Source organism: Paenibacillus terrae, from assembly GCF_005217525.1.
GTDB lineage: Bacteria > Bacillota > Bacilli > Paenibacillales > Paenibacillaceae > Paenibacillus > Paenibacillus terrae_C.
On the sequence record NZ_PNXQ01000012.1, the window covers coordinates 377,872 to 418,999 of the forward strand.

The following is a 41,128-nucleotide window of genomic DNA, read 5'->3' on the forward strand; positions in this document are numbered from 1 at the left end:
TCCTTTCAGAGAGCTAGTATCTTCCTGAACGTCGACGCATCCCGTATCGCAGCAGGCGGATACCGATAAAATAACCAGCCAGCAGAATGACGGCTGTGAGGATCAGCATCTTGTTACGGTGTGAAGCCTGATCGCGCTGAACCTGAAGATTTTTCAGCTCGGTAACGGTGTCGGTCAGCTTGCGATTTTGCTCTAATAGTTGAGCGTTTTGCTCCTGATAAACCTCAATGCTGCTATGGGCCTTTTGCAGCTCTTCCTGCGTTTGCTTATAGCTTTCCTTGAGCTGATATACATCGCCAGGCAGCCTGGAAAATTGCTCAAAGCCCTGGTATACATCATCCCAGTAGGCGGCATGCGCTCCCGGAACTCCGGTTCCGCCAAACATAAACATAAGCGCTACAGCAGTGCAGGCGACACGGCGGCAGAAAGCAAAGCGAGAAATTTGTCGTACCAAGAGATATTCCTCCTTCTGATGCACCAAGATGTTAAATGATAAGCATAATTACCCATATCTTATGGTTACGTATAGTGTAATGATTAGGGTTCAAAGTTTAGAATAACAGGATGACAAATCCGGGAGAAATATTTACAAAAAAAGTCGATATTCTAGTTTAAGTGTACCTCAAAACGGGTATATCAAGGAAGCAGCAAGATTCCGTAATTTTCTGGCGAGCATGTACAAGAGCCAACCCTATTTGATGAAGGACAGAAATGAGTAAAAATATATTAAGCAAGAAATATAGAAGGGGAAATGAACGATGAACGAAAAAGAACAAACCTATAAAACGTTAAAAATAACAGTAAACGGAAAGCCTTTGTCGAAGGAACTGGTGGTGGACAGCATAACTTTTGCGCCTATTACCGATATTTGCACAAAAGCGAATGTTTCTTTGGCAGAAACTACAATTTCTTAGCTTTATATATGAAGAGAGACTATAATGCAGCCCGGCTTATGCCGGGCTGTTTTTTTGCGTAATTATGCAATTTTATTGGGCTAAAATGTTATTTATTGATATACGCCCCTCTTCCTACAGATTACCTGTATAATTTTCGGTAACGAACATATGTTCCCTGACAATATAGTGTCAGATAACACTGTTAATTTAGAGTTACATGTTCTTTTTAGGGGGAATTTACCAGTGTTGAAGTCAATGGTTAATGTAACGTACACATGGGACAAAGAGTCTATATCTGCGAATGGGTCCGAACAAGTAAATCTGCTGATAGAATGGGGCCATGGGGCTATACGTAAAAGAAAAGGGACTTTAATGCCGAAAACAGTTGGATGTGACCTGCAGCTTCGGTTCATTCCAGAGAGTGGAGTAAACCTATTGAAAGTAGATGGGGCCAGGCTCAGCTTTAGTCGCTCGGAAGACGGAGAATTTATGCTTGTTCACTGTGGTGATACGCGAAGGGGGAAGTATAAGCAGGCTATTTTGTCATTTTCTATACCGTCCCATTCTTCCGGAAGACATACCATTGGAATGATGGAGTGGAGCTGGCGTAAGACTAATCAGGAAAAACGGACGCTGATTCGAACGGACCAGCTCTATATCCATTACACACATCATCTTGGGCTGCTGAGCATTCCATCCAACTCAAAGGTGGCAAAATACATAAAGCTGAATGAGACGGCTCCAATTGTGAAGAAAGCATTGCGTATATACGAGAAGGGGGAACATGAGCGAGGGGCGTTTCTACTTACCAGACAAGCAGATGGACTGCTTATACAGGCGGCGAGAACAGGAGACATGGAGTATCTGGAGGAAGCCGAATTACTCTTTTCCATACGCAATAAATGGAACGGGACTTTTGGATTATTTAAAGCATATAGTTCTAAAGACTCTACTGATAAGGATATATCTATAGAAGATGTTCGCTTTACCGAAATTAATATTTAAAAGTAGGCAATTATGCTAGTTTATTTATGTAATATAGTGAGTCTATTTTACTATCTTTTTGTAAAGGAGAGACTTCCTTGACTGATCGGTTGATACGGTTAATGCGGATTATTACTATTGTTCAGGCAAATCCGGGGATATTGGCAAGAGAGCTTGCCGAACGTTGTGAAACATCAGAACGCACCATTTACCGAGATATGGAGGCTCTAAGCGCTATGCATATTCCGATAGCCAATATGGGGCATGGCAAAGGATACATATTTATTAGTAACTTCGCCCTGTATCCTCTCAATTGGACGGAAGAAGAGGCACAGGCTTTTGCGAAGCTGGGGGAAGTCATGGAAACTGTTAAACCTCTTTTACCACCAGCTTTTGAAAGTGCTTATGAGAAAGTGATGGCCTCCAGTCAGAAAAAAAAGATGGACCAGACAAGCTTCGCGCAGGAAATGAAAAATATCGTCCGGCTCGGCTCGACACTTGAGCGGGAAAACCAGCCTTATCTGCTCAGGCTGATTGTTTTGGCAAGTCTTACGCAGCAGACTATTGAAGCGGAATATAGTTCGCCTCAGAATGAAGATGTATCATTGGTTCAGATTGATCCTTATTGTCTGGTTCCTCAGGATCGGCGTTTTTATATGCTTGGTTTTTGTCACAAGCAAGCCGCCATGAGAACCTTTCGGATCAGCCGCTTTCGAAATATGAGGATCTTGCCGTATACGTTTCAGAAGAATACTTCTGAAATGGAAATGTTTTTTAAGGGGACCTGGTCAGTTACCAAAGGGAACCAGAATATCCGGTTTGTGGTGAGGTTTTCTGCCGAATCTGTATATCGGGTCAAAGAAGAGGAGTTGTTCATCAAGCCTCTTCTCAAGGATTTGCCAGATGGAAGTCTATTGTTTGAGGTAACGGTGAATCATGAAGGTGAATTTCTGGACTGGCTCACTCAATATGGAGCGGAGGCGGAAATTTTGGAGCCTTTGCGATACCGCAAGCGAATGCAGGAAATGCTGCGAAACTGGGGGGCGTTTTATTCCGATAAAAAGGCAGGGAATCATGAATGACAAGGGGGATAGATCCCCCTGAACGGGCCGGGGTGCGATCCTCCTAACGGTCCTTAAACAGGTTGGCGAGATTGCCAAATGGACTGCACTGATCCTGTTCTTCTTCCGGTGAGGAGTATACAAGCTTCGAGCCCCGGCTTTCCTCATCGTCAGAAGCGTTATTGGATAATGTGATACGATCAAAATGGTGCATGAAAACCTGAGCGGTATTCAGTGCGTCGTCCAGCGCCCGGTGCTGCTGACCATCAAAGTCAATGTTGCACAGCTCCAGCGCCTGAGACAGGCTTAGCTGACGGTACTTGCCGTTGGAACCGAACAAACGGGAGATTTGTTTTTGTATATCATTCGTATTATGAATCCAATGGAGGTCCACATGGTGGGTGCGACAATGGGATACCAGCTTCTGACGGTCATCTGGCCCCCAAGCACATAAGTAATAGGGAGAGTCCGTTCCGAGCCATGTGATAAATTGCTTTACGGCTTCAGGGAAGAGCGGGGCCGCATCAATGTCCCGTTGAGTAATACCGGTGAACTGCACGGTATCCGTGGACAGCACAGGCCGATTTGAGGGTCTGACAAAGCTGTGAAACGTGTCCGCAACGTACAAGCCATCGTCTCCCTTCATGACTTTGACGGCACCGATATCAATGATTTCGGAGGAATATCTGGCGTTACGGCTAACGGTAAACTCAAGATCATAAATAATATATTGCATTTTTGTGCTCCTTCCACACCTATAACTGATCCCGCTAGAGAACGGGATGGATGTTCTGTTGAATGGCTCTTCTCCATCATACCTCCCGGTTCACATCTTGTCAGCGTCTAAAAGGCGTGCTTTTGAAAAAAATATGCGATGTTCAAATGAGTTTGGACTATCCCATAAAACAACCTTCTGACATACAGCAGCGCCCGAAACCATTGAGATTCCGGACGCTGCCTTTGCAAGCTTATTGAATTAGGCCGGGAGGTCAAGCTTTTGTCCCGGATAAATGCGGTGAGGATTTTTCAGCTTGTTCAGCTTTTGAAGCTGTTGCCAGGTGAACCCATATTGACGGGAAATGTCATACAGTGTATCCCCGGACTTTACAATATACACATGGCTATTTGTAGCTTGTGCAGGAGCCGGTGTCTGCTGTGGCTTCGCTGTTGGAGCTTTGGCTGGTGCAGGTTTCGCAGACGGGGTAGAGACCACTTGCGGTTTTTCCTGCACGGGTGCCGGTGTTGTGGCTGGAGCAGATGGTACAGGCTGCACGGTAGGAACGGAAGCCTTGCCGTCTGCTTTGGCTTCTTGAATACGGCCGTCTGCTTGTACTTGCAGGCTGGCGGAGCCAACCTTTTGCATGTAGCGAATCAGCGCCTCGTCAAGCGATCCGAACATACCTGCCTGCGGATATTTGGCGAACATTGTATACTGATCTCCGCCTACAGCAGTAAAGTCATTAGTTGCCAGTGTGTACGTCGCATCAGGATCAAGCGCTTTTCCGCCAATCAGGATGGAGTGGACGCGGCTTCCCTTGGCTGCCGATGTATCTATTTTAAATGAGATACCCGATACTTGTGGAAAACCACCGCTTGGCTCTGGATAGGCAGCGGTGCCATTTTCAAGTGCTGCCTGAATGTCGGAGCCTTTCACTTTCAGGGTAACAATCTGGTTGCCGAAGGGCAACACAGTGATGATGTCTCCCTTGGTTACCGTTCCAGTCTTGATGGACGCCCGAATGCCGCCGCCGTTGGTCAGGGCCACATCTGCCCCCGAAATATCACGCATGGCATCGGTGAGCAGGTCGCCGAGGTTTGTTTCACCTGCACGTACCTTTTCACGCGCTCCTTCCAGGTCCACACTCGTTTGTGCTACAACTTCTTTGAGAATAGGCTCCTGTTCCTTCTGAATGGAAGCGATCAATGAAGTAATCTCAGCATTTGGCTGAATGTCGGCTGCTTGCGTCGAATCAATCAGCTTGGCTTGCTTTTGCGTAACCTTACCGCCGTCAACCCATAAATCAACAATGCCCAGATACTTCGTATATTCACCCGCGCTTGCGATCAGTGTACCATTGTCACCAACCAAGCCTTTTTCCAGCACAGTATGGCTGTGTCCATCAATGAAAATATCAATGCCGGGCACTTCCTTGACGACCTTAAGGCTGGTGTCTTTGCTGGATGCATCTTGTCCCAGATGACCGAGGACCACAACAACGTCCACTTTACTGCGGATTTCATCTACAGCCGCTTTGGCTTCAGCCACGGGATCGGTGAATTGAATGCCCTCGACATTTTTAGGATTCGTTTTGTATGCCGTTTCGGGTGTGGTCAGGCCGATAATGCCGATTTTAACGCCATCGACTTCTTTAATGACATAAGGCTGGAACAAACGTGTTCCATCTGTTTGCTTAATATTGGCGCTGAGTACCGGGAATTGAATTTCCTTACTCAGCTTCACAAGATGCTTCCAGCCGTAATTAAACTCATGGTTGCCTGGTACCATCGCATCATAGCGAAGCTTGTTAATGACTTTCACGATGCTCTCGCCGCTGACCAAGGTAGCGAAGGTCGTTCCATGAACCGTATCTCCGTCATCTAACAATAGTGTATTAGGATTGGAAGCGCGGTACTGGTCAATGATGCCTGCCAGCTTGGCGAAGCCCATTTCCTTGTCGTTCGCCACCACGTGGGAATGAGTATCGTTCGTATGTAGGATGGTGATGTGTTTCCCGCTGACAGGAGGAGTTGCAGTTCCCGCTGTTCCCGTACTGGCTGCCGGGTCCGCTGCTGCTGTGCCAAGACATCCGAGCAGAAGCGCGGCGGTCGTCAAGATGGACGAGAGTTTTTTCCATGAGTTCATGTTGTTCTTTCAACCTCCTATAAAATGAATGAATTAGAGAAACCGCTTACGTCCACATTTTATCAGAAGATTGTAAAAATAACTTCTATTTTATATAAGAGCACTGAAAATTTTTTGTATCAGGACTTTGCAAAATCCTCGCATATCGGTTGTTAAAGCCCTCGCCAAACTACCTATATTGAAGAGGAATGAATAAACGACAATTAGATACAAGAACTAGCGTTCTGTTTTAGGGTCAAAAAAAAGGGCAGCCTCCTTGGGCAGACCGATCCGGGATAAATAGTGCTCCTGCGTTTCGTCGGTAAGCGGTGGTTGTCCTTCACTGAGTAAAAGCACAGCGAACCGATTGGCTTGCAGTTCAAATTTGCCGGGAAAAAAGTAGGAATGCTCCTCCATAAAAAAGCGGCTGACGCCTTTATGAAGTCGGTCATGCCCCAATTCATGCGCACAGACGAATCGTTTCCATTCCGGTGTAAGCTCGTTGTGGATGACGATGAATCTTCTGCGCAGCTTGCGGTAATACAGCCCTTTGGTTGTGGGGCCCAGATCGCAGTAACGGATATGGATGCCCAGAGCTTCCGCAATATCGAAGGGGGAGTTCGTACGGTATTTTCGGACGAGTTTGTGAATGAGTTCGTTCATGCGCTCACCTGCTATTCCTGATCATTGCCCGCTGGGGGCGACTTAGGTTTATGCTTGTTCATCTGTTTGGCTTCCCAGAACAGACCTGTCAGCACATCCTTGATCCGTTGACGATCTTCTTTATCCAGTGGAATGCCGTCGAACATCAATTCGCCGTCTTCCTCCAGCATTTTTTTAAAATCCCGGCGGTCTTTGGAAGTAGCCCATTCCGGTACGTTGGAACGATAGGAGTCGTGTGAATGTTGCTCTACGGAATCATCGTCTCCCCAATATCCGGCGTTCTTCATCATCTCGGTATACGATACGCCGAGCGCGTCCGCTATTTTGCGGAGAGTAGAGGGCTTGGGTACTCCACGCAGCCCGTTTTCAATGCGGGAAATTTGTGAATTGCTGATGCCAGCCGCTTCTGCCAATTGGTTAATGCTCCATTGCTTGTGCTCACGCTGATGCTTTAAGTAGGTTCCAAATGCTGGTTGTTCCACAATGGCGGCTCCCTTCTGCAACAGAATAAAAGATTATTTCCATTATACCATTAGGTAAATAGTAAAAGCACGTAATATGCCAAAAGGCATAGAAAAATAAAGCGAATATCCTGTTTTTGAAGCTATACCGCTTTTTTTGCCGATGGATAGCTATCCTAAATAATGCTATGTTATACTCATAATACGAACAAAAGGGGAACAAATTGTAAACATAAGGGTTGTACGATTTAAAAAATTCATCATTGTCAAAAGGCATAAGATAAGGAGTGTTGCTTTTCATGAAAAATAACTTACCCGAATTGGACAGACGCAAAACGCAGAATGCACTGGAGGGGGTATTTGAAAAATATAGGATTTATAAAACCATTACCTTTATGGACCGGGAAAGTTTTATCACTGCTGGCTATACGGATCGCCCGAACGGACCGACGAATGTGACCAGCGATCCAACGGCACGGACAGCCGTATATAATGTAGATGCTCCTGCGGCTCGCTTGGCTTATTGTGAAATGGTGGATGCCGTAGTCGGCCGCTTGAATGAACGCGAACAGCTGCTCATCCGTGAGCGTTATTTAAAGGATGACGATGTGTTCGACTACAAGGTTTACAATTATGTGCTCGACCCGCCAGTGAGCAAGGATACGTATACGAAGCTTCGCACTCGGGCTTTTTACAAAATGGCGCTTGCGCTGGCGGATCAAGGTGTTTTGAATCTGGCAGGCTTACAGAAGGGTACGGATCGAAAATTGGGATAGTGTAATAATTATCCATCTGTTCTCATTTCTAATTTAATATCGTTTCTTAAAAGGTCTTGATTTCCTGCAATAGCGGGGGTTAAGGCCTTTTTTATTGATAAGAACACATGTTCTCTAAAATCCGCCCAACTTCATCCCTAGTCTCTGCTTTTATCGTCCATTTCCCCGGCAACGCATTCGTTATAAGAGTGTAAGATTATATCATCGGGAATCAAGACAAGAGGACATACCGAAGACACACACAGTCAAACGTTAGCCGGCCACCAGGGCCGGTTTTTTCATGCGGTTGTCGTCCCTGTCGATTCCCGGGAATTGTTTTACAGAAAGGAGGAGTCGTGTTGCCTAAGCAATGGATGCTGCAATGCATGAGGTTGAGGCTGCGCCGGATGAGAACACGGAAGTGGAAAAAAGCTTGGATAAGTAGCCTCTGCATGCGAGTGCAGGATGCGCAAAGGTGGCATGCCGCAGGATGAGACAAGCCTTTAAGCAAAAGCTCATTGACATTGTTCCAGCGCTTCAAGGACGCGTATACGATGTTCAGCCACCGTCGCAGACGGCAGAGGAGCCGTATGCCGTTATGGCGCTGGGCGAGGAAATCTGGAAATCTTCCTGGGTTGGATATCGGCAGGTTGTTCGCATCAAGCTGTACGCAGGACAAGCCGGGCTGGCACAGGCCGATGTATGGGCGAACGCCCTGATTGCCGGTCTGCACCGGGAGCCGGTGACAGGCCAAGGCGGGGACACGTCGGCTTTTACTGCGCACTATTTGGGCGTGCGGGATGCGGAAAAGCTGGACACCGTCACGGGCAAGGCCTATAGAACGCTGCGCTTTGGCGTGTATGTGCCTGAAACGGAAGGTAGTCCAGGGGCCGCTCCGGCAAACGGTATTGCACAGCCGGATGAATGGCTGGCGGCGCTGACCCGCTGGACACAGAAGCAGTTGGGTGAGACGTGGTTGGTGTACGCTGATGCATGGCCCGCACAGCCGGGACGCCACTCGGTGCTATGGCGGCTGAGCGGCTGCGAGACCAGGATGGCGGGAGCCTCCATGTATGAACTCCGCAAACGGTTCATCGGGCACGTTATTGCCCCGGACACTGTTGAAGAGAACCGCGCGGCTTCCGCGTTAGTCGAGGGCTTTGGCACTCAAATTCAGCTTCCTCTGGATCAGGAGAAGGGTCGTTATATATCCACGGCTGAAGCTTCCGCAGATTTGCAGGCGGATGAGATTTTGGACGGTCAGCTCCGGCTGACGCTGATACAGCGGCGTATGCGTCCGGCTGAGGAAGCGGCGTTAATCCGCAGAGTGGAAATTCATCCTATTTTGAAATGAGGTGGTCCGAGTGACCTTGGACAACAACGAGAAAGCCCCGGCAAATGCCGGGCAGGAAGCAAGCGGCCCCCGCTATACGCTGGAGGAGCTTAAGGAGCACGCGGAACAATTGTTTTCCGTGAAGGAAGAAGTGCTGGCAGGCGCATTTTTTGGCACACAGGACAAGCTGTTCACGGTAGCAGAAGCACACACTAAAATCGAACAATTTATGAAAGCGAAGGTGGACTAATTATGGCAGGCGGAACATGGGAAAACACGAATAAACCGGTATTGCCGGGTTTGTATATGAATTTTCAGGCAGCAGCGGCTTCAGCTATTCAAGGCGGCTCGCGCGGTACGGTCGTTGTACCAGTTAAAGCCAACTGGGGTCCTGTACGTGAGTTTGTAGAGATTGGTAGCGAAACGGCGATCAGCCAAATCTTTTCGAATGACAGTCTGGATGGTGCAACAGCGTATTCTACACTGTATCTGGCTCTGCTGGGTGGACCGAAAAAGCTGTTGGCCTACCGTTTGGCAGATGACACGGCTGCTCAAGCAACTGTGACGCTGAAAAGCGGCGGTGAGGCACCAACCGATGTGCTGCGCCTGCAAGCTCTGTACACAGGTAGCCGCGGTAATGGCTTTGCCGTAACGGTACAGCCAACCTTGGGTGACGAGCAAGCCCGTGAGGTGCGTCTCTATGAGGGGACTAAACTGCTGGGCACGTACAAAGGCAGTGACGGAACGGCTGCTTCGATTGCGGAAGCGATGAACAAGAACAGCGAAAACGTATGGGTAAAGGCCGAGGTTGTTGGTAATGGTGGCATTCCGGCGGATGTCAGCGGCGTACACCTCACTGGCGGTAACAGCGGTAATAGTAAGCTGGTTAATGCCGATTACATCGCGATGCAGGAAGCGCTGGAAGGACAGGAATTTAACGTCCTCGCGCTGGATTATGCAGCCGATCTGGCCTTGCTGCAAAGCTTTGCAGCCTGGATCAAGCGTGTCCGGGGCGAAGGCAAAGGTGTAATCGCTGTATTCGGCGGTTCTGCGGCAGATGATGTATCCAAAACCGCTGTCAGCCTAGCTTCTGCCCGTTCACTGGCGCTCAACCATGAAGGTATCGTGAACGTGGGTACTGGCGTGCGTCTGGCAGGTACGGATTACAGCTCCGCTCAAACGGCTGCTTATGTAGCCGGACTGATTGCAGGCCAACGTCTGAACCAATCCGCGACCTATGCGGTGACGCCTTTTGAGGATGTAACCCGCCGCTGGACACGCTCCGAACAGGAGCAGGCTGTCCGCAATGGTGTCTTCCTGCTGTTCTTCGACGGCCGTCAGGTCAAAGCGTTGCGCGGTATCAACAGCTTGGTGAACCCGGCTGCCGGGCAAAACAACGCATGGAAGAAAATCCGTTCCATCCGCGTCATGGATGCTATTAACGCTGACTTGCAGCGTGCAGCCGAAGAGACTTACATTGGCAAAATCAACAACACCGTGGAGGGCCGTCTGGCACTCATCGGTGCGATCAAAGAATACCTGGCACAGCTGTCGCTGAGTAACGTTATCGAAGCCGATGGCTACGATGTCATTCTCGATCCGGCTTACTATGGCGATGCTCCAGTCATCAAACCGGAGCCAGACCAAGTGTTCCTGCAATGGAATGTGAAGCTGACCGACGTGATGGAGCAGCTGTTCGGTACATTTTACGTGCAATAAGCATTTCGCGGGAAAATAGAAATCCAAAACTATATTATGGATCATTTTGAGGAGGAAAAATAAATGTTGGATGCTTCAAGAGTCATTTTAGGTACGTATGGTCAGGCGCATGTGGACGGGGTTTGGCAGACGAATATCAATAAATTGGAAGCCAGTGTGGAAATGGAAAAACGTGAGCTGAATCTCGTCGGCAACGACTGGAAGGTACACAAACGCGGTATTAAAAAAGGAACGGGCACGATGAGTGGCTACAAGGTGACGTCCGATATGATTCGTCGTGGTTTCACTCGTTTCGAAATTATCACCAAACTGGATGATCCAGAAGCCTTTGGACATGAGAGCATTCGTCTTATCCGTTGCACTCCTGACAAAATCCAGCTTGCCAACTGGACGGCTGGTGAGGAAGTACAGGAAGAAACGACCTTCACCTTCGAAGGCTATGAGCTGCTTGATCCGATTGTAGCAAACTAATATGAACATGGGGGATGGGATGCCATAAGGTGTTCCGTTCCCCAATACAAATTGATAATAAGGGAGAATGACTTATGAGCTTGAATGAAAATATGACAGAAGAACAAATCTTGGACAGTCTGTTTGAAGCCGCTGAAAAATTGCCTGAGGAAACGGTGCGTATCAAGCGTCTGGACATGAAAATTGTACTGCACGGTCTGACCTCCAGCAAAGTGGACAGCATCCGTGAGCGTTGTACGGTTCGTCGAACCGTGAAGGGTGCAGTGGATGAAAAAGTAGATACCGAGACGTTCAACGCCCTGTTGATTTCGGAGGCTACTGGAAAATTGGAAGTGAAGGGCTTGTCCCTTAGCGGCTGGGGCGATCCCCGGATTACGAGCCGTTTGAAGCTGTCCGGTGGCGAACAATCAGTCCGTCGTATGCTGTTGGCGGGTGAGCTGGATGCGGTAGGAGACAAGGTGCTGGAACTGTCCGGCTTTGGCGTGGAAATTGCTGACCTAAAAAACTAATCGGCTCCGGGGGAATGACGACGATGCTGTACCACTTGTGGGTCCGGCACCACCTCCGCCCCGGAGACTTTTGGCGGCTTCCCCGTGGCGAGCGCATGCTGCTGCTGGCGTTTGCTGAACAGGAAATGGACAGTATGGTTTCTTCTAAAGCATAACAAGGAGGTGAACATTGAAATATGGCAGAAGCATTAAATTACCGCATGAACCTTGTGATTGATCCCAAAAACGTCATTAAGGCGAACCGTGAATTGCGTGCGATGGAACGTTATTTCGAGCGGATTCAAGGGCGTGTCATGAAAATCGGTCGCACCCGCATGGCCCCGGAAATCGTGCTGAACGATATGGCCTCCAAAGGCTTGGATAACTTGTTGAACAAGATTAACCGAGTTAAATCCCAGATTATTAACGCTTCGGGGAATGTCAATGTGAAGGCAGTCTCTCAAGGCACCTCATCAGCTAATAGTGGTGCTGGCAAAGCAGGTCCAATTAAGGCTGATAACAATCTTAGTTCAGTACTGCAAGCAAATACTGCTGCTGTGGAGGCCAATACTGCCGCTATTGGGGATTTGAGTACTAAGTTAGGCTCTCTGAAGTTCGGTGGTGAGAAGGAAGAGGAGCCTAAGGGTTTTATGGAAAATCTTAAAGATACTCTAGTCGGTGTAAAAAAGTTTGGCGAAGGTATGAAGGGATTTTCTGAATTAAAAACTAAAGCAAAAGATTTAAAAAAAGCGTGGACTGATGCTGGACCAGTTGGGGGAACTACAAAAAGGCAAAAATTAGTAAACGGAGCAAAAAAAATATGGAATAATAAAGGTAGTTTAGGTAAGGCCACTGGTGAACTTTTAGAAAGTTTCGGTGGTACTGGAGATATGCTGGAAGGCGGAATGGATTTTTTTAAAGGTGGCGGTGGAATAATTGGGAATATTAAAAGCGGTGGCAGTGCTGCTATAGATGCAGTTTCTAGCGCGGCTTCTAGCATTATAAACCCAAGTACTGCTGGTGCAGTTGAGGAAGCAGGGTCAGGCTTGTTCAAAAACCTTTTAAAGGGCGGCTCTAAAAAACTGCTGGGCCCCCTGAGTTATGGAATGGATTTGATGAATATAGCTCAGTCCACGCCTGGTAAAGAACGCTCACAAGCGGTAGGCTCGGCTGTAGGCGGTGCAGTATTGGGAACCCTTGGTGGTATTGTAGGCTCCGTAATTCCTTTTGCAGGTACTGCAATAGGATCTACACTTGGTGGTATGGCGGGAGACTTTATCGGTGGCAAAGTAGGCGGATTAGTCTCAGACTATGGACCAGCTATTATGGATAAGGCTACTTCAGCAGGGAAATATCTCGGAGAAAAAGCATCCGAGGTAACAAGCTGGATCTCGGATAAGACTGGAGATTTTGGTAAAAGCTTTTCCAACTTCTTCTCCTTTGGAGGTAAAGATGAGCCTAAGAAAACCCCAGCGAAGCCAGCCGAAGTGCCCAAGCCTGCGACGCCACCTCAATCCACTACACCTGTAACGATGACTAAGCCATTAACACCTATGCCACCCTTCCCGGGATTACCACCCGGTTCTCAAGTGATGTATGGGCCTGCACAGTCAGCCTTAAACGGCGCTGCCAATCCTTACGGACCGATGGCTATTGCTAATCAAGATGTAAATCCAAACCCACTACTGAATACTGCGGCTCATGCGAACAACGGAGCAAAAGCTAAAGGTAACGTTAATGGTAATCCAACTCCTCAAGTAGTTCAGATCAGCCCTGAACAAATGGGAACACTCTCCGGCTTTTTGAAGGATTTTAAGACAGAAACTACGAACCAGTTCAATCTTCCAGCAGGAGCGGTACAGGTAACTGTGCATGAAAACAAACTGGATGTGGAGGGGCTTATTACGCAAATTGGCTACCGTCTCAAAGCTGAAATTCTGCGGGCAACGCAGAACACCAAGCCTGGGGGCGCTGGAGCTATGTAATACAGTGGTATGGTAACAGGGGGAAGGAGGAAAGAGATGGAATTTAGTTTAACGGATGGTAAGGGATTTAAGTTTATTTTTCCGGTGAATCCCGAGGAAGTGACAATCTCACGGCAAAAGGGATTTGATACGACGACGATTTTATCCTATGGGGAGTTTGATTTTCCACAAGGGGAGAAGGTGAAGGAAATCTCCTTCTCTTCTTTTTTTCCCAAGGAGTACGATGAATCGTATTGCAAATATAAAGATGTACCTGATCCGCAAGAGGCCATGAACACGTTGAATGGTTTTTTGCTGTCCCAAAAGCCATTACGCTTCATTATTTCAGAGACGGCTGTAAATGTACCCGTAATTGTAGCTTCTCATAACTCCACCTTTCGGGGCGGGGAATATGGGGATGTGAATTTTGATCTTTCGCTGCGGACCTGGAGTGAAATGAAGGTATCCAAAAAAGCCGGCAGTGGGACGAAGTCTGCTACGGTCAACAAAAAGCCCCGCACGGATATGAAAGAAAAGAAGAAAACCTATACGGTGAAATCGGGAGATTCCTTGTCCAAAATTGCCAAGCTGGAGCTGGGGGACAGTTCACAATGGAGTCGTATTTATCAGCTTAACAAAAAGGTCATTGGTCAAAATCCGAATGCGATTAAACCGGGGCAAAAGCTGGTGCTGTCATGAGCTATAAAGTTATTTTACAGGATAAATATGATTTATCTCCGCTCGTGGAGAACATTAATTTGAGGGATTCGCTGGAGCAAATCGCTTATCAGGGCACAGTTAATTTGGTTGTTACGTCCGATATGCCTCCGATTTCTCCAGGGATGTCGATCCGGGTTAGTGGCATTCCTTATGGCAAAAAAGACTATGTCCCCTTGCTGTCTCCAGCGGTTATTTGGGAAGTGGAAACCTCCAACAATGGACTCAAGCGTATGACGCTGACGTTATATGATCGCACGGTGTATTTGGACAAGTCGGAGGATGAATATTTGCTCCCTGCCAAGCAGACGGCTACTCAGCGTTTTCAGAAGTACGCCAGGGATTGGAAGCTGAAAATCGCTTCATTGCCAGATACGAAAAAGACGCTGGGACGCGCCGTATACCGGACACAGTCCATCTATTCTATGATGCTGGGAGATCTGCGTGAAACGGCAAAAGCGGGTGGCAAGCTGTATCATCCACGGATGATTACCTCCGGTTTGGAGCTATATGAGCTGGGAACGAACAAAGATGTGTATGTTTTGGAGAGAGTGACCGATACGACACAATCCCGTACGCTGGAAGGTGCGGCCACGAGGGTCAAGGTACTGGCTACGGCGGCCAGTGAAACGGGCAATGAGGTTCCCTCCAAGGTGATGGCGCTTGAGGAAAAGGACATTGCCAAGTATGGCACACTTCAGGTGATCGTGCAGGATGATGAGGTGAAATCGGGTGCGGCGGCACGTGAGTTGGCCAAAAGTAAGCTGAGAGGCATACAACAAACGATATCGGTAAATGCGCCAGATATGAACACGATTCGTGCAGGAGACGCAGTGATGCTAGGTTCCATGAAGCTGCTGGTGATTTCAGTGAGCAGGGAATTGGGCAACCCCGGCAGCATGTCGCTGGAGTTGGGCACGTATGACGATGTAAAAAGGAGGTTTTACCTTGAATAAGGACCCCTATGGGCATTTGGTCACCGCTCTGCAATCCTCATTTCACAAGCAAACCAAGCAAGCGCTAAGTGGAGTAGGTGCCGTACTAGGCACGATTACTTCCACGGGACTCAAGCTGGACGATTTTAAACATGAGCTTCAGGATTATCTAATCGCCGAGCTGCCGGGATTGCTGTCTGTACCGCGTCATATGTACAAAGGAACCTCAAACGCAGTAGAGTCGGAGAATTGGGAGGGCAAGGAGCTGAAAACTTCCTTTTATATCGGGGAGGACGAGCTGGAGGATGTAAATCTGAGCCTGAACGAAGGACTGAAGCCCGGTGATCGCGTACTTGCGGTTCGGGTGAATAGTGGCAACGATGTGGTTGTGGTGTGCAAGGTGGTGAGTGGACGTGGCTAATTTATTTCCCGAAACGGATGATATGCTCTGGACGGATATTACGGATCCGGATGTGCTGGAGGATAACCGGGCGGTATTTGGACGAAGCTGGCGGTTTGATTTTGAAGCCGGAGAATTTGTCATGAGCCCCAGCCGTAAAATCGTGACTACAGGTGAAAAAGAAGCCTGGGTGCAGTGGTGTGAAAAAGCAATTCGTACCCCCCGCTACCGTCACGTCATCTATTCTCCCGACTATGGTAGCGAGCTGGAGGAGCTGATCGGCAGCAGCTATGGGCATGGTGTGCAGGAAAGTGAAATCAAGCGCATGGTCATTGAAGCGTTGCTAGCAGATGCTCGCACGGCTAGTGTGGATCAGTTTACGTTTAGCTGGGAAGGCGAGGCATGCCATTTTAGCTGCCAGATTACGAATGTACGGGATGAAACGGAAATTGTGGAAAGTGTGGTGATCTAATGGCAGACTTGCCGGAATATTTGGTAGACCAGACGGAAGAGGAAATTTTGAGTCGTATGCTGGAAAAAGTACCTTCGGACATCGATAAGTCCGAGGGCTCTTTTATTTGGGATGCGCAGGCGCCAGTAGCGTTTATGCTATCCGAAGCGGCGATCTGGGCGCAGGAGCTGCTGCGCCGGGGCTTTGCCAGCACGGCAGCCAGCGACAACCCGGATTTTCGCTCGCCGGAGCTGGATCTGCGAACAGCAGAGCATGGAGTGACACGGAGGGAAGCGGTTGCTGCCTCAGGTATGGTCATATTCACGGGTACAGCGGGAACGACCGTTCCGGCGGGAACGTTGGTGGCGACCCCGGCAGATGATGTATCCGGGGAAGCTTCCATTGAGTATGCGACCACGGCAGCGGCCACGCTGGATGAGCAGGGTAAAGGAGAAGCGGCGATTCGGGCAGTCAATCCCGGTCGCAGCGGTAACGTACCCGCGGGCGTCATTCAGGTGATGGCTAGCCCGGTCAATGGTGTTTCCTCCGTTATCAATACGGAGGAAACGAAAAGTGGCACGGACATTGAGAGCGACCAGCTGTTGCTGGAGCGTTTTTATGCCAAGGTGCGGAACCAGGGGACAAGCGGCAACAAGGCGCAGTATATGCAGTGGGCGAATGAAATCGCTGGAGTAGGCGGCGTGGAGGTTGTTCCGCTGTGGAAAGGGCCGGGTACGGTGGCTTTATATGTGCTGGACACAGATAAACGCGCTGCCAGTCCGGATATCGTCGCTGCGGTGCAGAAGTACATTGATCCGACTCAGGATGGACAAGGTGAAGGATTGGCACCCGCGGGTCCCGTGGTGACGATCATGCCTGCGGCAGAGGTGGAAATTAACATCTCGGTCAAGGTACAGCGTACCAAGGAGAAGCCGTCCACCCTGGATGAAATCAAAAAGCTGATCGAAAGCGGAGTGCGGACGTATTTGAAGCAGCTTGCTTTTTACAAGGAAGACCCGTTGGTTCGGTATACCCGGATCTCTGCTGTTTTGCTGGACATTCCGATCATTATTGATTTCTCTGAGCTAAAAATTAACGGACAGAGCAATCAGAATATTGAGATTGGATCAGGTCAGGTGGCGGTGCTGGGGACGGTGAGCGTCAGTGAGTAATGATGGATTGAACCGTAGTGTCAGCTCGTTCTTTTCTGGTCGAGCTATGGGAGAGGATATTCAAATGAGTAGCTTGCGGGGACGCGAGCTGTTTTCCTATTTACCCGCCTACTATGAAATTTCCCGTGTGATGCGCTCCGATATGGATGCGAAGGGTAGTGAACTGGATTCCTTGTATCTGGCGATGGATGCGACGGTGGCTCAGTTTTTCGTCCGTACCGCTACCTGGGGATTGGAACGCTGGGAAATGGAACTGGGTATCGAAACCGACCTGGCGAAGCCATTGGACCAACGGCGTGCGGTGGTGGAATCGAAGCTGCGAGGGGCAGGAACTTTTTCCGGCCGACTTGTCAAAAATGTAGCTGAAGCATATGACGGAGGCACGGTAGATGTTACTTTTCATCCCGCCGAATGGGGATTCACGGTCAAATTTATAGATACCATCGGGATTCCGCCCAATGTGGAGGATCTTAAAGCAGCTATCGAGGAGATCAAGCCGGCTCACATGGCGGTTGAATACAAACTACGCTACCTGACCATTGCTGAAGTCGAATCTATGACCATCTATGAAAATGAACATACAACACAGGATAGATATCTAGGAGGTGGCGCATAACATGGCAAGCGAAAAAACACCAAATCTTGGCTTAAATCAAATTGACCGCACATCGCCCAAAACAACGTATTTTGATCTGGAGAAGTATTTGGATCAAAACTGGCGTGCTGTAGATGATTTTGCAGGTGGCGTGAATGATGGTGTAAATGAGATTAAGAAGCGTCTGGATACGACAGAGCGTAAGATGGTAACTTTGGAACCTGGGCTGCAAATTGTTCATGCAGAAAAGGCCGCGCCGTTTTCGCTTACAGGGTTGAGCGGGCGTACGTTGGTGAATTTGTTGGGAAGAGATTGGGGAGGATCGAAAGCTCTTCCGAGGTTCGGACGTTTTCAGTCTACGTTGGACATTGATACCAAAAAAAGCATAGCAGGTAGTGGCTCTTTAAAGATAACAGCAGAACTTGCCAATGCTATTGCTGACGGTTTTGGTAATACAACAACGACAATAAAAGCAGGCAAAAAATATATTGCTCTTGGGAATTTATACAATGAGTCTGGTAGTAATATGCAAATTGTTATTCAGAAAACTGGTTTCTCAACTCCGTTGGTTACTTCCAAGAACAAATGGGAGTTCACCTATGTAGTATTCTCGTCTTCAGTAGATGTTAATACCACCCAAGCGATGGCGCGACTTAATGCTACAGCAGTTGATCAGATTGGCTATGCGGATGCTCTTAGATTATATGAGATTTCGGATGTTGAATACACAGCACTTGCTAACATGACGTCAGAACAAATAGCCTCGAAATATCCATATGTAGATAGCGTAATGCCTGTACGTAATCCGTATGCGATTCGGTATGGTGAGAATTTGCTTCCGACGCTTTACGAGTGGTCAGCAAAACAAGGAGGTCCTGTAATTTTGGACCTGCAAAGTATTTTAGTTACATCGGACAATAAGCTGATACACAATGTTTCTCCAGTAGTCCCCGGCAAGACATATACCCTATCCGTTGAATCATCCGATGCTAATGGTCGGATATCCGTCACAAATAACCCTGAATCTACTGTACTTGCGGATAAAACGGGTTTTGGACTATTGAGTGTTACATTTACAGTACCTACCGGTGAGACCAGTATCAATGTTCGTTTGTTAGGTGCAGCGACGACAGTGACGACTATTTCCAAACCTATGCTCAACATCGGCAGTACCGCCAAACCATTCAAGCAGCGTGAAGACTCCATGCTTGCTATGCAAACAGATCTTTACGCTGATCCGGTGACAGGGGCAAATGCTGATACAGTGTTTGAACGTGATGGGCAGTATTTCAAGGCTAAAAAATGGAACAGTGTGACGCTGGATGGATCGTTCGTCTGGACGCTTCCGGGTAGCTATACAGGCTATAAAGTTGTAGGAATATCCGGGTTAGGTCCAGCTAAAGCGTATGATTCGCTATATGTTGCTAAGTACGATGGGAAGATCCTGACACATAATTCCGCAATGACAGCGGCAGATAACGCCTATTTCCGTAATCAGACGACCAAAGATGCATTTGATGTATCTATCTCCAGCGCAGACAGCGGATGGGGGGACAGCTATACCCCAACAACAGACGAGATTAAGGCTTATTTTATGGGGTGGAAGATGCGCGATCAGATGACGCTTGCTCCATATGATGGTACAGGCGTTAAAGCATGGGGCACGCTGATGTCGGGCGGAACTGATAATTACACAAACACCCTACCGACGACGCAAGCAGCAGACTTCAAAACGCCGTACCAACTCATATACCAACTCGCAACGCCTACCATTGTGCCCATCGTATCCGAGGGACAGCTTACGTTCACTGAGGGAGATAATCAGGTTGAAGTAGGTACGGGGATTGTACTGCGCGAACGAAACGAGACGTATCAACAACCGGTGGAAAAATTATGGAATGTCAATAACGCAAACTACACTACTACTGCGTGGCTTAAACGAAAAGCATCGGATATTTTGGCGATTTATAAAAATGGAAAACGAGATCACGCATGGATGATAACCAACAGAATAGTTACAAGTGCAGGGGCGTTGGCGCAACAATATGATGCCGATCATGACGCTGGATCATCCTATAGTGTAACTTACCTTACTCTTGAGCGTTCGCCAGTCGTGCCATTCACAGGCTCTTACGCAGCCAACGAAAAGACGCTGCTTGCTGATTTAGTGAACAACGTACAGCAGAACACGGCGCGGTTGTCCGTGATGGAGAACAAGAAGGCTGACAAAGACAGTCCTGCGTGGCTCAAACCCACGTTGATTAATGGGTGGGCTTCGTCATTGTTCGGTTTCATTAAACTTAGTGATAACGTAGTCTATTTCAGAGATTCAATTTCAGGCGGAGTTACAACACCTGGAACTATATTGTTTACCCTTCCCGCGCAGTATAGACCCTCTATAAGAACGGAGATACGGGTAAGATCAAACGGCGGCGGTAACGAATCCAGCAATTCCACCGTAGTCATAAACACGAACGGAACTGTCATGATCCAGAACACTATATACACGGCTGTGTGGCTGGACGGGGTTTCGTTTATAGCCGAACAATAAGGAGGTCTTACGCATGAAAGTAGTACCTAAAATAAATACAGAGGGGTTCTACATTGAGGACGAGCTAGTGGACGATGCCTTTAATGGCGTCGTCCCTTTTTATACTCAATCTCCGCTCATGCTATCTGATGCAAACAAGCAACCAGATACGTATCAACCTACTGCCATCAATGCCCAAACAACAGATCAAACTAGTCAGGAAAAAACTTCTGCGGGTTATACCGTGGGTATTCCAGTACCACCGGGCCTACACCACCCCCGTTTTGACATTCAAGGCTGGCAGACCTATGAGTTAGAATACGCTGAAAAGCTGATAGAAGCACAGCATGCATACGAGCAGCAGAGCAAGGAAGCACAAGCTTTATTTCAGAGGCTGTATGATGATTGGCTGAGCAAGCCGGAAAAAGAACGTGGGGACGAGCCTGTCTATCTTGCCCAGTCCTTTACGGCTCCAGAGCGAAGAGACCCCACGACATTTTGGAGTGAGGGTTTAAGTGAGGAAGCTATTAAGGAATTGACATCAAAAACCGAGCAACAGCCAAGTGAGACAGATCAATTTAAGCAGCGTATTGCTGATCTTGAGATTACACTGGCCCAACTCATGCTTGGTAGTACAGGAAAATGACGTGTACTGACTGCTATATACAGCAGCAAGAATTTATATAAACGGAGGTGAAGTCATAACCATGGCAGCTTTAACAGAGGCTCAATTGCGTATTTGTGCTCATGCTTGCATTACCCGCTATGATCGGGGAGAGGGTGATATAGCGACGATCATCGGTAGCTATGCTTTGGATGAACAGCAGGGTGGCGAGGTAATGAAAATTATTTTATCCAATCGTTCTGATCTGGTGCTGGGTAACGTAGATGATTCGTCATCTGTGGATGTTTCGGATAAGCAGGGAGAAGCAGTTAAATGGTATAGCTCTATTTTCCGCAAGAAAACAGTATAGCGAACAGAACAAAAATATTTAATTTCCAGGAAATAAAGAGCAATTAACACAATGTACAGCAAATAAAAATTAAGCACGCCCACGACGGAGCGTGTTTTTTGTGCCCTTGGATTAACCAAGGGCATTCATTTTACACCTTGTATCAAAAAGGGGGAACAAGCATGCATGAAAAGGTCGATCAGATTTGGCTGGGGTTTTCCACGGGGACCTTGATCGGTTATTTTTTCGGGGGGTGGACGACGATGTTGACGTTGTTGTTATGGATGGTTATTATCGACTTTTTCACAGGCTGGGCGGCGGCCTGGATTAACGGGGCATTGAAAAGCCGAGAGGGCTATTACGGTATTTTTCGCAAGGTTACGGTGTTTTTGATGATTACGGTAGCTCATCTGATCGACGGTATTCTCGGGGATGCACATTATTTCCGAGATGCCGTCGTTTTCTTTTATTTGGCGAATGAACTATTGTCGATTATTGAAAATGTGGGCCGAATGGGAGTGCCGATGCCGGATATTTTGCGAAATGCGGTAGCCATTTTTGAATCCAAGTCGGTCGGGGAAAAGAAAAAGCCAACAGACCCCTCCGACAAAGGAAATAAAGCTTCATAAGGTGAGCAGAATGCACCTTTGCCCCATTTTCAGCACCAAGTTGGAAAAGCCCGGACCACGTCAATGGTCCAAGCATAGTTATAACAGTAACATCATCGGTTACAACATTATGAATGACAAGGAGGGATCGACTTATGCAAAATCGCAGTTCTAACGCTGCCGAGGGCATTGACGTGTCCCGATACCAGGGAAATATTGATTGGAAACGTGTACGAACCGATGGCAAATCGTTTGCTTTTATGAAAGCGAGTCAGGGAGAGCGTTACGTCGATCCGACATTTATCACCAACGCCAAAGGGGCCAAGGCAGCAGGAGTATTGCTGGGAGCTTACCATTTTGTAGATGCAACCAGCGTTGACGCGGCCAAAGCGGAGGCTAGACATTTTGCAGAGGTGCTGGATCGGGTTGGAGGTGCAAAAGCGCTGGACTTTCCAGCGGTCATGGATTATGAGAATAATCCGGGAGGACTTAGCTCTGCCGCGATCCATGATGTAGCCATGGCATTTTTGACGGAATTTGAAAGGGTAAGTGGTCGCAAGCCGATGGTATATACGGGAAACGCTTTTGCGACCCATTTTAAAACGCCGCTGGGAGCCTATAAGCTGTGGATCGCGCGTTACAGCACACAAGTGCCCAACGATACCACAGCATGGAAGCTATGGGATTTCTGGCAATACAGCGACAGCGGGCGGGTGGATGGGATTCAAGGGCCCGTTGACCTGAATGTATACGCCGGAACAGAGGCAGAGCTGCGCCAGGCTTTTGCAGGAGAAGAGGGGGATGAGCCGATGACGGCAGAGGAAAAAGCAGCATTTAAAGCCTTGCAGCAGCAGGTAGCCGCACTTGAAAACAGCAAGGATGTGCTCAAACAGACATTGAACGAACAGACCGCTTATATTAAAAAAGTGGATCAGCGAGTAGCTGACCTGGAGGCGCGTCAGGCTATGCCAGTGCCAGCTTGGGCCAAGGAAGCCGTAGCCGCATCCGTTGCTTTCAATCCGTCGAGTCCGATTGTGGATGCCAAGCAGCCGAGCAGCTATGATTTTTATCGCCTGCTTGTCGTCTTGAACCGTCTGGGTGTGTTTAAGAAATCGTCGTAAACTACTGAACAAACAGGAACCAAGTAGGAGAATGAGATCTTGCAAAGAGGACGCGAGCAGCTGTTATAGCCGCGTTCTTTTTTATATATTTGTAGATATTTCCCTGTAATATTAACTAACATTACTTTCCGAAAACGTTCGGAAATTTAAAAAAATCTATGAAAATGCTCTTGTCTACCCTCTCATTTTATAGTAAAGTATCCAGTAATCACTCTCCATTCATGTGATCACTTGTATATACTGTGAGTATATATGACATTTTTCACTATGATTCAACAAAAGCTGAATGCTTGGAGACAGCAATCTTCCTCATAACCTCACAGACTATCGCATCAGGTACGACACTTTAGGCATACATCACGGAGGCCGATTGAATTGAACCACAGGTGTTGATATCTAATTCTACATATAAAATTACCTTTCACACCTCCAACTTATGAATTAACTTCCATCAGAGAAAATGATATCACTCGGTAATAGGTTGAAAATCAGTTTGATTCCCATCATTCGATAATACCTTACGATTGGTGATAGCTATTTGCTGTATAAGCTTACGTATCTGTGTGTCATGAGATTTAATTTGGACGATGTGTCCATTAGATCATAGAGGTTATCTGGGCGTCCATCTGGTATTAACGAACTAACAATATACGAGGTGTGAAAGGGGTCTGCTGCATGAGCAAAAAGTACGTAAAGAACAAAGCTTGGACCGTCCTACTGGTGCTTGCATTGGGGGCTGTTCTGGCACTTTCCGGCTGTGGAGGTTCCAAGGAAGGCGCAAAACCGGAGGCAGGAAAAACGCCAGGAGGCGCAGGAGAGGGCGTGCAGGATACATTAATTTATGGACGCGGCGGCGATTCCGTGGCGCTGGACCCTGCGATTGTAACCGAAAGTGAATCGCTAAAAATTGGAATGCAGGTTTTCGATACCTTGCTGGAATACAAGGAAAGTACAACGGAGATTCAGCCGGGGCTTGCAGAGAGCTGGGAAGTGTCACCCGACGGACTAGTTTATACGTTTAAGCTGCGTCAAGGTGTAAAATTCCATGATGGAAGTGACTTTAATGCAGAAGCGGTTGTATTTAACTTTAACCGTTGGTTTGATCCGAAAAGCCCATATAAATTTGACGGAGACTCGTTCGATTATTATGACTCCATGTTCGGTCCAGAAGGGAGTCGGGTGATCAAGGAGGTCAAAGCGGTAGATGCGAACACGGTCCAGTTTACACTGACCAAGCCGCAGGCACCTTTTTTACAAAATATCGCTATGCCATCCTTTAGTATCGCAAGCCCTAAGGCTATTCAGGAGAAAAAGGCTGATTTCAAGAGCAATCCGGTCGGTACGGGACCCTTTGTATTTAAGGAATGGAAACGGAATGACACGATCACGCTGGAGAAAAATCCAAACTATTGGAAAGAGGGACAGCCGAAGCTATCCAAGGTTATTGTTCGTTCCATACCCGACAATACCGCGCGATTTAATGCTTTGCAAAACGGGGAGATTGATCTGATGGAGGATCTGAACCCGGACGACGCGAAGCAACTGGAAGGCAATAACGAACTGCAAAAAGTGGAGCGCCCATCCTTTAATGTGGCGTATATCGGATTTAATTTGAAGAAAAAGGTATTCAATAATCCCAAGGTACGGCAGGCGCTTAATCATGCAGTGAACAAACAGGCTATTATTGATGCATTGTTTGCGGGAGAGGCCAAGCCTGCGGTCAATCCGATGCCGCCTACATTGTGGGGGTATAACGATAGCATTCAGGATTATACCTACGATCTGGATAAGGCTAAATCCTTGCTGGCGGAAGCAGGCTATCCTAACGGGCTTACCGAGCCGTTAACTTTTTACGCGATGCCTGTATCTCGTCCGTATATGCCTGACGGTAAAAAGGTAGCGGAGGCCATTCAAGCTGATTTTGAAAAAATAGGTGTTAAAGTGAACATCCAATCGCCGGAATGGGCCACTTATCTGGATGATGTCAAGACGGGCCAGAAAGATGATTTGTATATGCTGGGATGGAACGGAGATAATGGCGATCCGGACAACTTCCTTTACACCCTGCTGGACAAGGATACGATTCCGGGTAATAACCGTAGCTTCTATGTCAATGAGGAGCTACACAAAATATTGGTGAAGGCGCAGGTTGAGGTCGATCAGGACAAGCGTGCGGAAATGTACAAACAAGCACAAGTGATTATTAAACAGGATGCGCCGTGGATTCCACTGGTTCATAGCACACCGCTGATGGCAGGTAAAGTGAACCTCAAGGGCTTTGTGCCTTCTCCAGCAGGTATTGAATCGTATGGCAACGTTTATTTTGAATAATCCAAATAGCTCAAGCGCAAGCAGGCGGTGATTCTGGTATGAACTCATACATTGTAAAAAGACTGGCGGTATTGATTCCGGTATTGCTGGGCATGACGCTCATCGTTTTTTCGATAATTCATGCCATTCCGGGTGATCCGGCGGAAACGATACTGGGAGACAAGGCCACAGAGCAGTCCAAACAGGCACTACGTGAGCAGCTGGGGCTGGAAAAGCCGTGGTTGCAGCAATATGGAACCTATCTGAGTGAATTGGCACATGGCGATTTGGGTGATTCGATCCGTACCAGACAGCCGATTGCCCGGGAAATGCTGCCTTACTTGGCGGCTACACTGGAATTGACGGTGGCGAGCATGTTTTTTGCCATTGTGGTTGGAATGAACGCGGGTATCGTGAGCGCCTGGAAGCGAAATTCCTGGTTCGACTATGTCAGCATGGTCATTGCCCTTGTTGGGGTGTCGATGCCGATTTTCTGGCTGGGCTTGATGGAGCAGTGGATTTTTGCCAATAAGCTGCATTGGCTTCCTTCTATTGGACGCATGAATTCCCGTGATCCGGTGGAGGCGGTGACACATTTGGCGGTTATTGATGCAATGATTGGTGGACGTATGGAGCAGGTATGGACGGTCATCAAGCATTTGATTTTGCCAAGCATCGCACTGGGAACCATCCCCATGGCGGTCATTGCACGCATTACCCGTTCCAGTATGCTGGAGGTTATGGATTCGGATTATATCCGCACAGCCCGGGCGAAGGGGCTGGCATCTTTTCAAGTCGTGTACAAGCATGCACTTAAAAATGCCGCCATCCCCGTGCTTACCGTCATCGGTCTTCAGACTGGCTCGCTACTGGGCGGCGCGGTGCTGACAGAGACCATTTTTGCATGGCCCGGCATCGGACGGTACATTTTTGAAGCGATCAGCTCGCGTGACTATCCTGTCATTCAAAGCGGGATTCTGATCATTGCGTTCCTGTTCGTCATCATTAATCTGATTGTCGATTTGCTGTACGCGGTTCTTGATCGGCGTATCCGTTATCAGTAATCAAGTCGTCAATGGGTCAAGGGGGAGCTTGTCCGATGTCACAATTTTCGATGGAACCCAACAACATACCGACAACACGCCATACATTGGCTCATGTACCTGTTGTGTCCGGCCCTTGGAGAGACGCGTGGAGGGCTTTCCGATACAATAAAATGGCATTCGTCGGCCTGAGCATTATTATCATCTTTGTCATCATCGCTTTGATCGCTCCGTGGATTGCTCCTTTTGATTATAAAGCGCAGAATTTGGTGGACCGTTTGCAGCCTCCTTCCGCAGAGCACTGGTTCGGGACGGACGATCTCGGCCGGGATTTGCTGACTCGTACGCTGTATGGGGCCAGAATCTCGTTGTGGGTCGGTTTTTTGTCCGTCATTGGTTCGATGATTGTAGGAACGGCTTTAGGTTTAGTCGCGGGATTTTACGGAAAATGGGCAGACATGATCATCTCGCGGCTGTTCGACATTTTACTGGCGTTTCCGGGGATTCTGCTGGCGATTGCTATCGTTGCTATTTTAGGACCTTCACTGGAAAATGCCCTGTATGCTATTGCTATCGTCAACGTGCCGACATACGGACGGTTGGTTCGCTCCAAAGTACTCAGTGTCAAAACCGAGGAATACATCACCTCTGCCAGAGCGCTTGGGGCGAATAATGTACGAATCATACTCCGGTATATTTTGCCGAATAGCTTGACACCGATTATCGTACAAGGAACGCTGGGGATAGGAACGGCGATCATTGAAGCGGCAGCGCTTGGATTTCTCGGCTTGGGCGCACAACCTCCTGAACCGGAGTGGGGTAAAATGCTGTCGGATTCACGCCAATATATCCAGAACGCGCCATGGACCGTTATTTTTCCGGGTATATCCATTATGCTGACCGTATTGGGCTTTAACCTGATGGGTGACGGCTTGCGGGATGTGCTGGACCCGAGGGCGAAGCGTTAGAACAAAAGTGGTGTTCCCCGGCCTGAATCCTAGTGGCTGGCGGAACACTTTTTTTATTGAGATTTTTCGTGCTGGAGTTGCAGCTATATAGCTTAAAGTCATGTAAGCTTTCCTGAGACGTGAAAAAAATGTATAATCACTCCAATTGAGTACGTTGGGAGTGGGCTTTATGACATGGCAAAACAAGAGAGAGCATCGGCAGTTTCCGGAACAGACACGAAGCGACGCTTCACGGGCAGCATATGAACGGGATTACTCCCGATTGATCCATTCACCGACCTTTCGTCGGCTGCAAGGCAAATCTCAGGTTTTTGGCGCAGGCACAGGCGATTATTATCGTACACGGCTGACGCATTCGCTGGAGGTAGCACAGATTGCACGCGAAGCGGCGCGCAGCTTGCTACGGCGCCATCCCGAGGTGGAACTGGAGCAGGCGGATAACGCCGGGCTGATTATTGACCCCGAGGTGGTGGAATGTGCGTCCATTGCGCATGATTTTGGTCATCCACCGTTCGGGCACAAGGGCGAAGAGGTACTGGACGGCATTTTGGATCAGTTGATCGAGACGAAGGTGGAAAAGATAGCGGCTGCCGGAGGCTTCACGCCTGATTCCAAGCAGGGGTTGGAGGCATATGCACGTGAGCGGCAAATCTACGAGCACTTTGAGGGGAACGCACACAATTTTCGACTCATTATGTTTTTGGAGAAGCGTGAGAATGTAGATGGTCTGAATTTGTCGGATGCTGTTTTACTAGGGATCAACAAGTACCCGTATCCGGGGAATTGGAATAAAAAAGGGATGTACCTGCATGAGTGGGAATACATTCGTTCCATTCGCGAGGATTGGGGAATTCCTGATGGTCAGAAGACGCTGGAGGCCCAGCTTATGGACCTGTGCGACGATATTGCGTATTCCGCGCATGATCTGGAGGACGGAATTAAGGCAGGGAAAATAGAGGTGCACGAGCATTTTTTGTATGATCCGTACTTGATCCGTCTGATTACAGAAAAAATCACCACGTTGGAGGATAGCTTCTGGCAAGGCTGGCAGCTAGCTCAGATCGAACAGAAGGTAGCGGCTGTGCTTAGCGAATTTTTGAAGGTATGGAATGGCAAGATGCCGATGTGTGAACACGATTATTCCCGCACCCGGCGTGAGGTGAAAGCGTACTGGGTCAGTTTGTTCGTCAGCAGCTTGGGTGTAATTGATGCGGGCAATTGGAAAAAGGTTACTTTTGTACGGGATGGAAGCGAGGATCTCGACATGCTTCGCACCGTGAGCGTGCTGAAAAGCTTTGCCTGGGTCACGATGATCCGTGATCTGCGCGTGCAGCGGCTGCAAAAACGGAGTGAATGGATGCTCAGACGGCTGTGGCTGGCTTTTCTCGATCCAGAGACATCCAAGTCCATTATTCCGAGTGATTGGCTCCAACGCTTTGAACGTGATCAGAGCAAGGCCAAACCGATTTGGACATGGGAGCATATGGTCATTGATTACATTGCAGGGATGACCGATGCTTTTGCCGAGAAAATCTATAATGAGCTGTATGGTTTGAAGGTAGGTTCCATTTACGATCTGGACTAACATTTCATTTAACCGAGCATTTTGCATAAATCCCAAGAGCGATTTCAAATTAGCAATATAGAGATCGAAACGATTTAGTTCGTCTATATATTGTACTTTCGAGCGTTGGAAATCGAATTATGCAAAATGCTGAACCCTATATAGTAGAAGAAACTGGTTTTTAAGTATGAAAAAGAAGGGGGATATCTATGGGTTCTCAGCCTATACCTGCCAAATCACTGAATCTGGGGGTACTGGATATGGTACCGTTGTTGCCCGGAAACCGACCGGAGCAGGCCGTTCAATGGGCAGGAGAGCTGGCCAGACGTGCGGAAGCGTGGGGCTATACGCGCTACTGGACTTCGGAGCATCATGATATGGAGGGGCTTGCTTCCTCCAGTCCGGAAGTGTTGCTGGCTCACATCGGGGCAGTGACTCGGAAAATCAAGCTGGGGGCAGGCGCTATTTTGCTTCCGCATTATAGTCCGGTCAAGGTTGCAGAATGGTTTCATCTGCTGGCGACTCTATATCCGGGCAGAGTCGAGCTGGGTCTCGGGAGAGCCCCCGGTGGAGGACCGCATGCTTCGATGGCGCTGAGCGGCAACTTTCTCCAGCATGTGGCTGAACTGCCACAGACGATGGAAGCGCTGCTGGCTTTGCTGGAAGGTACCTACGAGTATGAGCAGGTGCCCGTGTTTGCCCGCCCGATGCCTGAACAGCCACCTGCGCTGTGGATGCTGGGTACCAACCGTAAAAGTGCCGAATACGCCGCCCGGTATTCAACTGGCTATGTGTTCGGTCAATTTATGAGTGAGCAGGATACGAGAGATATGCTGAGCATTTACCGTTCCGGCTTTCAGCCGTCCAAACGAATGGACAAGCCCCGTACGATGGTTGCTGTCGGGGCCATATGTGCCTCAACGAATGAACAGGCGCAACGATGGGCTGCACAGATTACGATGGGTGACCCGGCGATGCGGGCTAATTGGCTGGTGGGAACACCAGCGGATGTTGCCAAACGGTTGCGCAGCTTGCAGGTTGAGTACGATAATGATGAATTTTTGTTAGTCACACCCATTCCCGATTATGAGCAGCGGCTTCAATCCTACCGTCTTATAGCAGAGGCCGTAAATTGTGATTCTAAATGAAAAGAGATCTGACATGAACAGACATGAAATAAATAGTTCTGCTATGAATATGCAAAGATACATATATACTTACGCGTGTCATGAAACCGAGCGAGAGCTGTGTCTTTTGGAATTGAAAAGCTTGTTCGGTCACCCCCCTGCGCATGATTCCATGCTGCTGTCCCATCGGCGGTTGGAGCCGGGCACCAGCCCATTCATCCATCTTCGGCTGGATGTGGCCGCAAATGCGGGTACGCTGGACGAACTTTGCGAAGCAGCCTCCGCAATTCAACTTGAAGAAGGGAAGACCTTCAAGGTCCTGTGTCTCAAGGAAGGCGACAACGTGGCAGACTATGGCGAGCGACGCGGTATAGAAAGACGCATTGGCGCACGTATTCGAGGGCAGGCACAAATGAAAGAACCGGATGTCACCCTGGGTGTCATACGGGTAGGGGAGCGGTGGCTGCTCGGCAAGTGCATATACAGCGACAGGTCGTGGCTGGAGCGCCGTCATAAGCCGCAAAACTATTCCACCGGACTACCAGTGCTGGTAGCCAAAGCGCTTGTGAATTTAGCAGTGAATGATATAGCAGTACAGGATATAGATGGGGGCCGATTGAAGCTGCTGGACCCGTGCTGTGGCATGGGCAATGTGATGATTGAAGCATTGAGCATGGGAAAAGATATTCGCGGTTGTGATATCAACCCGCTGGCGGTACGCGGGGCACGCGTGAATTTGCGTCATTTTGGATATGAAGAGGATCGGGTAAAGCTGGGAGATATGAATCTGCTGGAGGGAACCTATGATGCGGCCATATTGGATATGCCCTATAACCTGTGCTCCGTGCTCCCTGCCGATGAACAAAAGCAGATGCTGCGCAGTTTGAGACGCTTGGCTGCACGAGCGGTAGTCGTAAGCACGGAGCCGATGGCAGCATTGCTGTCCGAGTCAGGCTGGACCCTCACGGAGCAATGCCGTATACATAAGACAGGTATGAGCCGGGAAATATGGATCTGTGAGTAGTTGGTTTGTTAATACTGAGTTTTATAGTTGACCAAATTCAGCGGTAGCTCCTGATCGGCTGCATAGGCTTTCAAATTGGTGAGGAAGATATCTACTGCACGTTCAGCGTAGTGGTTCGTGTCGCCTGCAATATGCGGCGTGATCAGAACATTCTCCAGACTCCACAGCGGATGCGACGCGGGTAGGGGTTCTTCCTCGAATACATCCAGTCCGGCAAAGGCAATATGCTTTTGCTCCAGAGAGCGCACAAGTGCATCCGTATGGACAGTGCCGCCACGACCTACATTAATGAAGAAAGCTCCCTTACGCATGGCTGCAAATGCCTTTTCGTCAAAGAAGTGACGGGTTTCCTCGGTGAATGGCAAAATATTCACCACGATATTCGCTTCTCCTAGCGCTTCATGTAATTGCTCATTTGTATACATGCGCTTCACATGTGGGGCATCCTTGCCGGAACGCCGGACTCCGATCACTCGCATGCCAAAGGCTTCTGCAATCCGCGCCGTTTCACGGCCGATTTCGCCCACGCCCGTAATCAGCAGCGTTTTGCCACGTAATTCCGTCAGCTCGCCTTTCGGTGGCTGCCATGTTTTCTGACGCTGCAGGAGAGCTGCTTGCTGTAAATAACGTGTATGCGACAGCAGCATCCCAAAGATTTGCTCCGTAATCGGAACGGCATGAACGCCACTTGTATTGGTGAGGAAAATATGACGCTTTTCCAGCTCTGCAAGTGGCAGCTTATCAATACCCGCCGACCAGGTCTGTATCCATTTCAGCTTGCTGTCTAGTTGCAAAGCTGCTTCGGAAATATGCTTGGACCAGCCTAAAATGACCTCTGCCTGTCGGATTTGTTCAGGCTCCAGCTCCTGGGCCTTACCAATGATCAGCTCATAGCCCGGAGCTGCTGCACGAACTTGCTTTTCTTGCTCTGCGGTAAGCTGGTGTAAACTTACAATGGTTCCCATGATTCATTACCTCCTCGGTTTTTGATTCTTTGGAGCTTCCAATATATTCTGATGAATCATCCTTTCAAGGATAACAGATTGGCGGGAAGATTGCATAAATAGGGAAAAAACCAGCTTGCTGTGTCACTTTAGATAACAACGAATGACTGTAGCCCTGATTAGGGATGAAAGGAAGACGATGACGATGAACGGATTACCGCTGGTAGTACCGCAAACAGCACAAACACAAAGACTTTTTACCGCGATTGCTCTCCCGAGCGAGCATAAGAAGGAGTTACGCTGCTGGGTGGAACAGGATGTTAACGAGCTTTCTTTTCGCAAATGGACCGATTTCAGGGATTACCACGTGACACTTCAGTTTCTGGGGGATGTGGCGACCAAGGATATACCGGAACTGGAACAGGCTTTATTTCAGGCGGCCGCTGCACATTCCCCGTTCACTCTCGGCATTGGCGAACCGGGGACTTTTGGACGAGATGGATTTCCGCGTGTGCTATGGAGGGGAGTTACAGGGCAGAAGGATTCTTTGAACCAACTCCACCAATCCATAGTTGAGGCTACCGAATCGCTTGGTTTTAAGCCCGAGGAACGGCCTTACAGGCCCCATATCACAGTAGCACGTTCGTATATAGGGCAGCAGCCTATTCCGGCGTCTATGTTTCAGTCCGATGACCGAATAGGTGAGCCGTGGGAAGTGGGAGAATTTGTTTTGTACGAGACCCGAATGGGCCAAAAACCAATGTACCAAATAATTCAAACGATCCCATTATTGAGGAGAAACCCTTGATCTATCAGCGATTTTAGTGATATAGTATTTCAGCGTTATTCAAAAGGCGCATTTTGGGTTACATATCTGAGAAATGTGCCTAAAGTTAACAGGAGGAACATTATGGAAATCGTTAAAGAACATCGTTGGTTTGCACCTCTTTTGAGTGTGCTACTTGTTTGTATATTGGGGGTAGGCCTCTACGCTGAGGTTCAACAAACACAGAAAAATCACAAAAATGCACCTATGCAATCTCTGAGCTGGTCAGGGAATTCTTCGGCTCCTTCACACGGGGACAGGATGGAGACCCATAATGGGTCAAACAGAACAAGTCCCATCTTTGCCAAGGCTCATGGGCAGCCGAGCTGGAAACAAATCATGCCGACTCCGTTACCCGCTTCCCAGATGAAGCAGGCGGGACAAGCCCGGAGCAATGTTGCAACCGGCGTGAAAAAACCTGAAGTCCAGCATAGCAAGTCTGCAATTCTTACCCCTCCTACAACCATTTACTTTACGAAGACACAAATGCTCTCTCAGGATGACAAGGCGTTGTCTACCTGGAGCTATCCTGTCTCCGCTAAAGAACTGCTCCTGCTACAAAAAATAGTCATGGCAGAAGCAGAAGGCGAACCGTACGAAGGCAAAGTGGCAGTTGCCAACGTTGTCTTAAACCGGCTGCGGTCAGCCCCATTTCCCGATACGATTCAGGCAGTGATTTATCAAAAAGCGCAATTTAGTCCGGTTGCGAACGGGCGTCTTCGTCGTGTCCAGCCCAATCAGGACAGCATTCGTGCGGTTACGGCTGCTTTGAACGGTCATAAAGCCGTGCCTGACAACACCTGCTTTTTCCTGTCGCTGACGTTGGCTCAGGATCTTACAGTTCATCATTCGCGTACCAAGGTGAAAACAATCGGCCATCATACCTTCTACAAATAACAGCCCTTTCTAAACAATAGGGTTCGGCTTGGTGAACGTATTTTTCGTGTACAGGTGAAGCTTTTATGCAAAAAGTGGTATAATGGGTAAAGGTTAAGGTACCTAAGTTATAAAAGTGACAATGGAGGTGGGCAGATGATATGAAAATCACATATTACGGACATTCAGCAGTACTGGTGGAGGAAGAGGGCAAACGGATTATTATTGATCCTTTTTTGACCGGGAATCCTAAAGCGGTAGTAAAAGCTGAGGATATTCAGGTGGATGCAGTGCTGTTGACGCATGGTCATGCGGATCATTTTGGTGATGCTATCGAAATTGCCAAGCACAACGATTGCCCTGTAATCGCGGTGGCGGAATTGGCTAACTATTGTTCATCTCAGGGAGCCAAGGCTCACGGTATGAACCTGGGCGGCGGTCACCAATTTGACGGCTTCCATGTAAAATTCACACTTGCGTTCCACAGTTCCTCTTTAACGGTGGATGGACAAACGATATATATGGGTGAGCCTGCGGGCATTTTATTGACCATAGGTGGCAAAACATTTTTCCATGCTGGCGATACGGCCCTGTTTGGCGATATGCGTCTTATTGGTGAAACCAACTCCATAGATGCTGCGGTATTACCGATTGGTGACGGTTATACAATGGGACCGGAGGATGCGTTACTGGCAGCCAAATGGCTCCGGGCCAGCCGCGTAATACCGGTGCATTACAATACATTTCCGGGGATCGAGCAGGATGGGAACGCCTTCTGTGACCGTCTGCACAAAGAAGGGATTAAGGGAACAGCCCTGAATCCCGGCGAAAGCCTCGAATTTTAACCTGCATTGCCAAATTGCGATCAAATGTCGGAGCGCCAAAATGTTCAATAGATATCCTCTGCCAGCCTTTTCTGTTCCTTTGGGAATGGGAAAGGCTGGATTTATTAAGATGAATATTTATACATAAAAACAGTATATTTTTGCATCTTCACGTTGAAGCTGTAATGTAAAAGATTTATTATCACAATCATAAAAACTTTGAATTGCTAACATGGTAGGTCAATGATAAAATGATATAACTAATTAGATTCATCAGTAGATCCGACGTATTTTTCAAGTCAAGCTATTGCATAATTATTGAAAAACATTCGCATTCGGCGGACCGTACCGCCTTGAATACGTCACATGTTTTGTCCCCCAATCCTCGTAGTTGTTCTTTGAGTTACCTCTTGTTGCCACTGTCTTCTATTCGGCCGCCTGTATTTCAGGCCAGCATGACTTTATAACAGAAAGGTTGCGTTCCATGAGACAGACAGGTTTACCACCCAAACAGGGATTATACGATCCCCAATTCGAAAAAGACGCCTGCGGCATGGGCTTTGTTGCCCACATCAAGGGAAAACCATCGCACGATATCGTAAGTCAGGCTTTGACCATGCTCGTCAATATGGAGCATCGGGGCGGTCAGGGAAGTGAACCGAACTCTGGTGACGGAGCGGGGATCATGATTCAGGTACCGCATTTATTTTTCCAAGAGGAAGCGGAGCGACTGGGCTTCAAGCTGCCAAAGGCTGGACATTACGGCGTGGGTATGCTTTTTGTATCCAATGATCCGAAGGTTCGTGAAGTTCATGAACAAAAGCTGAGAGATATTATCGTAGATGAGGGCCAGAATTGTCTGGGCTTCCGGGATGTTCCGACTTATGACGAAATGCTGGGCAAATCGGCGAAAGCCGCCAAACCGGGCGTACGTCAGGTGTTTATCGGTCGAAGCAGTGATTTGAAGGAAGAGCTGGACTTTGAACGGAAACTGTATGTTATTCGCAAACGGGCGGAGCTTGCCATTCGCTATAACGAAGAGGACCAGAACCGTGAGTCGTTTTATATCCCGAGTTTGTCATGCCGTAAGGTTGTATACAAAGGAATGCTTACAACCGAGCAGGTAGGACAATTTTATCTGGATTTGCAGGATGAGCGGGTGACTTCGGCAATCGCGTTGATCCATTCCCGTTTCAGTACGAACACGTTCCCGAGCTGGGACCGTGCGCATCCTTATCGTTTTATGATTCACAACGGTGAAATTAACACGATGCGTGGTAACGTGAACTGGATGCATGCACGTCAGACCCAGTTTGAAAGTGAAGCGTTTGGCGAAGATATCGGCAAGGTAAAACCGGTCATTAACCCGGATGGTTCAGATACAGCCATGTTTGATAATACGCTTGAATTCCTGTATCTGAGTGGGCGTTCCCTTCCTCATGTAGCCATGATGATGGTGCCGGAGCCTTGGAACAAGCATGAGACGATGGACCCGAAGAAGCGGGCATTTTATGAGTATCACAGTACGATGATGGAGCCTTGGGATGGACCGGCTGCGATGGCGTTTACGGATGGTGTGCAGATCGGAGCAATTCTGGACCGCAACGGCCTGCGCCCTGCGCGTTACTATGTGACCAAGGATGACCTGATCGCCTTGTCTTCAGAAGCGGGTGTACTGGATATTGCTCCTGAAAATGTACTCTACAAGGATCGTCTTCGTCCGGGACGGATGCTGCTGGTCGATACCCAGGAGGGCCGCATCATTTCCGACGAAGAGCTGAAGGAGCGTATCGCTTCCGAGGAGCCTTACCAGGAATGGCTGGATGAGCATCTGGTCAATCTGGATGAGCTGCCGGAAGCGCTGGAGCAGCCAGAGCCGAAGCATGAGAATGTGAACCAGCTTCAGCTCGCTTTTGGCTATACGTTTGAAGAGCTGCGCAAGATTCTGGAGCCGATGGCGCTCACAGGTGCGGAACCGATTGGCTCGATGGGGTATGATGCTCCACTGGCGGTGCTGTCTGACCGTCCGCAGCGTTTGTACAACTATTTTAAACAAATGTTTGCGCAAGTTACGAATCCGCCGATTGATGCCATTCGGGAAGAGATTGTAACGTCCACGGCAACTACGATTGGACCTGAACGCAATTTGCTGCATCCTGAACCGGAAAGCTGTCGTCAGATTCGTCTGGATTCACCGGTGCTGTCGAATGAGGAATTTGCCAAAATTCGTCATGTACACCGTCCAGGCTTCAAGTCGATGACGATTCCGATCTTCTTTGAAGCGAAGGAAGGCGCAGAAGGCTTGCGTAAGGCGCTCGAAGGGCTGTTTGAGGCGGCTGATCGTGTCATTGACAAGGGTCATAACATTCTGATTTTGTCCGACCGTGGAGTGGACGCAGAGAATGCGGCCATTCCAGCGCTGCTGGCTGTCTCAAGCCTGCATCACCACCTGATCAAGCAGGGTACACGCACACGTGTAAGTATTTTGCTGGAGTCGGGAGAGCCAAGAGATATTCATCATTATGCGGTGCTGCTTGGTTACGGCGTGAGTGCGGTTAATCCGTATCTGGCTTTCGAAACACTGGATGTAATGATTCAGCAGGGCTTGCTGCGCGGTGTCTCGCATGAAAAAGCAATTAAAAATTATATTAAAGCGGCCACTAAGGGCGTCGTTAAAATATTGTCCAAAATGGGTATTTCCACGATTCAGTCGTACCGTGGAGCACAAATTTTTGAGGCTGTAGGTCTCAAACAGGATTTCGTTGATCGCTACTTCACCTGGACACCTTCCCGCATTGGCGGTATCGGTCTGGAGGAAGTCACGGTGGAAGCGCTGGCTCACCACAACCGTGCTTTTACCGATAAGGACGGCAACGACAAGGTGCTGGATTCGGGCGGTGAATATCAATGGCGCAACGATGGGGAAGAGCATTTGTTTAATCCGCAAACGGTACATTTGCTCCAGCAGTCGGTTCGCTCGGGGGACTACAAGCTGTACAAGAAATACGCCAAGCTGGTGCAGGGTGAAACTGAACAGCATTTGACGATCCGTTCCATGCTTCAGTTGAAGCCTGCGGGTAAGTCTGTGCCACTGGAAGAAGTGGAATCCGCTGCATCGATTATGCGACGTTTTAAGACGGGAGCTATGTCCTTCGGCTCAATCAGTCAGGAAGCGCATGAAGATATGGCGATCGCGATGAACCGTATCGGCGGTAAGAGCAACACCGGTGAAGGTGGGGAAAACCCTGCACGTTTCATTCCGGATGCCAATGGCGATTCTCGCCGCAGCTCAATCAAGCAGGTGGCATCAGGCCGATTTGGTGTAACGTCGAATTATTTGGTGAACGCTGACGAAATTCAGATTAAAATGGCGCAAGGCGCGAAGCCGGGCGAAGGTGGACAACTGCCAGGACGCAAGGTTTATCCTTGGGTGGCTGAGGTGCGTGGTTCTACGCCGGGCGTGGGACTGATTTCGCCGCCGCCGCATCACGATATTTATTCTATCGAGGATTTGGCAGAGCTGATCTACGATCTCAAAAACGCCAATCCGCGTGCTGACATTAACGTGAAGCTGGTGTCGGAGGTAGGCGTAGGTACGATTGCAACAGGAGTGGCTAAAGGCCGCGCTGACATTATTCTGGTCAGCGGCTATGACGGCGGTACAGGCGCTTCTCCGCAAGGCTCCATCCGCCATGCGGGTATGCCTTGGGAGCTGGGTCTGGCCGAGACACATCAGACGCTGATGCTGAACAATTTGCGCGACCGCGTGGTGCTGGAGACAGACGGCAAGATGCTGTCCGGCCGCGATTTGGTGGTAGCTGCGCTGTTAGGTGCAGAAGAATATGGCTTCTCTACAGCGCCGCTTGTGGCGTTGGGCTGTATTATGATGCGGGTATGCCAAATGGACACCTGTCCGGTTGGTGTTGCTACGCAGAATCCGGAACTGCGCAAAAATTATATGGGCGATCCTGCCCATGTGGTGAATTTTATGCGTTTCATCGCAGAAGATGTCCGCGAAATTATGGCAGAGCTGGGCTTCCGCACGATTCAGGAAATGATCGGCCGTACGGACTGCCTGGATACCGTGAACGCCGATTCGCACTGGAAGAAGAAAGGCGTCGATCTGAGCTTGCTGCTGCATGTTCCTGAGCTGGAAGACGGCAGTGTGCGTTACCGCGTACAACGCCAAAACCACGGGCTGGAAGAAACGCTTGATATGCAGAAGCTCGTACCGATGGCTGCCGGGGCGCTGGAGAACGGAAGAGCTGTAGAGGCCACTATGCCTATAACGAACGTGAATCGGGCCGTAGGTACGATTCTGGGCAGCGAGGTCACCCGCAAGTACGGAGCGGCGGGTTTGCCTGAGGATACGATTCGTTTTAACTTCATCGGATCAGCAGGTCAAAGCTTCGGGGCGTTTATTCCGAAAGGCATCACGCTGAGCGTTGAAGGCGACAGCAATGACTATGTAGGTAAAGGACTATCCGGTGGTAAGGTTATTGTGAAGAAATCTCACAAAGCGACCTTTAAGGCAGAAGAGAACATTATTATCGGAAATACGGCTTTGTATGGAGCGACCAGCGGGGAAGCTTATATTAGCGGAATTGCAGGGGAGCGCTTTGCCGTTCGAAACTCCGGCGCACGTATCGTCGTCGAGGGTGTCGGCGATCATGGCTGTGAGTATATGACAGGCGGACGTGTAGCTGTACTGGGCGAGACTGGACGGAATTTTGGAGCCGGGATGTCTGGAGGCATTGCATACGTCTATGACCCTCAGGGGACGTTTCTGAGTCGTTGTAACCTGGAAATGGTGCTGCTGGAAGACGTGGAAGACCCTGCGGAAGCAGCGGATCTGCGTGGTCTGATTCAGCGCCATGTCACGTACACAGGCAGCGAAGCGGGACAACGTATTTTGGATGACTGGCAGACTGCGATTCAGCAGTTTGTACGGGTGATTCCAAAGGATTACAAGCGTATGGTTGAACAGATACAAAAAGAAGAGGCGACCGGTTTGAGCGGGGATGAGGCTCTGCTGGCTGCATTTGAAGCCAATATGCGTGAATTGGCGCGTGCCGGGGGTTAATGTAGCCCCTCACCAAATTTACTCAAAAAGGACTTGCTGAATACCGTTGTTAAGATTACGGTGATACCAGCAAGTCCTTTTTTTAGTTCTTTAGAAAATATGATTTATGTCCTTGACAAACGTTATAGTTTCTGACATTACCCCCAAAATGTTTTCCTGAAACGGTAAATATGTTATAAAAAGTGTCATTTTTTTTGGAATGTAACCGTTTACGTTAGAGTTTATGTCTTGTTATTTATTTTTGGATTGGTTATGATTTTTTTAGAGTACACATGCAAATCTAGTATGCCCATCGTCACTTCAAAACACAGAATAGGGTGACAGGATGAAGTTGAAGAAGTCAGCAGAAGACCAAATGATTTTTTTGTACCGGTATGTATCACTATCTTTAACATCGCTTGTTTTTCTGTTCGAATCATCCAGATTAATCGCGTGGCAGAAGTTATTACTTATTGTGTTTCTTTTTTTATCTGTTACATTATTTACGTGGATTTACCGCAAGTACAGACTTCATGATATGGTACTGAAATGTTGCATTGCTCTGGAAACCGCAGGGATCATTTTGTTGCTGCTCCCGACGGGAGGGATGGATAGTCCGTTCAAATGGTATGTGATTACCCCTATGTTGGTGGCTTGTGCTCACCTTTCTATGAGGTACAGTTGGACGCTCCTTCTTTCCTATATCGGCTTGGTACTCACATTTTGTTATATCTTTTTTACACCAGGTCAATATTTTTTGTGGGATACGGTGTTACAAAATGCGAATTTATTTCTGGTGCTGATTGTGACCACGATGGCCATGCAGGTGATCGGTGTTATGAAGAATGAGTTGAAGATGGCGAAGGAGCAAGCTAATGAGACGATGGAACATATTAAGTCGATTTACCACATCATGGAGACGACTAGCCACAACGAGGCATTAAATCTGGGACAGGTCATCTCGGACTACACGGTTAAGCTGACGAAGCAGAGCCGCGCATTTTTCTGGTTGGACAGTCAGGAGGAGGATGCGCCGGAGAGTAGTCAGACAGGTTGGACGGTGGAGGAAGAGGAGCAGCTATTCGAGGAGCTGGGGAATTATCGTGAGGAATTCAGGGAAGAGCGTGAGCCGTTTTTCAGGCATCTGCCGGAATGGGGCGATTTTCTCATGATCACGGTACCGATGACGACTCGTTTTGTAGCGACCATCGGACTCAAGCTGGGCCCGGATCAAAGTCTGACGGGAAGACGCTGGCTCGTGCAGCAACTGATATTCCTGGCTGAGCTGAGCGCCGTGTTTTTAGAGCGCTACGAGCTGGAGCGTATCGAAAATCAGTTGATTGTGACGAATGAGCAGAACCGGATCGCAAATGAAATGCATGATAATGTATCACAAAGTCTTTTTGGCATTGTGTACGCGACGCATTCACTTCGGCAGACA

Annotated in this window: 39 protein-coding genes; 32 read left to right on the forward strand and 7 right to left on the reverse strand. The window is 48.6% G+C overall.

What is annotated here, in order from left to right:
* Positions 1-13 precede the first annotated feature (13 nt).
* Positions 14-454 (reverse strand): SH3 domain-containing protein, encoded by a 441-nt coding sequence (locus C1I60_RS11775; protein ID WP_137061876.1) that lies wholly within the window; start codon positions 452-454, stop codon positions 14-16.
* 304 nt (positions 455-758) lie between these two features.
* On the opposite strand from C1I60_RS11775, the gene C1I60_RS24465 reads away from it, so the two are divergent.
* The 3 genes from C1I60_RS24465 to C1I60_RS11785 all read left to right on the forward strand — a co-directional run bounded on the left by C1I60_RS24465 (position 759) and on the right by C1I60_RS11785 (position 2,962).
* Positions 759-914 (forward strand): hypothetical protein, encoded by a 156-nt coding sequence (locus C1I60_RS24465; protein WP_170970784.1) that lies wholly within the window; start codon positions 759-761, stop codon positions 912-914.
* A 225-nt stretch (positions 915-1,139) separates the two neighbouring features.
* Entirely contained in the window at positions 1,140-1,901 is a 762-nt protein-coding gene (locus tag C1I60_RS11780) for a hypothetical protein (protein ID WP_137061877.1), read from the forward strand.
* A gap of 77 nt (positions 1,902-1,978) precedes the next feature.
* Positions 1,979-2,962 (forward strand): helix-turn-helix transcriptional regulator, encoded by a 984-nt coding sequence (locus tag C1I60_RS11785; protein ID WP_137061878.1) that lies wholly within the window; start codon positions 1,979-1,981, stop codon positions 2,960-2,962.
* A gap of 43 nt (positions 2,963-3,005) precedes the next feature.
* Here C1I60_RS11785 and C1I60_RS11790 read toward each other — a convergent pair whose 3' ends face one another.
* The 4 genes from C1I60_RS11790 to C1I60_RS11805 form a co-directional block, all read right to left on the reverse strand.
* On the reverse strand, positions 3,006-3,677 hold the full coding sequence (locus tag C1I60_RS11790; RefSeq protein WP_137061879.1) for a 3'-5' exonuclease: 672 nt from the start codon (positions 3,675-3,677) through the stop codon (positions 3,006-3,008).
* 240 nt (positions 3,678-3,917) lie between these two features.
* The gene (locus C1I60_RS11795; protein ID WP_137061880.1) at positions 3,918-5,804 is read right to left on the reverse strand and encodes a 5'-nucleotidase C-terminal domain-containing protein; all 1,887 of its coding nucleotides are present in this window, start codon (positions 5,802-5,804) and stop codon (positions 3,918-3,920) included.
* Positions 5,805-6,020: 216 nt separating this feature from the next.
* Positions 6,021-6,446, reverse strand: a complete 426-nt coding sequence (locus tag C1I60_RS11800) for an ImmA/IrrE family metallo-endopeptidase (RefSeq protein ID WP_137061881.1) — start codon at positions 6,444-6,446, stop codon at positions 6,021-6,023.
* Between the two features lie 11 nt (positions 6,447-6,457).
* Positions 6,458-6,928 carry a helix-turn-helix domain-containing protein gene (locus tag C1I60_RS11805; RefSeq protein ID WP_137061882.1) on the reverse strand — a complete coding sequence of 157 codons (471 nt, stop codon included), beginning with the start codon at positions 6,926-6,928 and terminating at the stop codon, positions 6,458-6,460.
* 278 nt (positions 6,929-7,206) lie between these two features.
* On the opposite strand from C1I60_RS11805, the gene C1I60_RS11810 reads away from it, so the two are divergent.
* From C1I60_RS11810 to C1I60_RS11835, 6 genes are all read left to right on the forward strand, one after another.
* Positions 7,207-7,683, forward strand: coding sequence for an ArpU family phage packaging/lysis transcriptional regulator (locus tag C1I60_RS11810; protein WP_014280212.1), 477 nt, complete (start codon positions 7,207-7,209; stop codon positions 7,681-7,683).
* A 469-nt stretch (positions 7,684-8,152) separates the two neighbouring features.
* Positions 8,153-9,016, forward strand: coding sequence for a hypothetical protein (locus C1I60_RS11815; RefSeq protein ID WP_137061883.1), 864 nt, complete (start codon positions 8,153-8,155; stop codon positions 9,014-9,016).
* Positions 9,017-9,026: 10 nt separating this feature from the next.
* Complete coding sequence (locus C1I60_RS11820) at positions 9,027-9,245, forward strand: YqzN/YkzM domain-containing protein (protein WP_137061884.1); 219 nt, start codon at positions 9,027-9,029, stop codon at positions 9,243-9,245.
* Positions 9,246-9,247: 2 nt separating this feature from the next.
* Positions 9,248-10,714, forward strand: coding sequence for a phage tail sheath family protein (locus C1I60_RS11825; RefSeq protein WP_137061885.1), 1,467 nt, complete (start codon positions 9,248-9,250; stop codon positions 10,712-10,714).
* A gap of 63 nt (positions 10,715-10,777) precedes the next feature.
* Positions 10,778-11,185: a phage tail tube protein gene (locus C1I60_RS11830; protein WP_137061886.1), complete on the forward strand. Its 408-nt coding sequence runs from the start codon at positions 10,778-10,780 to the stop codon at positions 11,183-11,185.
* Positions 11,186-11,259: 74 nt separating this feature from the next.
* Entirely contained in the window at positions 11,260-11,694 is a 435-nt protein-coding gene (locus C1I60_RS11835) for a phage tail assembly chaperone (protein WP_014280217.1), read from the forward strand.
* On the opposite strand, the gene C1I60_RS24865 is transcribed toward C1I60_RS11835, so the two are convergent.
* Positions 11,691-11,864: a hypothetical protein gene (locus C1I60_RS24865; protein WP_212734466.1), complete on the reverse strand. Its 174-nt coding sequence runs from the start codon at positions 11,862-11,864 to the stop codon at positions 11,691-11,693. The two genes, C1I60_RS11835 and C1I60_RS24865, sit on opposite strands and share 4 nt — an antisense overlap.
* 6 nt (positions 11,865-11,870) lie before the next feature.
* On the opposite strand from C1I60_RS24865, the gene C1I60_RS11840 reads away from it, so the two are divergent.
* From C1I60_RS11840 to C1I60_RS11925, 18 genes are all read left to right on the forward strand, one after another.
* The gene (locus C1I60_RS11840; protein WP_137061887.1) at positions 11,871-13,658 is read left to right on the forward strand and encodes a hypothetical protein; all 1,788 of its coding nucleotides are present in this window, start codon (positions 11,871-11,873) and stop codon (positions 13,656-13,658) included.
* A gap of 36 nt (positions 13,659-13,694) precedes the next feature.
* Positions 13,695-14,336, forward strand: coding sequence for a LysM peptidoglycan-binding domain-containing protein (locus tag C1I60_RS11845; protein WP_137061888.1), 642 nt, complete (start codon positions 13,695-13,697; stop codon positions 14,334-14,336).
* Positions 14,333-15,310, forward strand: coding sequence for an XkdQ/YqbQ family protein (locus tag C1I60_RS11850; RefSeq protein WP_137061889.1), 978 nt, complete (start codon positions 14,333-14,335; stop codon positions 15,308-15,310). The genes C1I60_RS11845 and C1I60_RS11850 overlap by 4 nt, the downstream gene beginning before the upstream one ends.
* Positions 15,303-15,710, forward strand: a complete 408-nt coding sequence (locus C1I60_RS11855; protein WP_137061890.1) for a hypothetical protein — start codon at positions 15,303-15,305, stop codon at positions 15,708-15,710. The genes C1I60_RS11850 and C1I60_RS11855 overlap by 8 nt, the downstream gene beginning before the upstream one ends.
* Entirely contained in the window at positions 15,703-16,161 is a 459-nt protein-coding gene (locus tag C1I60_RS11860; protein WP_137061891.1) for a DUF2634 domain-containing protein, read from the forward strand. The genes C1I60_RS11855 and C1I60_RS11860 overlap by 8 nt, the downstream gene beginning before the upstream one ends.
* The gene (locus tag C1I60_RS11865) at positions 16,161-17,312 is read left to right on the forward strand and encodes a baseplate J/gp47 family protein (protein ID WP_137061892.1); all 1,152 of its coding nucleotides are present in this window, start codon (positions 16,161-16,163) and stop codon (positions 17,310-17,312) included. The genes C1I60_RS11860 and C1I60_RS11865 overlap by 1 nt, the downstream gene beginning before the upstream one ends.
* A gap of 64 nt (positions 17,313-17,376) precedes the next feature.
* On the forward strand, positions 17,377-17,928 hold the full coding sequence (locus C1I60_RS11870; protein WP_252361682.1) for a YmfQ family protein: 552 nt from the start codon (positions 17,377-17,379) through the stop codon (positions 17,926-17,928).
* 1 nt (position 17,929) lies between these two features.
* Positions 17,930-20,458 carry a hypothetical protein gene (locus C1I60_RS11875; RefSeq protein WP_137061893.1) on the forward strand — a complete coding sequence of 843 codons (2,529 nt, stop codon included), beginning with the start codon at positions 17,930-17,932 and terminating at the stop codon, positions 20,456-20,458.
* Between the two features lie 13 nt (positions 20,459-20,471).
* Entirely contained in the window at positions 20,472-21,083 is a 612-nt protein-coding gene (locus tag C1I60_RS11880; protein WP_137061894.1) for a hypothetical protein, read from the forward strand.
* Positions 21,084-21,144: 61 nt separating this feature from the next.
* On the forward strand, positions 21,145-21,411 hold the full coding sequence (locus C1I60_RS11885) for a hypothetical protein (protein WP_137061895.1): 267 nt from the start codon (positions 21,145-21,147) through the stop codon (positions 21,409-21,411).
* 161 nt (positions 21,412-21,572) lie between these two features.
* Entirely contained in the window at positions 21,573-22,019 is a 447-nt protein-coding gene (locus C1I60_RS11890; protein WP_137061896.1) for a phage holin family protein, read from the forward strand.
* 134 nt (positions 22,020-22,153) lie between these two features.
* Positions 22,154-23,119, forward strand: coding sequence for a glycoside hydrolase family 25 protein (locus C1I60_RS11895; RefSeq protein ID WP_137061897.1), 966 nt, complete (start codon positions 22,154-22,156; stop codon positions 23,117-23,119).
* 675 nt (positions 23,120-23,794) lie between these two features.
* The gene (locus C1I60_RS11900; protein WP_137061898.1) at positions 23,795-25,450 is read left to right on the forward strand and encodes an ABC transporter substrate-binding protein; all 1,656 of its coding nucleotides are present in this window, start codon (positions 23,795-23,797) and stop codon (positions 25,448-25,450) included.
* Positions 25,451-25,488: 38 nt separating this feature from the next.
* Positions 25,489-26,493: an ABC transporter permease gene (locus C1I60_RS11905; RefSeq protein ID WP_137061899.1), complete on the forward strand. Its 1,005-nt coding sequence runs from the start codon at positions 25,489-25,491 to the stop codon at positions 26,491-26,493.
* Between the two features lie 35 nt (positions 26,494-26,528).
* Entirely contained in the window at positions 26,529-27,440 is a 912-nt protein-coding gene (gene nikC, locus C1I60_RS11910; protein WP_137061900.1) for a nickel transporter permease, read from the forward strand.
* Positions 27,441-27,609: 169 nt separating this feature from the next.
* A complete protein-coding gene (locus C1I60_RS11915) occupies positions 27,610-29,025 on the forward strand; it encodes a deoxyguanosinetriphosphate triphosphohydrolase family protein (RefSeq protein WP_137061901.1) in 1,416 nt (471 codons plus the stop codon).
* Positions 29,026-29,213: 188 nt separating this feature from the next.
* Complete coding sequence (locus C1I60_RS11920; protein ID WP_137061902.1) at positions 29,214-30,152, forward strand: MsnO8 family LLM class oxidoreductase; 939 nt, start codon at positions 29,214-29,216, stop codon at positions 30,150-30,152.
* 13 nt (positions 30,153-30,165) lie between these two features.
* Complete coding sequence (locus tag C1I60_RS11925) at positions 30,166-31,155, forward strand: THUMP domain-containing class I SAM-dependent methyltransferase (protein ID WP_137061903.1); 990 nt, start codon at positions 30,166-30,168, stop codon at positions 31,153-31,155.
* Between the two features lie 8 nt (positions 31,156-31,163).
* Here C1I60_RS11925 and C1I60_RS11930 read toward each other — a convergent pair whose 3' ends face one another.
* A complete protein-coding gene (locus tag C1I60_RS11930; protein WP_137061904.1) occupies positions 31,164-32,120 on the reverse strand; it encodes a D-2-hydroxyacid dehydrogenase in 957 nt (318 codons plus the stop codon).
* Positions 32,121-32,304: 184 nt separating this feature from the next.
* Here C1I60_RS11930 and thpR point away from each other — a divergent pair, with 184 nt between their 5' ends.
* From thpR to C1I60_RS25585, 5 genes are all read left to right on the forward strand, one after another.
* Positions 32,305-32,907, forward strand: a complete 603-nt coding sequence (thpR, locus tag C1I60_RS11935) for an RNA 2',3'-cyclic phosphodiesterase (protein WP_137062256.1) — start codon at positions 32,305-32,307, stop codon at positions 32,905-32,907.
* A 102-nt stretch (positions 32,908-33,009) separates the two neighbouring features.
* On the forward strand, positions 33,010-33,822 hold the full coding sequence (locus C1I60_RS11940) for a cell wall hydrolase (protein WP_137061905.1): 813 nt from the start codon (positions 33,010-33,012) through the stop codon (positions 33,820-33,822).
* Between the two features lie 140 nt (positions 33,823-33,962).
* Positions 33,963-34,646, forward strand: coding sequence for a metal-dependent hydrolase (locus tag C1I60_RS11945; protein WP_137061906.1), 684 nt, complete (start codon positions 33,963-33,965; stop codon positions 34,644-34,646).
* A gap of 463 nt (positions 34,647-35,109) precedes the next feature.
* The gene (gene gltB / locus C1I60_RS11950; RefSeq protein ID WP_137061907.1) at positions 35,110-39,708 is read left to right on the forward strand and encodes a glutamate synthase large subunit; all 4,599 of its coding nucleotides are present in this window, start codon (positions 35,110-35,112) and stop codon (positions 39,706-39,708) included.
* 325 nt (positions 39,709-40,033) lie between these two features.
* The coding region (locus C1I60_RS25585) for a histidine kinase dimerization/phosphoacceptor domain-containing protein (RefSeq protein WP_353505567.1) at positions 40,034-41,128 on the forward strand (1,095 nt) is incomplete at its 3' end.

Bases quoted from the DNA above. Each gene is read 5' to 3' on its own strand.
- C1I60_RS11865 (WP_137061892.1), top strand. From the start codon at position 16,161: ATGGCAGACTTGCCGGAATATTTGGTAGACCAGACGGAAGAGGAAATT.
- C1I60_RS11825 (WP_137061885.1), top strand. From the start codon at position 9,248: ATGGCAGGCGGAACATGGGAAAACACGAATAAACCGGTATTGCCGGGT.
- C1I60_RS11915 (WP_137061901.1), top strand. From the start codon at position 27,610: ATGACATGGCAAAACAAGAGAGAGCATCGGCAGTTTCCGGAACAGACA.
- C1I60_RS11845 (WP_137061888.1), top strand. From the start codon at position 13,695: ATGGAATTTAGTTTAACGGATGGTAAGGGATTTAAGTTTATTTTTCCG.
- C1I60_RS11925 (WP_137061903.1), top strand. From the start codon at position 30,166: ATGAACAGACATGAAATAAATAGTTCTGCTATGAATATGCAAAGATAC.
- thpR (WP_137062256.1), top strand. From the start codon at position 32,305: ATGAACGGATTACCGCTGGTAGTACCGCAAACAGCACAAACACAAAGA.
- C1I60_RS11940 (WP_137061905.1), top strand. From the start codon at position 33,010: ATGGAAATCGTTAAAGAACATCGTTGGTTTGCACCTCTTTTGAGTGTG.
- C1I60_RS11885 (WP_137061895.1), top strand. From the start codon at position 21,145: ATGGCAGCTTTAACAGAGGCTCAATTGCGTATTTGTGCTCATGCTTGC.
- C1I60_RS11800 (WP_137061881.1), bottom strand. From the start codon at position 6,446: ATGAACGAACTCATTCACAAACTCGTCCGAAAATACCGTACGAACTCC.
- C1I60_RS11905 (WP_137061899.1), top strand. From the start codon at position 25,489: ATGAACTCATACATTGTAAAAAGACTGGCGGTATTGATTCCGGTATTG.
- C1I60_RS11945 (WP_137061906.1), top strand. From the start codon at position 33,963: ATGAAAATCACATATTACGGACATTCAGCAGTACTGGTGGAGGAAGAG.
- C1I60_RS11840 (WP_137061887.1), top strand. From the start codon at position 11,871: ATGGCAGAAGCATTAAATTACCGCATGAACCTTGTGATTGATCCCAAA.
- C1I60_RS11880 (WP_137061894.1), top strand. From the start codon at position 20,472: ATGAAAGTAGTACCTAAAATAAATACAGAGGGGTTCTACATTGAGGAC.
- C1I60_RS11920 (WP_137061902.1), top strand. From the start codon at position 29,214: ATGGGTTCTCAGCCTATACCTGCCAAATCACTGAATCTGGGGGTACTG.
- nikC (WP_137061900.1), top strand. From the start codon at position 26,529: ATGTCACAATTTTCGATGGAACCCAACAACATACCGACAACACGCCAT.
- C1I60_RS11815 (WP_137061883.1), top strand. From the start codon at position 8,153: ATGAGACAAGCCTTTAAGCAAAAGCTCATTGACATTGTTCCAGCGCTT.
- C1I60_RS11875 (WP_137061893.1), top strand. From the start codon at position 17,930: ATGGCAAGCGAAAAAACACCAAATCTTGGCTTAAATCAAATTGACCGC.
- C1I60_RS11790 (WP_137061879.1), bottom strand. From the start codon at position 3,677: ATGCAATATATTATTTATGATCTTGAGTTTACCGTTAGCCGTAACGCC.
- C1I60_RS11890 (WP_137061896.1), top strand. From the start codon at position 21,573: ATGCATGAAAAGGTCGATCAGATTTGGCTGGGGTTTTCCACGGGGACC.
- C1I60_RS11900 (WP_137061898.1), top strand. From the start codon at position 23,795: ATGAGCAAAAAGTACGTAAAGAACAAAGCTTGGACCGTCCTACTGGTG.
- C1I60_RS11895 (WP_137061897.1), top strand. From the start codon at position 22,154: ATGCAAAATCGCAGTTCTAACGCTGCCGAGGGCATTGACGTGTCCCGA.
- C1I60_RS11930 (WP_137061904.1), bottom strand. From the start codon at position 32,120: ATGGGAACCATTGTAAGTTTACACCAGCTTACCGCAGAGCAAGAAAAG.
- C1I60_RS11810 (WP_014280212.1), top strand. From the start codon at position 7,207: ATGAAAAATAACTTACCCGAATTGGACAGACGCAAAACGCAGAATGCA.
- C1I60_RS11835 (WP_014280217.1), top strand. From the start codon at position 11,260: ATGAGCTTGAATGAAAATATGACAGAAGAACAAATCTTGGACAGTCTG.
- gltB (WP_137061907.1), top strand. From the start codon at position 35,110: ATGAGACAGACAGGTTTACCACCCAAACAGGGATTATACGATCCCCAA.
- C1I60_RS11795 (WP_137061880.1), bottom strand. From the start codon at position 5,804: ATGAACTCATGGAAAAAACTCTCGTCCATCTTGACGACCGCCGCGCTT.
- C1I60_RS24865 (WP_212734466.1), bottom strand. From the start codon at position 11,864: ATGTTCACCTCCTTGTTATGCTTTAGAAGAAACCATACTGTCCATTTC.
- C1I60_RS11850 (WP_137061889.1), top strand. From the start codon at position 14,333: ATGAGCTATAAAGTTATTTTACAGGATAAATATGATTTATCTCCGCTC.
- C1I60_RS11870 (WP_252361682.1), top strand. From the start codon at position 17,377: ATGAGTAGCTTGCGGGGACGCGAGCTGTTTTCCTATTTACCCGCCTAC.
- C1I60_RS24465 (WP_170970784.1), top strand. From the start codon at position 759: ATGAACGAAAAAGAACAAACCTATAAAACGTTAAAAATAACAGTAAAC.
- C1I60_RS11830 (WP_137061886.1), top strand. From the start codon at position 10,778: ATGTTGGATGCTTCAAGAGTCATTTTAGGTACGTATGGTCAGGCGCAT.